We start from the raw sequence: 57,483 nt of genomic DNA on the forward strand, positions 1-57,483 counted from the left end.
GGTCGCATCGCCTCGACGCCCGTATTCGTCGCGCCGCTCGATTCCTCCAGCGGCCGGCGGATGCGGGCGTCGCGCTTCGGGTGACCCGGGTCTCCTGTGCGCGCTCGATCGGATTCCGGATCCCTCGCCGCCCGTGGACCGATCGTGGGGCGACTTCCGCCTAGTTCGTACGGACGACCCTCGCTCGTGCCGTGACGCAGCGCACACGGGGCCTCACGGCAGGCGCACGCCCGGCGCGGCACACTTGCGGGGTGGTTGCCCCGCCCTCGACTTCGCCCGTACCGCGGTCGCCGTGGACGCAGACCGCCGACCTGCGCGCCGAACTGCGTGACACCTGGGTATGGCTGCGCCGTCCCGAATCGCCGCGTCGGCTCCTGCCCGCGATCCGAGGGCATCTGGGCGCCGCGCCCGCGAGCACCGCGTACGCGTTCACGCTGTTCGTCACATGGTGGACGTTGCGCGGGGTCGGGGACTCGGTGGAGCGCAGGCTGATCTTCTCGGCGTCGACCAACTTGTACAACATGCGGCACAACCCGGTTCAGGTACTGGTCGCCTCGGCGTTCTGGACCGAAGGCGGTTTTCCCTGGGCGACCATCGCCGGTTTCCTGGTCGTCATGGCCTATGCGGAGCGCTGGCTGGGCACCGGGCGCTGGATTCTGCTGTTCGCGACCGGCCACATCGGGGCGACGCTGCTGACCGTCACCGGCATCGCCCATGCCATCGACCGCGGCGTCATTCCCCTGCGGGTGGCCGTCGCCGCGGATGTCGGCACCAGCTACGGGTTCTCGGCCGTGCTCGCGGCGCTGGCGTTCCGGTTCCGTGGCAGGGTGCGAGCGGTGTGGGCCGGGACGATCCTCGTGGCGCTCGGCGCGGCGCTGTGGGTGGAGCCGACCTTCACCGACTACGGCCATCTGTGCGCCGCCGTGATCGGCCTCGCGGTAGGCGCGACCGCGAGCCTGTTCTGGCACCGGCTGGAACGGACGGCCGCGCGCAAGGCCCGCTGAGCGCGGAGCTGATCAGGACACCGAAGGCTCGGCACGGCCGCGGTTGCGCAACAGCCCGACCATCGGCTCGACCACACGCGCCGCGATCGGACCCAGCACCGCCATCAGCAGGACGTAGGTCGAGGCGAGCGCGGTGAGCTGACCGTCCGTCGCGCCCGCGCTCACGGCCAGTCCCGCGATGACGATGGAGAATTCCCCCCGGGCGACCAGCGCCGCGCCCGCGCGGGCACGGCCGAGGTGCCGGATGCCCTCCCGCGCCGCGGCCCACCAGCCGGTCGCCACCTTCGTCACGACACTGATCACGGCGAGCACGATTGCCCACCCCAATACCGGGGGAATCGATCGGAGGTCGGTGCTCAAGCCGAACGCCACGAAGAAGATGGCCGCGAACAGGTCGCGCAGCGGTTCGAGCATTTTCACCGCCGCGCGCGCGGTCGAGCCGGAGATCGCGATGCCGAGCAGGAACGCTCCGACTGCCGCCGACACGCTCAGCGCCGAAGAGGCGCCCGCCACCAGCAGCGCCGCGCCGAGCAGGGTGAGCAGGAAGACCTCCCGATCGGCGCTGTCCACGATCGCCGACACGTACCGTCCGTAGCGCAGGGCCACCACGAGGACCAGCGTGATGGTGACCAGCGCCACCGCCAGCGCGCGCAGCCCGCTGACCCAGCTCAGCCCGGCCAGCACCGTGGTGAGGATCGGCAGGTAGACCGCCATCGCCAGGTCCTCGAACACGAGGATGGACAGAATGACCGGTGTCTCCCGGTTGCCGAGGCGCCCGAGGTCGTCGAGGACTTTCGCCACGATGCCCGAGGACGAGATGTAGGTGACCCCCGCCATCGTGATCGCGCCGTTGAGGCCCCAGCCCAGCATCAGCGCCACTACCGCACCAGGGGACGCGTTGACCACGATGTCCATCAGACCGGCCGGCCAGGAACGGCGCAGCCCGGTCACCAACTCCACTGCCGTGTACTCCAGGCCGAGCAGCAACAGCAGCAGCACCACGCCGATCTCGCCCGCGACGTGGCCGAAGTCGTAGGCGGCCCGGAGTTCGACGAGACCGCCCTGACCGAAGGCGAGACCGCCGAGCAGGTACAGCGGGATGGGCGACATACCGACTCGGCCTGCGACACGCCCTAGCATGCCGAGAACGAAAAGAACCCCTCCGAGCTCGATCAGGGCGAGCGCGGTGTCCGTCACGGCTCAGCCGTGCGTCAAGATCTTCGCGGCGGCATCCAAGCCCTCCGGCGTGCCGACGACCACGAGCAGATCGCCCGCGGTGAAGGTGAAATCGGGACCGGGCGAGGGATGCAGCTGCCCGGCCCGCATGACGGCGACGATGGAGACCTTCGTGCGGGTGCGCATCTCGGTCTCGCCGAGGGTGCGGCCGTCGTACGGGGAGTTGTCCCCGATCGGCAGCTGGCGCGTGGTGATCCCGGGCAGGTCCCGGTGGTCGTCGTTGAGTTTGGCGACCAGTTGCGGCGCACCGAGCAGGTTGGCCAGGACCGCCGCTTCATCGGTGGTCAGCGGGATCTGGGCGGCACAGGCATCGGGGTCCTCGAGTTTGGAGACGATCAGGTCGATATCACCGTCGCGGTGGGCGACCACGCCGATTCGGCGACCGGAGCGCACTTCGAAGTCCTTGCGGACACCGATGCCGGGTAGTGCGGTGACGTCGACGTTCACACCCTCCAGACTAACCGGATCACCCGGGCCGCGGCCCGATCGGTCATCACTTCGGCCGATGGCGCGTCGCGGGCGCTGTGCTGTGATGGAGGCGTGCGGCGTTGGTCGGAGGTGCCGGAGCGGACACGGGATGCGCTGGGCGCGGTGATCGCGTTCGCCGGGGGCGCGGCGCTGTACCTCACCGGCCTGTCCACGATGACCGAGCAGGGCGAGCAGGTGTCGTCGTGGGTGCGTTTCGGCGTGCTCGCCACGCTGTGCCTGGCGACCTTCGCCCGGCGCCGGACGCCGGTCGCGGCCATGCTGGGTGGGCTCCTGCCCCTGGCGGTGGACATCCGGCTCGGCGCCACGGTGTCGGTGTGGATCATCTACGCCGACCTGATCTACGCGGCCGTGCTCTACGGCGGGCGCCGGGCGTCACGGATCACGGCCCTGTCCTGGTCGGTGCTCTGCGGCATCATCGTGGTGTCGGCCCTCGCGCTGACCGGCGACCTACGCGCAGTCTCGTTGGCGTTGGTAGCGGCGTTCGGTTTCGTCGCGACGCCGATCTGGTGGGCGAGTTCGGTGCGCACGCACAAGGAGGTCGCGCACGCCGAGCGCAGCCGGGCCCAGGCGCTCACCCTGGTCGCCGAACTCGACCGCCGCGCGGCCATCGCCGACGAGCGCACCACGATGGCGCGCGACCTGCACGACGTGATCGCCGGGCATCTGTCGGCCATCGCGCTGCACTCGGAGGCGGCGCTCGGGGTGCTTGCCCGCCGCGACGCCGACCCCGCGGTGGCCGGAATCATGCGATCCATCCGTTCCAACAGCGTCAGCGCGCTGGAGGAGATGCGCACCATGATCGGGTTGCTGCGCAGCGACGACACCGCGGCGGAGGTCGCCGCACCGCGCACCCTCGCCCAGTTGCCGATCCTGGTGGACGCCGCACGCGCGGCGGGCATCTCGGTGCGAGTGCGCGACGCGCTGGACGGTGCGTCGCTGCCCGGCGCGGTCGACCAGACCGCCTATCGCATCGTGCAGGAGGCTTTGACCAACGCTATGAAACACGCACCGGGACAGGAGGTCCGCATCGACGTGCGGGCCGAAGACGAGATGCTGAGGATATCCGTCCGCAACCGGACCGTATCGGCGCGGCCGCACCCGGCGGCCGCGACCACGCGCCGCGGTCTGCCGAACATGCGCGAGCGAGCCGGAGCGCTCGGCGGAAGCTTATGCGCCGGAACGGATTCCGGCCATTGGGAAGTCGTGGCCAGACTGCCGCTCGGCTCCGCCGGTGCCACATGACGATTCGGGTGGTGATCGCCGACGACCACGCCGCGATCCGCGCGGGCCTGCGGATGATCCTGGACGTCGAGGACGACATCGAGGTGGTCGGCGAGGCGGCCGACGGCGATGTCGCGGTGGCACAGGCCAAAGCGCTACGGCCGCAGGTGGTGCTGATGGACGTGCGGATGCCCGGGATGGACGGGATCGCCGCCACCGAGCGGATCACCGCCGAGGGCCTGGCGAAGGTGCTCATCCTGACCACATTCGATGTGGACGAGTACGTCTTTCGCACACTGCGCGCGGGCGCCGCGGGGTTCGTGCTGAAATCCACGTCGGGGCGGGCGCTGGTCGAGGCGGTGCGCGCGGTGGCGGCGGGTGACGGCGTGCTGGCTCCGGAAGTGACGCGAGCGGTGATCTCGGTATTCGCCTCGTCGAATCAGGCTGCCCCGCAACCGGCTCCCGCCGGGCTCGACGAACTCACCGACCGGGAACGCGAAGTGCTCGATTGTCTCGGCGACGGCCTGTCCAACGCGCAGATCGCGGGTCGGCTGTTCATCGGCGAAACGACCGTCAAGACGCATGTCTCCCGGGTGCTGACGAAACTGGGTGTGCGGTCGCGGGTTCAAGCTGCCATCGTGGCGCGCGAGATCCGGGAGCGATAGTCACTCCGCACGGGGGGCGAATGTCCCGTCCGCCTCGGGCAGGTACTCCTCGACGCCCGTGACCGCTGCCACCGGCAGAGGCCCGTACAGGTGCGGGAAGAGCATCGCTTCCGGATCGGTCGGCACGCCCGGCTCCCATTCGATCGGCGACCCGACCCGACCGGGATCGATACGCAACAACACCAGATCGCGCCGTCCTCGGAACAACCGGTTTGCGGGCAGGTGGACCTGCTGCGGCGACGAGAGGTGGATGAATCCCGCTTCGGCGAGCGAGGGCGCACGGTACTCCCCCGTTTGCCGAGCGGAAAGCCATTCCTCCGAAGTGCATAGGTGAACAAGCGTGTGAGTGTCATAGGTCACGGGTAATCTCCCGGTAGACAACTGGATCGGTCGATCGAGGGTGTGACGCAGTGCACATCGGCGACAGGACCTGTGGCGTTCGCCCGTAGCGAAATCCCTGGTCGTGTTATCGAAAACACACTGCTTCATCCGCGGGAACAAAGTCCCCCGTCCCGAACGTCTGACAGAGTAGTCATACCCCTGCTGGGAAGTAGCGGTAGCGAGCTCGTGGTGAGTGACCACGGGCCCCACACCAGGTGAACGGTCGTCGGGACCGGGAGCCAGGACGGAGGAGTCATGCCAGGAACCCTGACAAGCACCCCACTGACCGCGGTCGATCGTTGCGACCGCTGCGGGGCGGCTGCCCGAGTGCGTGCCGTACTGCCCGCAGGTGGAGAGTTGCTCTTCTGCCAGCACCACGCGAACGAACACATGGATCGGCTGCGTGAGCTGGACGCCGTGATCGACACGGAGTCCGCTCCCGCACTCTGATCTACTCCTCGCGTCCTGACACAACAGCATCGGACAACAGAACACCGTTTCCACCGGCAGCGGGCGACCCACAGGTCGCCCGCTGCCGGCGTGTCCGGGCGGCGATCAGTCGCCGGACACTCCGGCGAGGATGCCGTCCACCAACCTGGCCAGGCCGTATTCGAACGCGCCGCCCGGGTCGGCGGGCGCCTGGTACAGCTCGCCGACCGTCGCCCCGACGCGCGACGAGAGCGGGAATCGGCTCGGCGGCATGACCTCGGCCAGCAGCGGCCCGTGCACCTCCCACCACTCCGCGTCGCTCATCCGCCCGGTCTCGCGGGCAGCGGCCACCGCCATGCGCGCGTTCCCGGCGGCGAACTCCGTCAGCACGGCGATCACCCGGTCCATCACCACGTCCGGCATGCCGAGCCCCTCGATCGCGGCGAGCTGCCGCTCGTAGCGGCGCATCCGTCCCGGCCCGAGCACGAGCCGCCAGGGCGGCACCTCGAGCAGCCAGGGGTGCGCCACGAACTCCGCACGGACCCGGCGGGCCACCGCGGCCAAGCGCTCACGCGGCGGTAGATCCGCCGGTATCGGCGGGTCCTCGTCGGCCACCGCGTCGACCATGAGGACCGCCAGGGCGTCCTTGCTCGGCACGTACGTGTACAAACTCATCGGCCGCAGCCCCAGCTCGGCGGCGACCGTGCGAATGGAGACCTTCTCGTAGCCCTCCCGGTCGGCGAGCGCGACCGCCGCCGCGACCACCGCGTCGACGGTGACCGTCTGCTTCGGACCGCGCCCCACCGGACGCGGTGGAAGCTCGTGCCGCCAGAGCAAGCCCATCAGCTGCCTGGCCCGGTCGGGTGTGATGTCGTCGTTCACCGGCTCCTCGGAACAAACTCGGTACGGTGTACGTTGTCAACTTACTCCGTACGCCATACGTTGATTCAAGGGGTGCGTCCTGCCCAGCACACATGCCACTTATCTGCCGGATCGGCACATGTTCGCACTCTGGACCTGGGCGGGACACGCCGCGGGTCCGGCCCCGGTGGGTCCGGGTGATCGCGAGACCGTCGCGCTGGCCGTCCCGGCCGCCGCGGGCGGAACGTTGGAAGTCACCGACGTCGACGCCGCCTTGGTGGACCCCGTGACCTTCGCCGACTCGACGCTCGAGCACTCCGGAGAGTCCGTCTCGGCCTGGCAGCGCATCGTGCGCTCGGCACTGGCCGGGGAGCCACCCGGCACGGATACCGACGTGCTGCCCATCGCCGCGCACGCCGTCCCCGACGCGTCCGGCACGGCGATCGTCTCCGCGCACCGCGCGCAGCGCGTACTGCACGACACCGAGGCCATCGCCGCGGACCTGCGGGCGACGCTGAAAGCGCGCCTGCGGCCCTACCAGGCACGCGGAATCGGCTGGCTACGCGAGACCGTGGCCGCGCACGGCGGCGCGGTGCTCGCCGACGAGATGGGACTCGGCAAGACCGTGCAGGCCATCGGCTTCCTGCTCGATCGGGCCGCGAGCGGTCCACAGCTGGTGGTGTGCCCGACCTCGCTGGTCGGCAACTGGGCACACGAGATCGGCCGGTTCGCGCCGGGGCTGCGGGTGGCCGTCTGGCGCGGCGGCGCCCTCGACGCCGACCCCGCCACCGTCGTCGTCACCGGCTATCCGACCTTGCGGCTGCACGGACGGCTGCTGACGCAGCGCGCCTGGGCGACGGCCGTCTTCGACGAGGCGCAGGCGCTGAAGAATCCTCGCACCCAGGTCGCAAAGGCCGCGCGCGCGATCGACGCGGCGGCGACCGTCGCGCTGACCGGCACGCCGGTCGAGAACCACCTCGAGGAGCTGTGGGCCCTGCTGCACCTGGTGGCGCCCCGGCTGTTCGGGCACCGGACGCAGTTCCGGCGTCGTTTCGTGCGGCCGATCCACGAGGGTTCGGCGGCCGCCGCGGCGCGTCTGCGCGACACCATCGAACCCGTGGTGCTGGCCCGCACGAAAAGCCAGGTCGCCGCGGCGCTGCCCGCGAAGATCCACAGCGACCTGCTCTGCGACCTCACCGACGAACAGGAGCGGCTCTACGACCAGCTGCTCGACAAAGCCGTCGAGGACGGATTCGGCGCTGGCATCGAGCGCCACGGCCGCGTGCTCGCCGCGCTGACCGCTCTCAAGCAGGTGTGCAACCATCCCGGGCTGATCACCGGTGAACTCCACGAACTCGCAGGCCGCTCCGGAAAACTCGACCTGTGCACCGACATCGTCGCCGCCAATCTCGAAACCGGCAGTCCGACCTTGATCTTCACGCAGTACCGCCAGACCGGTGAGCTGCTGGTGCGGCACCTCGCCGAACAGTTCGGAGTGCGGGCGCCGTTCTTCCTCGGCGCGCTCTCCCAGGCCGAGCGCGCCGAGATCGTCACCCGGTTCCAAGCCGCGGACGGACCGCCGGTGCTGGTGCTCAGTCTGCGGGCGGCGGGCACCGGGCTCACGCTGACCCGCGCCGCCGACGTCGTCCACTTCGATCGCTGGTGGAACCCCGCGGTGGAGGCTCAGGCCTCCGATCGGGTCCACCGGATCGGCCAGACCCGCACGGTCACCGTCACCACGCTCACCTCGGCCACCACCGTGGAGGAGCACATCGCGGGCATGCACGACCGCAAGGCCGCGCTGCGCGACCTGGGCGACGCGGCGGGCATCGCGGCCCTGGCCGCCCTGGACGACGACCGGCTGATCGAGATGCTGCGGCGCAAGAGGGAGAGTTGATGGCGGACAACGAGTTCGGCTACACGGCGTGGGGCATGGACTGGGTGCGGCTGGCCGAGCCGCTGCGCCAGACCCGGCCGGACCCGCTGCTGCCCCGCGCGCGCAGCATCGCCCGCAACAACGGCGTGCGAGCCACCGTCGAGGGCCGGGTGGTGCGGGCCACGATCCACCGCGGCGGCGAGGCGTCGCTGACCCACGTGGAGGTGGCGCCGCTGTCCCGGCAGACGATCACCGCGATAGCCGCGATCGCGCCGGACCCGACCCTCCTGACCGACGACACGCACCGCGCGATCGGCGCGGCCGGAATCGCGCTCGGGCCACAGCTCGCGGGCACCGACTGCTCGTGCACGGCACGCAAGGCCCGGTGCGTCCACGTCCTGGCCGTCTACTACGAGATGGCGCGTCGAGTGGACGAGGATCCGCGCCTCGCCTTGGCGATCCAGGACTATTTCGCTGCCGCGCCGATGGATTCGGACGAGCCCGCACCGGAGGCGCGGTGGACGCCGATCAGTGCGCTGGACCCGCGGCGATTCTTCACGACGACGCCCGGCTGAACGGGCGGGCGACAGCCGACGCGTCCCTGCCGGCTGGTTCCGCACCCCGACCTTCCCCGCCTGGCACCCGACGGGGAGGTGCCCGCGACCCGCTCGTACCGGCCGCTCCCGGCTCGACCTCACTCGGGCCGTCTGGCCCGGAAGCGGAAACTCGAAGCGCCGGTGTCGATCCGCACATCGGTGAAGCCGATCCGGCGCAGCCGGTCGGCCGCGGTCTCCGGCGGCACGGGCACACAGGTGTCGCCGAGGTGCATCAGCCGGAACAGGCGGCCGTCGAGCCCGTCGCTGCCCGCGAACACCCCGCCCGGGCGCAGGATCCGCAGGGCTTCGGCGAACAGCGCGTCCTGCCTGCCGGGTGTCGGCACGTGGTGCAGCATGGTGAAGCAGACCACGGAGTCGAATCGCCCCGGCGGCAAGGGCATGTCGGCGCCGTCGCCGTCGATCACCGTCATCGCATCGCCGTGCCGCTCGCGTAGCCGGGTCGCCAGCGCCGGATCGATTTCGACACCGGTGAGCGCCGATGTCCGGGCCAGCAACGCGGAGACGTTGGCGCCGTAGCCGGGACCGATCTCCACCGCGTCGGAGCCCAGGTCGAGGCCGGACAGCGCCCACGGCACGATGCGCGTCGCGCTGGTCTTCTCCCACATCGACGAACGGCACAGCAACCGGTGAAATATGTTCATCGCCATGCCTGTGACGCTAGGAACGGATCGCGCCGGGCACGACAGGCTACGGTGACAAGTTGTGTCGCAGAACGGCCACGCCGTAGTCCATCCCGCTCCGGCGGGCGCGACCGCCATGGTGTTCGGGGTCGGAGTGCTGCCCGCCAGGCACTGGTTCGAGTGGCACGAGCATCCGCAACACCAGATCGCCTGGGCCTCGCGCGGCGTCCTCGCGGTCGAGGTGGACGACAACCGCTGGGTGCTACCGCCGACCAGGGCGCTGTGGATCCCCGCGGGCGTCGCGCACCGAACCGGCACCTCCGACGGCGCCGCGATGCGCGGCATCTTCCTCGACCCCGGCCGCTGTCCGGTCGAGTTCGCCGTACCGACCATGTTGCGCGTGACCCGGCTCCTGCACGAACTGTTCGACCTGCTCACCACGACCGACACCGGCCGGGAGCAGCGAGCGCGGGCCGAGGCGGTCGTGTTCGATCTGCTCGAGCCCGTCCCGGTGATCCCGATCGGTGCGCGATGGCCCAGTGATCCCCGGGCACGGCAGGTGGCCGACGCGCTCATCGCCGATCCTGCCGACCCGCGTACGCTCGCCGAGTTCGCCGTCCACGTCGCCGCCAGCCCGCGCACGCTGGCCCGATTGTTCGTGTCGCAGACCGGTCTCGGCTTCGGCCAGTGGCGCACGCAGGCCAGGCTGGCCGCTTCGCTGCCGCTGCTCGCCGCGGGCCTGCCGGTCGCACGGATCGCGGGCCGGGTCGGCTACGGGACTCCGAGCGCTTACGTCGCGGCGTTCCGGCGGGCGGTCGGAATCCCGCCGGGACGGTATTTCTCCGGCTGATCAGGTGTTGGTGCCGCTGTCCACGGTGAGGAACGCGCCGGTCACGCTGCGGCCGGACGGCCCGGCCAGGTAGGCCACCGCGGCCGCGACATCGTCGGCGGCGCCGAAGCGGCCCAGCGCGGTGAGGTCACGCTGCCGCTGCGCGTGCGCGCCGTCGCCGGGGTTCATGTCGGTGTCGGTGGAGCCCGGCTGGACGAGGTTCACCGTGATCGCGCGCGGGCCCAGTTCGCGCGCCAGCGCCTTGGTGAAGCCGCTGAGCGCCGACTTGCTGAGGTTGTAGAGCGTCAAACCGTCGAACGGCGCGTGATCGGTGAGGTTGGTGCCGATGCTGATGATCCGGCCGCCATCGGTCATGTGCGCGACCGCGGCCTGCGCACCGACGAACGCCGCACGGGCGTGCACGCCGAGCGCGTTGTCGATCTCCGCGAGGGTGAACTCCTCGAACGGCTTCGCCGGGAAGATCCCCGCGTTGTTGACCAGGATGTCCAGCCCGCCGAGTTCGGCCGCGGCGCGGTCCACCGCCGCGCGCACGGCCGTGGCATCGGCGCTGTCGGCCTGGATCGCGACGGCTCGGCGGCCGAGCGCCCGCAGATCGCCGACCACCGTCTTCGCCTGGCCTTCGGCGTGCTGGTAGGTCAGCGCCACGTCCGCGCCCGCCGCGGCGAGGCGGCGCGCGATCGCCGCCCCTATCCCGCGACTGCCCCCGGTGACCAGCGCGACCTTGCCCGTGAGGTCCGGCATCGGTACTCCTCAAATTTTTGTGTCGATCAATACATAAATAGCCAAGCGCATCGTCCACGCGGGTGTCAAGGGGTATATTTAACGATCGACACAGAAAGGTCCGGCATGGCTGAACGGGGACGACCGCGCGCCTTCGATCGCGCCGAGGCGCTGCGCTGTGCCATGGAAGTGTTCTGGGAGCACGGCTACGAGGGCGCCTCGATGAGCGACCTCACCACCGCGATGGGGATCAACTCCCCCAGCCTGTACGCCGCGTTCGGAAGCAAAGAGGAGCTGTTCCGCGCGGCCGTGGAACTCTACGGGCACACCGACGGCGGGTACACCGCCCGCGCGTTGCGGGAGGAGCCGACCGCGCGGGCGGCTGTCGAGGCGATGCTGCGGGACAACGCGAGGGCTTATACCGAGGAGAACAAGCCGCACGGGTGCATGGTGGTGCTGGCGGGATCCACCTACACCACCCGCAACGCCGGCATCCGCGACTTCCTTGTCGACAAGCGCCGCGAGACCATCGCAGATCTCCGGCGGCGGCTCGATCGCGGCCTCGCCGAGGGCGACCTACCGGAAGGCACCGATACCGCGGCACTGGCCGGTTTCTACACCACGGTCCTCTACGGCCTGTCCATCCAGGCACGCGACGGCGCGTCGGCGGCGGAGCTCACCGCCTCCATCGACTGCGCCATGACCGCCTGGCCCGCCGGCTGACGTGGGCTATTTCCGGCGCAGCGCGGCGATGCGCTCACCGAGTTGCTCGGCGGAGGCCAGCGCGGTCGGCGGCCCACCGCACTCGCGGCGCAACTCGCCGTGGATCACCCCGTGCGGTTTCCCGGTGCGATGGTGGTGCATCGCCACCAGGCTGTTGAGTTCACGTCGCAGTTCGCCCAGCCGATCGGCCGTCGCGACCCGCTCCGCGGCTCCGGCCACCTGCGCGCCGGGATCGGGGACGGGTGCGGGCACACTGCGCTCGGAAACCTGTTTGGCCTGCCGCTCGCGCAGCAGCGCGCGCATCTGCTCGGCGTCCAGCAGGCCCGGAATCCCCAGGTAATCGGCTTCCTCGTCGCTGCCTGCGAAAGTCGCGGTACCGAAGGAGGACCCGTCGTAGATCACCTGGTCGAGTTCGGCGTCGGCGGCCAGCGCGACGAAGGACTTCTCCTGCTCGCCCGGCTCGTCCTGCTGCTTGTTCGCCTCGATCAGCAGGTCGTCGTCGAGGCCGTTCTTCTCCCGGTGCGGCTTGCCGATGACGTGGTCGCGCTGCAACTCCAGCTGCGCGGCCAGATCCAGCAACACCGGCACCGACGGCAGGAACACGGTCGCGGTCTCACCGGGCTTGCGGGCACGCACGAACCGCCCGATCGCCTGCGCGAAGTACAACGGGGTGGAGGCACTGGTCGCGTATACCCCGACGGCCAGGCGCGGCACGTCGACGCCCTCGGACACCATGCGGACCGCGACCATCCAGGGCTGGGTGCTCTTGCCGAATTGGGCGATGCGGTCGGAGGAGGCCGGGTCGTCGGAGAGCACCAGCGCGGGCTTCTCACCCGAGATGTGCTCGAGCAGTTCCGCGTAGTCGCGGGCACGGTCCTGGTCGGTGGCGATCACCAGACCGCCCGCGTCCGGCATACCGGAGGCGCGCTTCTGGCGCAGCCGGATGTCGGCGGCGCGCAGCACGGCGGAGATCCAGTCGCCCGCCGGGTCCAGCGCGGTCCGCCAAGCGCGGGCGGTCTGTTCGGCGTTCAGCGGCTCGCCCAGACGCGCGGAATACTCCTCGCCCGCGCTGTCGCGCCAGTGCGCCTCGCCGGAATAGGCCAGGAAGACCACTGGCCGCACCACGCCGTCGGCGAGGGCCTCGGCGTAGCCGTAGGTGTGGTCGGCACGGGACTTCGGGAACCCGGACTCGTCGGGTTCGTAGACGACGAACGGGATCTGGCTGTCGTCGCTGCGGAACGGTGTACCGGTCAGCGCGAGGCGGCGGGTGGCGTCACCGAACGCCTCGGCGGTCGCGTCGCCCCAGCTCTTGGCGTCTCCGGCGTGGTGGATCTCGTCGAGAACGACGAGCGTCCTGCGGTTTTCGGTGCGCACGCGGTGGCGGAAGGGATGCGCGGCGACCTGCGCGTAGGTGACCACGACGCCGTGATAGTCACCCGAGGTGCCGCCGGTGGAGTTGGAAAACCGCGAGTCCAGTGCGATTCCGGCGCGCGCGGCGGACTGCGCCCACTGATGCTTGAGGTGCTCGGTCGGCGCCACCACGGTGATCTGGTCCACGGTGCGGTCGGCCAGCAGCTCGGCGGCCACCCGCAGCGCGAAGGTGGTCTTGCCCGCGCCCGGGGTGGCCACGGCGAGAAAGTCCCGCGGCCCGGTGGCCAGATACTTCGTCAGCGCCCGTCGCTGCCAGGCGCGGAGCGAGCCGCCGACGACAGTACTCGCCGCTGTCGACTCGCCCGGCGTCTCCGCTTCTCCCGCCACAGCGGCACCCGACCCAGTCACGCAGACGACCCTAGCGGCCCGCCACGGTGTGTCGCCAAACCGACGCGGCGGGCGCGACGGGCATCACACGGCCACCAGCCAGGACGCGGCAGTTCATCCGATGCGCATCGACACGTCCCGCGCACAGTCCGATGCCGATCGCCGAAGTGCGCGATGCTGTAAGCACGATGACCGAGCACCGCGCCCTCCCGGGCGATCCGCCGCGGACCGACGCACCGTCGCCCCGCGCCGCCGCCGTGCGCACGTCCACCTGGACCGACCGCGCCGGCGCGCGGGCGGCGGTGGTGAGCAGGGGCGCCGCCGCGCTGATCATGCGGGTGGCCCGGAAGGCCTGGGCGGATTCCATCTTCGCCAAGTCGGCCGCGGCGGCGTTCTGGCAGACGCTCTCCCTGGCGCCGCTGTTGCTCGGGGTACTCGGCAGCCTCGGTTACGTCGGCGGCTGGTTCGGCCCGGACACGGTGCAGATCGTCGAGACCAAGATCATCGCGTTCAGCCAGGACCTGTTCAGCGCGAACGTGGTCTCCGACCTCATCGAGCCCACGGTGCAGGACGTCCTCGGGCGCGGGCGCGGCGCGGTGGTGTCGGTGGGCTTCGTGCTGTCGCTGTGGGCCGGGTCGTCGGCGATGGCGACCTTCGTCGACTCGATCGTGGAGGCGCACGGCCAGCAGGACGCGCGGCACCCGGTGTGGCAGCGCATCTTCGCCCTGTTGCTGTATGTGCTGTTCCTGGTGGCGTCGGTGTTCATCCTGCCGCTGGTGGCGCTGGGCCCGACGCTGATCGGACGGGTGCTGCCCACCGCGTGGCGGGCGACCGGACTGGGACTGCTGGATTTCTTCTACTACCCGGGCGTCGGCCTGCTGCTGATCGTCGGACTGACCACGCTGTACAAGCTGGCGCTGCACACCTCGCTGCCCTGGCACCGGCTCTTCGGCGGGGCCCTGGTGGCGGGGGTCTTCTTCATGGCGGCCAGCGACGTGCTGCGCCGCTACCTGTCCTGGGTCACCCGCACCGGCGTCACCTACGGTGCGCTGGCGACGCCGATCGCGTTCCTGCTGTTCACGTTCTTCCTGGGCTTCGCGGTCATCCTGGGCGCGGAGTTCAACGCGGCGGTACAGGAGTTCTGGCCCGCCCGGGCGACGCGCATGGAGCAGGTGAAGGAGTGGATCGCCAGCCAGGTGCGCGGAGAGGGAGAGGGCGGGGCCGACGAGGACACGGCAGACCGGAACGAGGCCGCCGCGAGCCCGGACGAGGCCGGGCCCGACGGCTCGCACGTCATGTTCGGTCTGCGCGGAGCGGGGTCCTCGTCCGGCGAGTTGTAGGTCTCACTCGCCCTTGCGTAGGCCGTCGTAGACCTTCTTGCACTCCGGGCACACCGGAGAGCCGGGCTTGGGCGAGCGGGTCACCGGGAAGACCTCTCCGCACAGCGCGACCACGTGGGTGCCCATGACGGCGCTCTCGGCGATCCTGTCCTTCTTCACATAGTGGAAGAACTTCGGGGTGTCGTCGCCCGTCGTCTCGTCGGTCGTCGTATCCGGGCGAACCATGGTGTCGGTGCTCACGCATTCCATGATGCCGCATCGCGCGGTACCTGGCCGAGCACGGTGCCGCATCAGCGGTGACCTTGTTCTCGGAGCGGAGGCCGATCACGGGATCGCATCGGATGCGCCCCACGATCTCGGAGCAGAAGACGACCGTATGTGCGCGGATCGAGCGCGAGTGGAAGACTCGGGGTATGCAGCAGAACGGCGATTCCTCATCCGCCGACGGCCGCGACCGCGAAGAGCACCCCGACGTGACGATGCCGACGCAGCCCCGCCGTTCCCCCGGATACTTCCCAGGCAATGACGACAAACACCCGGTGCTGATCACCGAGGCGGCGCCCTCTCTCGAAGACCAGCACCGGGCCAGGGTGCGCCGGTACACGATCATCATGGCGTTCCGCATACCGTGCCTGGTTCTCGCCGCGATCGCCTACAGCACGTTCGGCAATCCGCTGCTGTCCATCCTGATCATCGTCGCGTCGATCCCGCTGCCCTGGATCGCGGTGCTGATCGCCAACGATCGCCCACCCCGCCGCAAGGACGAGCCCAGTCGCTGGGATCGTCCCCGCACCGCCATCGAGTCGCGTCCGCACAACGCCATCGACGGCTGAGTTCTCCGGGGCGCCTACTCACCGCGAGTCGAACGCCCCGGCGGGGGCCGGAGCCCGGCGGATGACCGCCGACATCACCGCGGCGGCTCCGCACAGACCGCCCGCGAGATACCAGGCGAGGTCGTAGCTGCCCTGGAGGTCGCGGATGACACCGGCACCGGTGGCCGCCACCGCCGAGCCGATCTGATGGGCGGCGAACACCCAGCCGAACGCGACCGGACCATCGGCGCCGAACAGTTCGCGGCACAGCACGACCGTCGGCGGCACCGTGGCCACCCAGTCCAGGCCGTAGAAGATGATGAACACCCACAGGCTCGGCTGGGTGTTTGGACCGAGCAGCGCGGGCAGGATCAGCAGCGACAGACCGCGCAACGTGTAGTAGCCGATCAACAGGTACCGCGGGTCCATCCGGTCGGTCAGCCAGCCCGAGGCGATGGTGCCTGCCACGTCGAAGATGCCGATCACGGCCAGCAGGCTCGCGGCGGTGGTCGGTGGCATGCCGTGGTCGTGCGCGGCGGTGACGAAATGGGTACCGACCAACCCGTTGGTCGACGCGCCACAGACCGCGAACCCGCCAGCGAGCAACCAGAAGCCGGGACGGCGGGCGATGGTGGCGAGCACTGTGAGCGCCCGCGACGCGCCACCGGCGGCGGGTACCCGAAGGCCCACCGCGCTGTCCGGCTCGGCGCCGTAGGCTCGCACGCCCAGGTCACTCGGATAGTCCCGGATGAACAGCAGCACCAGCGGCGCCACGGCCAGTGCCGCGGCCGCGACGATCAGCGACGGCACCCGCCAGCCGTGCGCGTGGGCCAGCGCCGACACCAGCGGAAGGAAGACCAGCTGACCGGTCGCGCCCGCGGCGGTGAGCACCCCGGTGACCAGACCGCGCTGACGCACGAACCACCGGCCGGTGATCGTCGCGACGAACGGCATCGACATCGACCCCACACCCACCCCGACCAGCAGTCCCCAGGTCAGCACCAGGTGCCACGGCCGGGACATGAACACCGTCAGCCCGCTGCCCGCGGCGACCAGCAGCAGCGCGCAGGCCACCACCCTGCGGATGCCGAAACGGTCCATCAGCACGGCGGCGAACGGTGAGATCAGACCGTAGAGCAGCAGATTCAGCGAAACGGCGGTCCCGATGGTTGCGTGTGACCAGCCGAACTCCTCGTGCAGCGGGTCCATCAGCACGCCGGGCACCGACCGGAACCCGGCCGCGCCCAGCAGCGCGATGAAACCGACGCCCGCGACCAGCCATGCCGGATGCAACCGCCGCGGCGCGGTATCGAGAGAAATCGTGGGCGGCGTCCGCAGTTCGGTCACCCGATGAGCCTGCCGGAATCATGTCCACGCAACGAGTGGCGGAAATGCCACATACCATCGAATTCGTGCCAATCGCGGGAGCGCCGGTATCTTCTCGACAAGGCGCGCACGCGTACCTAGGGTCGCATGGGACCTCGCGCACCACGATCACCGTTGTTGCGGGCGACAAGACAGGAGTGCACATGATTCGGTGGATCTGGGTCTTCCTGGACCGCCCGACACAGCGTTTCGACGACTGCGCGAAGTTCTGGTCCACGGTCACCGGCACCGAACTCTCCCCTCGGCGCGGTGCGAACGACGAGTTCCTCACCTTGTTGCCCGACCCCGCGCTGTTCGCCGCGGCGAGCGTCAAGATGCAAGCGGTGACCGGCCTCGGCGGTGTGCACCTCGATTTGGACGTCGACCACATCCCCTCCGCCGTCCGCACCGCCCTGGACCTAGGGGCGGAGCTGGTCGCCAACCATCCGGACTACGCCGTACTGCGCTCCCCCGGCGGCCAGACGTTCTGCCTGACGCCCAGCGGCCGCGCGAGGAGCACGCCCGCACCCGCCGTCCGGGCCCCGGACGGCACGTTCTCACGCCTCGACCAGGTGTGCGTCGACATCGGCCCGCTCGACCACGAGGTGGAGACCCGCTTCTGGAAGTTGCTGACCGGGTGGGCTTTCCAGCCCGGCAGGCGGCCGGAATTCGCCCGCCTGCGCTCCGAGGAACAGCAGTTACCCGTGCAGCTGCTGTTGCAGCGCCTCGGTGAGAACCGCCCGACCAGCGCGCATGTCGACCTGGCCGCGAGCGACATCGAAGCCACCGCCGCGTGGCACGAGTCGCTCGGCGCGACCGTGGTGGAGCGTCATGAACATTGGATCGTCCTGAGCGATCCGGCCGACGCGCTGTACTGCGTCACCGGACGCGATCCCAGCGGAGTCTGATCGGCCTCGGCACAGCGGCACAGCGGCACAGCGGCACAGCGGCACAGCGGCACAGCGGCACAGCGGCACAGCGGCACAGCGGCACAGCGGCACAGCGGCACAGCGGCACGGACGACAATCCCACAGGCCCGACACGGGGACGTCCGCCACGTCGAGGTCCCGTGACACAGTGGGCGCTCGATCCGCGCCCGGTGGTCGCGGTGGCAGAGTACCGGTGTGTCTACGAACCGATCGACGACCACGGGATCGCTGCTCACCGCGCTGTGCCCGGACCTGCGGACCGCGCTGACGAGGGTGGGCTACGACGCCGACACCCTGCTCGAGGTACTCGGCGACGCGCACGCCGCGCTGGGCCGGTCGGAGCCGGTGCCGGTGCGCCGCGCGGCACGCCGGGCCGGAGAGCTGGGCACGCTGATCCGCCTTCTGCTGCTCGGCGACGCGCTGCCCGAACGGGAGGTGGCCGGGGCGATCGCACCCGTGGCGATCGACCGCGCGGTCGCCGCGGGCCTGCTCGACCGCGACGGCGACCAGGTGCGGGCGGCGCTGGACCTGCGGCCGCTGGACGCGGGCGCGGGCACCCGATGGGTCCTGTCCGACCTCGACGATTCGATGCACCGGCGCACCCTGACCGAGGAGCACGTCCTCGGCGTCGGCCACGCCTCCCTCTCGCTGCTGCGCGCCACGCCCACCCGGCCGGTCGGCACGGTGCTCGATCTCGGCACCGGCTGCGGCGTACAGGCGGTGCACGCCGCGTCCTACGCGCGGCGCGTGACCGCCACCGATGTCAATCCCAGGGCGCTGTGGCTGGCCGAGGCCACCGCGGCGCTCAACGAGCTGGACATCGAACTGATGGAGGGTTCCTGGTTCGAACCGGTGCGGGGCAGGCGCTTCGACCAGGTGGTGGCCAATCCGCCCTTCGTGGTGGGTCCCGGGCGCGTCGAGCACACCTATCGCGATTCCGGCCTCGCGCTCGACGGCGCGAGCGAATTGGTGATCGCGCAGGCCGCCGACCTGCTCGCCCCCGGTGGCACCGCCGCGATGCTCGCCGCGTGGGTCCATGTCGAGAACGAGGACTGGCGCGGGCGGGTCGCCTCCTGGTTGCCCGCGCACGGCGTGGACGCCTGGGTGGTGCAACGGGACGTCGCCGATCCCGCGCTTTATGTGGGCACCTGGTTGCGGGACGCGGGAGCGGATCCGCGAGATCCGGCCGCGCAGGCTCGCGCGGAGCGCTGGCTGGACGCTTTCGAGGCCGCCGACGTCGAGGGCATCGGGTTCGGTTTCGTCTACCTGCGCAGCATCGACGGGCCGACCGAACTGCTCGCCGAGGATCTCACCCACGGCTTCGAGGATCCGCTCGGCGAGGAAGCCGTCCGGTATTTCGAGCGCTCGGCCTGGTTGCGGGCTGTCGCCGGTGACGAAAGTCTCGCATGGTCTTCGCGTTTCGCCGTGGACCCGGCGACAGCACTGGAACGGGTGTATCTGCGGGGCGAAGAGGGCTGGGCGCCGGAGGTGGCGCGGCTGCACCGCGGTGACGGGCCCCGCTGGCAGCACGAAGTGGATGAGGCCACGATCGCACTGCTGGCGGGAATGCACGCCGAGGGCCTTCCGTTGTACGAGCTGATCGAGCTGCTGGCGCTCGCACACGGATCCGAGCAGGTGAGCGCCGAGTTCGCGGCCGACGCGTTGTCCGTGGTCACCGGATTGGTACGGCACGGATTGATCAGGCCGGTGTGATCACACGGCGACCGCGCGCCGGTCGGTTCGGGTCCTGGCGGGAGATTGTCCTCGCGCTGCGGTGCTTCTCAGGAACTTCTCAGACGAGAGGGGCGAAAACCGCTGCTCAGAGCGGTTTATGCGAGCCGTAACGGGGAACTTTCTTTCTGTCGGGTCCGTTTATCGGAGTGAGACACCACCGACAGGAGGCAAGTCATGACAAGCCCCGCCACCACTCGTGTGCGCATCAGCGATTCGGACCTCGACGCTCAGAGCCCTGCCGCCGACCTGGTACGCGTGTACCTGAACGGGATCGGCCGCACCGCGCTGCTCACCGCTGCCGACGAGGTCGAGCTGGCCAAGCGCATCGAGGCGGGCCTCTATGCGCAAAACCTGCTGGAAACCGGCAAGCGACTGTCGGCGACCCGCAAGCGTGATCTCGCGATCATCGTGCGCGACGGTCAGGCCGCCCGGTCTCATCTGCTGGAAGCCAACCTGCGCCTTGTTGTCTCGCTCGCCAAGCGTTACACCGGCCGCGGCATGCCGCTGCTCGACCTGATCCAGGAGGGCAACCTCGGGTTGATCCGTGCCATGGAGAAGTTCGACTATGCCAAGGGCTTCAAATTCTCCACCTACGCCACCTGGTGGATCCGGCAGGCCATCACCCGCGGTATGGCCGACCAGAGCCGCACCATCCGCCTGCCCGTCCACCTCGTCGAGCAGGTGAACAAGCTGGCCAGGATCAAGCGCGAACTGCACCAGCAACTGGGGCGCGAGGCCACCGACGAGGAACTGGCCCGCGAATCCGGCATCCCGGTCGACAAGATCTCCGATCTGCTCGACCACAGCCGTGACCCGGTGAGCCTGGACATGCCGGTCGGCAACGACGAAGAGGCCCCGCTGGGCGATTTCATCGAGGATTCCGAGGCCACCTCGGCCGAGTCGGCGGTCATCGCAGGCCTGCTGCACCACGACGTGCGCAGCGTGCTCGCCACCTTGGACGAGCGCGAACAGCAGGTCATCCGGCTGCGATTCGGCTTGGACGACGGCCAGCCGCGCACGCTGGACCAGATCGGCAAGCTCTTCGGCCTCTCCCGCGAGCGGGTGCGCCAGATCGAGCGTGAGGTCATGGCGAAGCTGCGCAAGGGCGAGCGGGCCGATCGGCTCCGCGCCTACGCCAGCTGATCATCCCGGCGCCGGCTGCGTCGAGACAGCGCCGGCGTTCGGCTCGGTGACCCGTTTGCGCCCTGGTCACCTCTCCGCGCCGACCGGTAAGCGCGCGTGCCCGTCCCCGCCGGGTGTCGCGCGAGCCGGTCGGCGGTGTCGTACTTCCCCCACGTCGGTCCGGTGGGCTCAGCTCTGATCCACCGCGATGTCGTACTTCACGGTGTCACCGTCGACCGAGGTCACCGTCAGCATCACACCGAGGGTGTCCCCGCCCGCGGTCAGCGTGCAGCGCATGGTCGTTCCTTCCTTGCCGGTGAGATCGCCGGGGCAATCGATGGCGTCGGGTTCCTGCCCGACCTTCTCGGTGAGCGAATCCTTCACCGACCTCTCCAGATCGGCCTCTTCGACTTTCGGCGTACCGATGCTGACCGAACACGCGGTCAGCGCCGTCACGAGCAACGACAACAGGGCAAGGCTGCGAATCTTCATGGCGAGCTGGGCCTTTCTCAGGACGAATATGGCATCCCCAAATCGCCGTGCGAGGGATCGTCCGTTATCGGACATCCCGCTTGTGACTTGTGCGAGCCGACGTCTCAGCCGCGCCACTCCCCCCCGGGACAGCTCACCCCGGGTGGCTCGTCCTGCTCAGCCGAGCCGGCGCGGACCGGTATCGAAACGACTCGGCTCCGGGCCGATACGGCCGCGCGCGTAGAGGATCTCCGCCGAGGTCGGTGAGGCCAGCACCGGGTCGAAGGACAGTTCCCGCATCTCCGGCAGATCGTCGAACAGGGCCGAAATGCGCTGGGCCAACTCGGCCAATGCTGCTTTGTCCACGCGCGGGCTCGCGGGAGTGCCCGACAGCAGAGGTGCGGCCCGCGGCGCGTCGATCAGGGCCGTGGCCTCGTCGGCGGTCAATGGCAGCGCCCGATAGGCGCGGTCGCCGAGCAGTTCGATGATCAGGCCGGACAAGCCGAACTCGATCACCGAGCCGAACGAGGGATCGTCCTGCACGCGCAGAATGCAGCCGACGCCCTTCGTGGCCATCTTCTGGATGTGCAGTACGGGATCACCGCACAACTCCGCCAGATCCGCGTATCCCTGCCGCACCGCTTCCGGTCGCCACAGATCGAGCCGGACGCCCGTGAGATCCGGCCTGCGCCGCCACAATTCACCGGTCGCCTTGGCCGCCACCGGATAGCCGAGTTCCTCGGCGGCCGCCACCGCCTCCTCGGCGCTGCGTACCTCACGGAATGGCACAACCGAAATGCCGTAGCAGGCCAGCAGTTCCACCGTCTCCAGATCGGTGAGCCGCCGACCGCCCGACCCGGCCATCCAGTCGGCCACCAATCGGCGCGCGCGGTCGGTGTCGATGCCCTGCGGCCGCACCACCGGCGACACGGGCCTGGTCCGCCACTCGGCGTATCGCCGCACCCGCGCCAGGGCCCGCGCGGCGCGCTCGGGATCGGGATACGACGGGATCGACCCGTGCGCCGCCGTCGCGCCCGGACCGCGCACGGCGAGCAGGTTCGGGATTCCTTGCTCGGCGACGAACGTCGTGAGAATCGGTTTGCCCGACTCGGGCACCGCGGCCGCCGCCGCCCGGATCGCATCGGCGAAACCGGCGGTCGGCAGCGGCACCGGGGGTGCGAAAACCACGATCACGGCGTCTGTCTCATCCGACCGCAGGGCCGCGACCAGTGCGTCCAGGTACGCGCCCGGCGTGGCCTGCGGGCCGAGGTTGACCGGCTCGCCGACCTGCAGGCCCTCGCCCCGCGCCGCGTCGACGGCCAGCCAGTTGAGGGCCGTGCTGTTGCCGACGACCGCCAGACGCGAGCCGCGCGGCAGCGGCTGATAGCCCAGCAGCGCGGCGCAGTCGAACAGTTCGGAGATCGAGTCGACTTGGACGATGCCCGCTTGCGCGAACAGATCCCGCACGATCGAACGGTCCATGTCCCCCGCGGGCTGCGCGACCGAGCGGCCGCTGCTCACGGCGACGATCGGTTTGGTGCGGGCCACCCGGCGCGCGATCCGGGAGAACTTGCGCGGATTGCCGAAGCTCTCCAGATACAGCAGCACCACATCGGTGGCCGGGTCGCTGTCCCAGTACTGCAGTAGGTCGTTGCCCGAGACGTCGGCGCGGTTGCCCGCCGACACGAACGTCGACAAGCCGAGATTGCGCGCGGCCGCCTCGCCCAGGATGGCCGCGCCCAACGGGCCGGACTGGCAGAAGAATCCGATCCGTCCGCGCCCGGGCAACACCGTGGCGAGGGTCGCGTTCATGCCGACCGCCGGGTCGGTGTTCGCGATGCCGAGGGCGCTCGGCCCGACTACGCGCATGCCGTGACCGCGGGCCGCTGCCACGAGTTCGCGTTCGGCTGCCAGACCCCCTTCGCCGGTCTCGGCGAAACCCGCGGTCAGCACCACGAGACCCTTGACCCCCTTGGCCATGCAGTCGTCGAGCACCGATCCGATCGCCGCGGGCGGCACGGCGACCACGGCGAGATCGACCTCGTCGGGGATTTCCCGGACCGTGGCGTACGCCCGCACCCCGCGCACCGATCTGCGGTTCGGGTTCACTGGGAACACCGGTCCTTGGAATACACCCGACAGCAGGTTCGCCAGCACCGCACCGCCGACTCGCCCAGGCGCGGGGGTTGCCCCGATCACGGCGACCGACCGCGGCGCGAGCAGATTGCCCACGCTGCGCGCCTCCGAAGCGCGTTCGCGCGAATCGCGTACCGAGAGGAGCGCTTCGCTGGGGTCGATGGCGAACTCGAGGTGCAGGACCGATCCGTCCCTGCTGCGCTCGACCTGATAGCCCGCGTCGCGGAAAACCGTTACCATCACGGTGTTCTCGGCGAGCACCTCGGCGACGAAGGTCTCGATCTTGTTCTCGGCGGCGGCACCCGCCAGATGCTCCAGCAGGATCGAGCCCAGCCCGCGTCCCTGATGCCCGTCGGCTACCACGAACGCGACTTCCGCCGCCCGGGGCCCGTCCCGCTCCAGCAGTTCGTAGCGGCCCACCGCGACGATCGCCTCGCCCAGTTCGAGAACCAGCCCGACCCGGTCGTGATAGTCGACATGCGTGGTGCGGTACAGGTCTTTCGGCGAGATCCGCGGGTAGGGGCCGAAATACCGCAGGTACCTGGTTCGATCCGACAGTGCGCTGTGGAACTCCTGCAGCCGCTCGGCGTCGCCGGGAGTGATCGGGCGCAGTCGGACGACGCCGCCGTCGGAGGCCAGCACGTCGGCGAACCAGTGCTGCGGCGGCGGGGGCGGGGTGGCGGGAGCGTCCGAGGTATCGGGGAAATCAGTCACGAGGGTCCTCCGGGTCCAGACCTAGCAACCCGAAAGTCGCTCGGCGGGTGGCCAGCACTGCCATGTCGACGGCACGTTGGGCACGGTCGGCCCGCGCGTCACCGGTCTCACCGGTGCCGCCGGGGCCGTCCCACGGACGGTAGGCGACGTCGCCGCCGTCGCCCATGGTGCGCGGCGGTTCCACCCGCGGCGCCGCCGCGCGGATCGAGTCGACCCAGTCCTGCGGAATCGGCGTCGCCGGGTCGACGGTGCGGTCCAACGCGGTGGCCAGCAAGTGGGTCCACGCCCGCGGCACCACCCGGACCAGGCCGTATCCGCCACCGCCGACGGCCAGCCATCGTCCTTCGGCATAACGGTCGGCGAGCTCGCGCATGGCGCGGAAGGCCGCGCGCTGCCCGTCGACGGTGAGTTCCAAATCGGCCAGCGGGTCTTCGCGATGTGTGTCCACCCCGCACTGGCTGACCACGATCTGCGGACCGAACGCCGCCACCGCGCCGGGAACCACCGCGTGGAAACCACGCAGCCACTGCGCATCCCGCGTGCCGGGCAACAGCGGCAGATTGATCGAGGTGCCTTCCGCCGCACCCGCCCCGGTCTCCTCCGGCCAACCGGTGTTGGGCCACAAGGTGGCCGGATGCTGGTGCAGCGAGATGGTCAGCACCCGGGGGTCGGCGTAGAAGGCACGCTGCACGCCGTCGCCGTGGTGCACGTCCACGTCGATGTAGGCGATCCGGTCGAAACCGTGATCCAGCAGCCAGGAGATGGCCACCGCCGGGTCGTTGTACACGCAGAAGCCGGCCGCCGAGTCGGGCATCGCGTGATGCATGCCACCGCCGATGCTCACCGCCCGTTTGGTACGGCCCTCGGCGATCTCCCTGGCCGCGGCCAGGGTGCCGCCGACGATCGTGGACGCGGCCTCGTGCATACGCGGAAACACCGGATTGTCCGGGGAACCGAGCCCGTAGGGCGGCGCGGCCGGCGAACCGACCGGCGGCACGGCGCGTTCGACCGCGTCTAGGTAGTCGGGCGTGTGGATCCGCAGCAGATCCGGACGTCCGGCGGTGGCGGGTTCGAGCAGCTCGACACCCTCGAGCAATCCGAGACTTCCGGCCAGCGCCATGGTGAACTTCAGGCGCGCCGGCTGCATCGGATGCTCCGGAGTCCAGGTGTAATCCAGGAACCGCTCGCTCCAGACGACGGTTCCGGACCGGCTCGTCCCGGGTGAGGTCGGCGCCTGAGGTTCGCCGCGCGGTGCAGTGGCCATGATCGCAACGCTAGCGGGAAGCAAGGAACCCCGCGAAACGTTCCTATGCAGTACAAATACAAGAAAGACGCTCATGGCCGCCTGCCGTGCGCCGATCGGGTTGCCGCAATGCCGCCGGAATGTCGTACGCGGCGTGGAGCGACACGATCCGGCACACGGGGGTGCCGTCGTGCGTGGGTAGAATTCGTGCCGACGAAGGGGTAACAGGTGAAGGATCTGGTCGACACCACGGAGATGTATCTCCGTACCATCTACGACCTCGAGGAGGAGGGCGTGGTGCCCCTGCGCGCCCGGATCGCCGAGCGCCTCGAACAGAGTGGTCCCACCGTGAGCCAGACCGTCGCGCGGATGGAACGCGACGGTTTGCTGCTGGTTGCCGGAGACCGTCATCTCGAGCTGACCGACAAGGGGCGCAGCATGGCCGTCGCGGTCATGCGCAAGCACCGGCTGGCCGAACGGCTGCTCGTCGACATCATCGGCCTCGACTGGCAGAACGTGCACGCGGAGGCCTGTCGCTGGGAGCACGTGATGAGCGAAGACGTCGAGCGCCGCCTGGTCGAGGTGCTCAACCACCCCACCACCTCCCCGTACGGCAACCCCATCCCCGGCCTGGACGAGCTGGGCATCATTCCGCCCGCCTCCGCCGACGAGACGCTGCTGCGCCTGTCCGATCTGCCGCCCGGCCAGTTGCACGCCGTCGTCGTGCGCAGGCTCGCCGAGCACATCCAGACCGACCCGGAGGTCATCGGCCGGCTGCGCGAGGCGGGCGTGGTGCCCGACGCGCGCGTCACGGTGGAGACGAAGCAGGGGTCGGTGGTCATCACCGTGCCCGGCCACGACGGCTTCGAACTGCCCGACGAGATGGCGCACGCCGTCCAGGTGAAGCTGGCCTGAGACGTGAAACTTCTCGTCACAGGTGGCGCGGGCTACGTCGGCGGCGTCTGCGCCCAGGTCCTGCTGGAAGCCGGCCACGACGTGGTCGTGGTCGATGATCTGTCCACCGGCAATGCCGACGGCGTCCCTTCCGCTGCCCGGTTCGTCGAGGGTGACGTCGCGGTCGCCGCGCCCCGGCTCGTGGCCGCCGAACCCTTCGACGGAGTCCTGCATTTCGCGGCGCAGTCGCTGGTCGGCGAGTCGGTGCAGCAGCCGGAGAAATACTGGCACGGCAATGTGGTGAAGACGTTCGAACTGCTGGAGGCCATGCGGCGCGCGGGAACGCCGCGGCTGGTCTTCTCCTCCACCGCGGCGGTCTACGGGGAACCGGAGCAGGTCCCCATCACCGAGGACGCTCCGACCCGCCCGACCAATCCGTACGGCGCGTCGAAGCTGGCCATCGACCACGCCATCACCTCCTACGCGGTCGCGCACGGGCTGGCGGCGACCAGCCTGCGATACTTCAATGTGGCCGGCGCCTACGGTGGCCTCGGCGAGAACCGGGTGGTGGAAACGCATCTCATCCCCCTGGTATTGCAGGTCGCGGCGGGGCATCGCAAGGCGATCTCGGTCTTCGGCACCGATTGGCCCACCCCTGACGGCACCGCTGTCCGCGATTACATCCACATCCGCGACCTCGCTCAGGCACATCTGCTGGCTTTGGCGACCGCCGAAGCGGGGACCCATCGGATCTACAACCTCGGCAGCGGCACCGGATTCTCCGTTCGCGAGGTGATCTCGGCCTGTGAGCGCGTCACCGGCCTGCCGATCACCGCGCAGGACGCGCCCCGCCGCCCGGGCGACCCGGCGACGCTCATCGCGTCCAGCGACCGTGCCGTGGCCGAGCTCGGCTGGCGTCCCGAACACAATGATCTCGACGAGATCGTCACCGACGCCTGGGCTTTCCTCCAGTCGCTCGGCCCCCGCGCGCACAGCGCGAAATAGCCGCTCCCCCACCGCCCGGGCCGGGCCGGCGCCGGCTCGGGCTATCACGATCGTGCCGAAGCCCGGTCCGCTGTAAAGCCGCGCATGCGGACGAAGCACCGCGGAGTCGTCGGAACACTTCGGCGCCCGGCTCACCGGACTACGCGTCGCGGACTCGTCGACCACAAGTGGGACAACGGGTTTCACGATGTCGGCGCGCCCAGGTCGATGCCGAGACCGGCGGCGGTTCGGTAGCCACTATGCGCCAGCCTGCGCAACTGTTCCGGGCGCATGCCCAGGCGCAGCGAGGTATCGAGCAGCATCGCCATCGGGTGTCCGGGGTCCGCCTCCAACGCGGCTTCCAACGCGATGCCCGCCAACGGTCCGTCGCCACGGACGTAGGCGCTGTAGCCGAGCAGAGCGGCGGCCTCGGCGCGATCGGCGCCGGACAGCGCGCGGGTCAGCGCGGCCCACACCGCCTCTGCCGCGTCGGCGTTGTCACCGACGGCCAAGGCGAACATCGAATCCCGCACTGCCCTATCGCGCAGGGCTGCCGCTATTTTCGCGAGCTCGGGCGCCATCAGCGCGGCGCCCGAGGCGGTGTTGGCGATCTGCCACAGCACATGGTCGAGCGCTTGCCTGCTGTATCCGATCGGATCGCCGCGACGCGCGGCCCGCGCATAGCGTTCACGGGCGCGTGCGAGCGCGTCCGGTAGATGCGCGGCCACCTCGGCGTGGGCGAGGGGGTCCCGCGCCACCAGTGCGGTGAGTTCGGAACGCGAACCGCGGATCGGCCTGCCGTCCAGCACGTGGGTCAGCGTCACCAGCGAGGCCGCCGGATCCCGGAGCACCCCGTGCCGCTGCGGCCCCGCCAACGTCCACCAGCGCTGCCCGGCGGCGATCGCACGCACCGCCCACACTCCGCCGAGCGAGATGTCGCACGCCGCCAACCTCCTGCCGAGCGAGCCGACCAGCACATCGAACCGTCCGGTCGCGCAGCCCGGCCGGTCGGCGCCCGCCCCCGGTTCCACGGCGCGTTCGTCCACGACGACGGCCAGGACTTCGGCCGCCTCGTCGTGCGCGCAGATCCGCGCGACCGCCGCCGCCAATGTCGCGCCCCGGACCCGCCGCCCGCTGGGCGAGTCCAGATCGAACCGCACCACCGCGTCGACTATCGCACCACCCGCAGTCCCGTGCCGAAGGACGAGCACGACCACCGACCGTTCCGGGGTGAAGCCCAGCATGGCGGGCACACCGGCGATCAACTCCGCCGGGTCGTCCACGCGCACAACGTGATCGGGCGTAGCCCGGAACGGCGGAGGTTCATCACGGCATCGGGCATCGCCCGCCGCGCCACCGGGGTTCCATGCGCTTGTTCCGCTCTGCGCGGTATGCGAATAGGAGTGCGGCGCAACCATGGCGGCGGGAGAGACGCACACCTCGGCCTCGGAGGAAACGCCGGAGGGCGACGAACGGTGACTGCCGGTTCCCGGTCGGAAGGTGTCGTCCTCGCCCGCACAGCCGGCATCGACCGGTTCGGGAGCGGGAAACGGGGTCGCGGAATTGGTCATGCTTCGACCATGCGGCCCGGGCGTCTCCGGCCCGCGCCGCCGACCTGGCGATTTCGCCGCCCTGGGGATTTCGCTTCACACTGTGCACGACTCGACCGGGACGACGGACGTATCGCAATTCGTGTCGGTGGCGCCTGCTACGGTGCCGCCCTCTGTCCGCTATCTCTCGCGCGCTTTGCGCACCGCGGTGGCGAACAGCGCATTCAATGCCGCGGTATCCGGTTCGTCATCGGCGAAGGACATATACGTCACCGAGACACGCACATCTCCGGTCTGCGCGACGTGGCTGCGCATGGACTGGATCAGCCGGGTGCCTCCCGCCTCGGGCCGCACGGTCCTGCGCAGCGAAAGGGCGTCGTCGGCGTCGATCGGCGGTGGCGAAGCCTGCTCGGTGGTCACCGTCGTGGCGGCGCCCGCTCGCTGCACCCGCACCGATCCGCATTGCTCCAGCCGGGCGCGCAATGCCGTCAACGGTTCGCCGGTGCGCGTCAATTCGACGGTCAGCGTGGCACGCGTGGCGTCGTCCGTGCCGACCGCCATGGCGGTGTGCTCGGGGCCGAAGTCCTGATCCGGCGGCGCACAGCGGCTGGGCTGGACATTCGCACCGCGGCCCATGCCGTCCAGATCGCCCGCCGCTTGGGCCACGGCTTCCTGCGGCAGCACCACCGCCGTATAGGGCGGGGGGAACTGGTGCGCATCCGGCAACAGCGTCGGTAGTTCGGCGCTCACGTGCCGAGTCACCGTGGCGGGCACCGACGAGACCGGGCGCCCCGGTACCGTCGACCCGCACCCTGCGAGCAGCACCGCGCAGACGACGGGCGCCACCCAGCCCGGCCGCATGCGCCTCGAATCCGCCACGGTCACACCCCCACTGTGCCAAACTCCTGGTGTCCAGCCGGCGATGCCACGCCGCCGGGCCGGGAATGCGCGAGCCACCGATGCTGTTGCCTCGGAGTACGGGTCGGTGTTCGGCCGTGCGCGGTGACCGCCACGACATGGGGGACAATGGACAGCGGTCCCCGGTCCGGACGACTGCTCGTCTCGCACCACCAGCAAGGGTGGCGAACGATCGGGCAGGCAACCACACTGGCGCGTGAGGTACGCGCCCGGGCCGCAGGAGCCGCGCAGGAAGGAGTACGCGATGGACTACGAGTCGCGAATGTACGAACTGGAGTTCCCCGCTCCGCAGCTGTCGTCCGCCGACGGCGCGGGCCCGGTCCTGGTGCACGGGCTGGAGGGTTTCACCGACGCCGGGCACGCGGTACGGCTGGCGACCACGCACCTGCGCGAGAGCCTCGAAAGCGAACTGGTCGCCTCGTTCGACGTGGACGAGCTGCTGGACTATCGGTCGCGCCGTCCGCTCATGACGTTCAAGACCGATCATTTCTCCGATTACGCCGAGCCGGAACTCAACCTCTGGGCTCTGCGGGACACCGCGGGCACCCCGTTCCTGTTGCTCGCGGGCCTGGAACCGGACCTACGCTGGGAGAAGTTCACCACCGCGGTGCGACTGCTCGCCGAACAGCTCGGCGTGCGCCGCAGCATCGGTCTCAGCGCCATCCCGATGGCCATTCCGCATACCCGCCCACTCGGCGTGACCGCGCATTCCTCCGATCGCGACCTGATCTCCGACCATCAGCGGTGGCCCGGCGAGTTGCAGGTGCCGGGCAGCGCGTCGTCGCTGCTGGAATTCCGCATGGCGCAGCACGGGCACGAGTCGGTCGGCTTCTCCGTGCACGTGCCGCACTACCTGGCGCAGACCGCCTACCCGGAGGCCGCGCAGACGCTGCTGGAGAACGTCGCCGACAACGCGGGCCTGGAGTTCCCGCTGGCCGCGCTCGGCGAGGCCGCCGCCCGGGTGCGTGAACAGGTCAACGAGCACATCGCGGGCAACGCCGAGGTGGAGACCGTCGTGCACGCCCTGGAACGGCAGTACGACAGCTTCGTCACCGCCCAGGAGCGGCAGTCGAGCCTGCTGGTCGGCGACGGCGAGTTGCCGAGCGGCGACGAACTGGGCGCAGAGTTCGAGCGGTTCCTCGCCGAGCAGAGCCGCGACAAGGGCGAGGACGAGGGCGAGCAGGACTGAGCGCCGCGGCGGCCGGGTCCCTGTCGCCCCTGCACGGCCGCCCGCCGGCGAGGCCGTAGGGTGGTCGGAGTGGATCTGACCGAACTGCTCGACATCCCGGGGACCGACGCCGACGCGCTCTACGAGTCGTTCGGAACGTGGGCCGCCGAGCAGGGCACCCCGCTCTACCCGGCGCAGGACGAGGCGCTGCTCGAGCTGGCATCCGGATCCAACGTCATCCTCGCCACCCCAACCGGTTCCGGGAAATCGCTCGTCGCGGTCGGCGCACATCTCTTCGCCCTCACCCAGGGGCTGCGCACCTACTACACCGCCCCGATCAAGGCGCTGGTGAGCGAGAAATTCTTCGCTCTCTGCGAGGTGTTCGGCGCCGAACGCGTCGGCATGGTCACCGGCGATGCCGCGGTGAATCCGGAGGCGCCGATCATCTGCGCGACCGCGGAGATCCTGGCCAACCTGGCGCTGCGCGAGGGCGCGGACGCCGCGATCGGCCAAGTCGTGATGGACGAGTTCCACTTCTATTCCGACCCCGACCGGGGGTGGGCCTGGCAGGTTCCGTTGCTGGAACTGCCCCGCGCCCAGTTCCTGCTCATGTCGGCCACGCTCGGCGAGGTCGACTTCTTCGCCCGCGACCTGGAGCGCCGGACCGGCCGCTCCACCGCGATCGTCGCGGGTACCGAGCGCCCGGTGCCGCTGAGCTTCTCCTACGCCCGCACCCCGATCACCGAGACCCTCGAGGAACTGGTCACCACCCACCAGGCCCCGGTGTACGTCGTGCACTTCACCCAGGCCGCCGCACTGGAGCGCGCGCAGGCGCTGACCAGCGTGAATTTCGCGACGCGCGCCGAGAAGGACGCGATCGCCGGCGCGCTGGGCGAGTTCCGGTTCGCCGCGGGCTTCGGCAAGACCCTGTCGCGGCTGATCCGGCACGGCATCGGCGTGCATCACGCGGGCATGCTGCCGAAGTACCGCCGCCTGGTGGAACGTCTGGCCCAGGACGGTCTGCTGAAGGTGGTGTGCGGCACCGACACCCTCGGTGTCGGCATCAACGTGCCCATCCGCACCGTGCTGCTCACCGGGCTGACCAAGTTCGACGGCGTGCGCACCCGCAGGCTCAAGGCGCGGGAGTTCCATCAGATCGCGGGCCGTGCGGGCCGGGCCGGTTACGACACCATGGGCACCGTGGTCGTGCAGGCTCCCGAACACGAGGTGGAGAACACCCGGTTGCTGGCCAAGGCGGGCGACGATCCCAAGAAACAGCGCAAGGTGCAGCGACGCAAACCGCCGGAAGGCTTCGTGTCCTGGAGCGAGGAGACCTTCGACCGCTTGGTGGCCGCGCAGCCCGAGCCGATGGTGTCGCGTTTCACGGTGACCAACGCCATGCTGCTGAACGTGATCGCCAGACCGGGCAACTGCTTCACCGCCATGCGTCACCTGCTCGAGGACAACCACGAGCCGCGTCCCGCCCAGCGCAGGCACATCCTGCGCGCCATCCGGCTGTATCGTGCGCTGCGCGACGCCGGGGTGGTGCAGCAGCTGCCGGAGCCGGACGCCCACGGCCGCCGAGCCCGCCTCACCGTCGACCTGCAGCGCGATTTCGCCCTCGACCAGCCGCTGTCGCCGTTCGCGCTGGCCGCGCTCGACCTGCTGGACAAACAGTCTCCGAGTTATACCCTCGACGTGGTGTCGCTCATCGAATCCACCTTGGAGGATCCGCGCCAGCTGCTGATGGCCCAGCAGCACAAGGCTCGCGGCGAGGCCATCGCGGAAATGAAGGCCGACGGCATCGACTACGACGAGCGGATGGAACTGCTCGAAGAGGTGACCTGGCCCAAACCGCTGGCCGAGTTGATCGAACCGGCGTACGAGACCTATCGCGCAGGCCACCCGTGGGTGTCGGAATTCGCGCCCGCACCCAAGTCGGTGGTGCGCGACATGATCGAACGCGCCATGACCTTCGCGGAGCTGATCTCCTTCTACGAGCTGGCCCGCTCCGAGGGCGTTGTGCTGCGCTACCTCGCCGACGCCTATCGCGCGCTGCGGCGGACCGTGCCCGAGTCGGCGCGCACCGAGGAACTCGACGACATCACCGAATGGCTCGGAGAACTTGTGCGCCAAGTGGATTCGAGCCTGCTCGACGAGTGGGAGCAACTGACCAACCCGGGCGCGGAGACCGACGCCGACCAGCTCGCCTTCGGCGCGGAAACGGTGCGCCCGATCACCGCCAACGAGCGCGCCTTCCGGGTCATGGTCCGGAACGCGATGTTCCGCCGCGTCGAACTGGCCGCACTGCGACGCTGGGACGAACTGGCCGAACTGAGCCCCGGACCGGACTGGGCCGAGGCGCTCGCGGACTACTACGCGGAGTACGAGCGGATCGGCACGGGCCCCGACGCCCGAGGTCCGCAACTGTTCCAAGTGGAACGAAGACCCGGATTCTGGCGGGTGCGCCAGGTGTTGGACGACCCGGCGGGAGAGCACGGCTGGTCGATCGACGCGGTGGTCGATCTCGCCGAGTCCGACGCCGCGGGCGAAGTCGTCTTCGACGACGTCACCGTGTCCGCCGGCTGAGCCCGCATCACCCCTCGGTCCCATGTCCATGCAGGTCAGCAGCTCCGTCGCGCCAGGAGGACGGGGGTGCGCGACCATGTGGCGAACCCAGGTTTCGACGGATTCGTTTCTGGGTACGGGCCGCTGATACTCTCTCCCCCGCTGCCCAAGCGAAAGATCAACTATGCCCGAATCGCCCTACCTTGTCATCCATCCCGAGCGTGTCCGCCAGAATTACCGCGCGCTCGATGCCGCGCTGTCCGCGGACACGGGCGCCACGACGAGGATCCGTTTCGCCGTGAAAGCGAGCCCGGTGCCGGCGATCGTGCGCCTGCTCGACGAGGAGGGCGCGGAATTCGATGTCGCCAGCATCGGCGAGATCGACCTCTGCCTCGGGCTGGGGGTGGCGCCGCAGCGGTTGTGCTACGGCAACCCGATCAAGAAGGCCGCGCATATCGCCCGGGCCTACGCCTCGGGCGTGCGCCGCTTCGCCTTCGACACCGAGGACGACCTGCTGCGCATAGCCGAGCACGCGCCCGGCTCCGAGGTGGAGTGCCGGTTCCTCGCCTCAGCACCGGAGTCGCGCACCCCGTTCGGCACGAAGTTCGGTTGCAGCCCGGGTGAGGCGTTGCGGCTGCTGGTCCGAGCCCGCGACCTCGGGCTCGTGGTCGCGGGGCCGTACTTCCACGTCGGCTCCCAGCAACTGGACCCCGCCGCCTGGCGGATCGGCATCGAGCAGGCGGGCCGGATCGCCGAGGCGCTGGCCGACAAGGACATCGCGGTCGGTTCGGTGAACATCGGCGGCGGGTTGCCGATTTCCTACGCCGACCCCGCGCCCGGGCTGGGCGAGATTGCCGCTGTGGTCAAGCACGCCGCAGCCGAATTCCTTTCCGGGGACACCGGATTGGTCGTCGAACCGGGCCGGGCACTGGTCGGTTCGGCGGGCACGATTCACGCCGAGGTCGTCGGCGTCCGCACCGCGCCGGACGGGCGGCGCTGGGTGTATCTCGACATCGGCCGCTACAACGGAATGGCCGAGACGGAGAACGAGTACATCGCCTACCGGTTCGTCACCGACCGGGACGGCGACCCCGTCGACGAGGCGGTGGTGGCCGGTCCGACCTGCGACGGCGACGATGTACTGTATCAACGCACGCGAGTCCTCCTACCGACCACGTTGCGAGCCGGTGATCGCGTTCGAATCCTCGACACCGGTGCCTATACCGCGAGCTATTCGTCGGTGTCATTCAATGGTTTTCCGCCCTTGACCGTTCATGTCTCGGGCGCTGAGCGAGAGTGAGTTTGCCCATGACGGCGGAATTCACCGGTTGGCATGTGCTGGCCGAGTTCGGTGGTGTCGACGCAGACCTCTGCGACGATCTCGAACGACTCGAATCGGCGTTGCGTGAGTCTCTGATCGCGGCGGGCGTCACCATCTGCGATGTCGTACACAAGAAGTTCGAACCGCAGGGGGTGACCGTCCTCGCGCTGTTGTCGGAGTCCCACGCCTCGATTCACACTTATCCGGAGTCCGGCGACATCTTCGTCGACGTGTTCACCTGCGGCAGCATCGGCGCGGGCGCGTCGAAAGCGGTCGAGCTACTGCGGGACGCGTTGGCTCCCAAGGATGTTCGCATGCAGGTCATCCGCAGGGGACACGGCAGCCAGCGGATCGAGGAACCGGTGGGCGCGGGCCTGACCCGCATCTGGGACCTGCACGAGGTGATCGTCGACACCCACACCCCGTTCCAGCACATGGTCATCGCGCGGACCGAGCAGGGCATCAGCCTGTTCTCCGACGACGACCGGCAGTCCACCGAGTTCTCCCAGCTCACCTACCACGAAGCGATGATGGTCCCCGCCTTCGTGCTGGCCGAGAAGCTGGACAAAGTGCTGATCATCGGCTCCGGCGAGGGTGTCGCCAGTCAGATGTCGGTCGCCGCGGGCGCCACCCACGTCGACCACGTCGACATCGACCAGCTCGAGGTGGAGCTGTGCGCCCGGCACCTGCCCTACGGCTACTCCGGCGACGAGCTGGCCGCCGCCGTCGAGGGCGATGGACCGATCAAGGTGCATTACGCCGACGGCTGGGACTTCCTGGCCACGGCCGCGCAGGCGGGCACCCGCTACGACGTCATCGTGATCGACCTGCCGGACGAGCGCGTCGAGGACGCGCAGCACAACCGGCTCTACGAGGCGGAGTTCCTGTCCCGATGTCGTGCGTTGCTCGCGCCCGGTGGGGTGCTGTGCGCCCAGGCCGGCTGCGCGACCATGTGGCGCAACGAGACGCTGAAGCGGTCCTGGGAGCGTTTCCACGAGCAGTTCGGCACCGTCGTGCACTACGGCAGCGACGAGCACGAGTGGTCGTTCCTGTTCGGGCTGGTGGACACGGTCGACGATCCGGTCGGCGGGATGACCGATCGCCTGGCGCGGTTGCCCTACCGGCCCGAGACCATCGACGCGCGGGCGCTGGTGCGCGGCGCGATCGAACCGCACGCGCTGCGGGTCTAGGCGAAGGCACCCGAATGCGCCGGTTCCGTACCGGCGCATTCGGCGTTCGGTAACAGGTCAGAGTGGCGCCGGCTCCGCGGGCGGTGCACCGCCGTCGCTCTGGGCTCCTCGCCGCGAGCTCGGTCGGGAAAAACCACGCCTGTGCCTGCGGCCAGGCCCAGCCGAGCACCGAGGGCCCGAGCAGGAATCCGGCGATCATGATGGTGACCACCTGCACCGGGCCCGCCGCCGCAGCAGCGGCCACGAGTTCGGGCGCCATCGCTCGCACGCGGCGTGATGACGCCCGAACTGTTTGTCCGGCAGGGAATTCGCGGTTCAGGAGCGCTGCTGCTCGCGCCACCGCTCGACGTCGACCCCGCCGACACCCCAATTCGACAGGGCGACTTCATCGATCACGACATAGGTGCTCGCGGGCGCCTTGCCGAGCACGTCGTACAGCAGATCGGTGACGCCCTCGATCAGCCGCGCCTTCTGTTCGCGGGTCACGCCTTCGTCGGTGACCTTGATGTTCACGTACGGCATTTCAGGCCGCCCTTCCAGCGATGAACCCGCCGTCGACGGGGAGGATGTGTCCGGTGGTGAATTCCGCATCGGCGAGATACAGCACCGCGGCCGTCGTTTCGGCGACTTCGCCGATGCGGTTGAGCAGTGCGAGCCCGGCGGAGGCCGGTTCGTCGCCGTCGCCGAACAGCGGCGTGCGGATGATGCCGGGGGCGACCGCGTTGACCCGGATGCCGTCGGCGGCGAGTTCGGCGGCCAGACTGGTGGTCAGCGCGTGCACGCCGCCCTTGCTGACCAGGGCCGCCGTGGCGGGCAGCCCGGCGAGGGCATGGTCGATCAGCACGGTGCCGATATTGACGATGCTGCCGCCTCTCGCTTGCGTCAGGAATCGCCGCACCACGGCCTGCGTGGTGAAGTAGGTGCCTTTGAGGTTTCCGTTCAGATAGCCGTCCAGGTCTCCCTCGGTGACCTCCACGAACGGTTTGGCTCCGAAGATGCCCGCGTTGTTGACCAGCACGTCCACGCCGCCGAACCGCTCGACGGCGACGCCGACCAAGGTCGCTCCGGTGGCGGCCGCGCCGATATCGCCCGCCACCGTGGCCGCTCGCTCCGGCGCGCCGAGTGCGGCGGCCACCTGCGTCAGCTTCGCCTCGTCTCGCCCGTTGAGCACGACGTTGTCGCCGCGTTCCACGAATGCCCGTGCGATATCGCGGCCGATCCCACTGGAGGAACCGGTCACGATGACCGTCTTCGCCATCGCTTGCCCTTTCGTATATACGACCGGTCGTCTTCGAACGGTTGGCCGAAGACGCCGGATGAGTGTGATGCCCTGATCAGGGCAGGAAGTAGTCGCCGAGCAGGCGATCCAGGCACTTGCGCAGCGGGCCGAGGGTGCGATCGATCTTCATCCTGATCACCGCCCCCTCCCAGGATTCGAGCAGCAGATCCGCCAGTTCGCCCGCCTCGATGTCGGCGCGGATCATGCCCAGGCGCTGCCCCTGCGCGAGTTGCTCGGCGATACGGTCGCGCCACGCGGCCCATGCCTTCGACAGCGATTCCCGCAGCAGCTCACTGCCTTCCAGTTCGCCGCCCAGATTCGCGATGAGGCAGCCGCCGGTGAAATCGGACGCGACGAAGTCGTCCATCAGCCGCCCGAAGAACGCCCGCAAACCGCTCACCGGGTCCGGCGCGCCGGCGAACGCCTCGGTCAGGTTGCGTTGGACACAGAGGGAGTGGTGCTCGATGATCGCGCGCCCGAAACTCTCCTTGCTGTCGAAGTAGTTGTAGAACGAACCCTTCGGCACCCCGACACGGTCGAGGATCTGTTTGATCCCGGTGCCGTGATAGCCGCTGGTCAGGAAACCCGCGGCACCCTCTTCGACCAGAAGCCGCCGAGTGTCTTCGCTGCGCCGTGGTCGTGCCATGCGTTGAATATACGACCGGTCGTCTTGGAATGGCAAGAGACGGCGTCCGTGCGCCTCACGCCGAGGGCCCCGCCCATCCCTGCCCGGCCGGATCCGGGAAACTCGCCGGATCTCGGCGCCACCGCGCGGAGCGAACGGCGAAATGCGCGAGATGCTCGGCGGCGAACCGCTCCCGCTGCCAGTCGGCCGGATCCGCCGCCACCGTCCAGACATAGGTCCACACCGGAACATTCCGGTGCTCGACGCGCACTCGGCGCAGGTCGTACTCGTCGTCCTCGAACGCGTCGAGGATCGTCCACTCCGCCGCGGTCAGACCGCTCAGCACCGCACCACGGGTGCGGCCGAGGGGTGCAGCGACCAGTCCCGGGTAGATCCGCCGCGGCAGCGCGGCGGCGCGCCAACCGGTCAGCTCGGCCGGTTCGCTCGGCGGGACTCGCCCGAGCAGCGTCTCCAGCACTTCGGGAAACTGCAGCGTGCCGTAGACGAACAGCGCGTCATCCCGCCCGGACAGGCGGCCCAGCCGCCCGTCGCCCCGCGCCGCCGATACCACCTCGCGCCTCCTCTCACCCTGGCTCGACGCGCTCGCACAAGCTGCGCGGCTACATCGGCCGCTGAGCGCGGACGATGGCGGCCAGATATTCGTAATCATCGGCCCGGGCAGTGGAAGTACGGAAGACAAGGCCGATGGTACGGCCGGGGGCGGGGGCGCCGAAGTGCGCGACATCCAATGTGCCGCGCGCGGTTTCCGTCGCGACGGCCATCTGCGGGATCAGCGTCACGCCGAGTCCACCGGCGACGCACTGCACCACCGTGGACAGGGACGCGGCCCGGGTGTCACCGACGGCGGCCGGGTGCACATCGGCCGAGCGGCAGGCCTCCAATGTCTGATCGCGCAGGCAGTGCCCCTCGTCCAGCAGCAGCAGCGGCTGGGCGTCCAGCACCGCCGCCGCGAGATCGGTGCGCCCGGCCAGCTCGTGACCGCGCGGCGTGACCAGCACGAATTCCTCGGTGTAGAGCGGGATCTCGACCAGGCCGGGCATCTCGGTTGGCACCGCCAGCAGCGCGACGTCCAGCACGCCGGTGCGCAGGCCGTCCAGCAACCGTGCGGTCTGGTCCTCGACGATCTGCGGACGCAGCTCGGGTAGCCGCTTGCGCAGTTCCGGCAGCAACCCGGGCAGCACATAGGGGGCGACCGTCGGGATGATGCCCATCCGCAGCGTGCCGCCGAGTCCGTCGCCGGTGGCCGAGGCGACGAAGCGGTCGGCGGCCTCCAGCGTCGCCATCGCCTTGGGCAGCAAGCGCATCCCCGCGGCGGTCACCAGCACGCGGCGGGTGCTCCGTTCGATCAGCTGGAGCCCGAGCCCGTGTTCCAGAGCGGCGAGCGCCTGCGATAACGTGGGCTGACTCACACCGAGGCGCGCGGCCGCGGTGCCGAAATGGCGGTATTCCGCAATCGCCACGAACGCACGCAGCTGTGACAGGGTGGGCTGATAAGTCTGATCAGTCACGCCTATCAGTGTAGTGCGACTGATCACCTTTACCTTTTACGCACCCTTGGGCAAGATCGCCGGTGAGCATTTCCACCGGCGGTGTGAGTGCCGGTCCGAGGCGGTGGCTCGTGGAACCGCAACGGCCCCGCAATACCGCAGAACACAGTTGGCAACCAACCTGACGAGGAGACGAGCATGGCCCTGCTGACCATCGGCGACCAATTCCCGGCATACAACCTCACCGCGGTCATCGGCGGTGATCTGTCGAAGGTCGACGCTCAGCAGCCTGACGACTACTTCACCCGGATCACCAGCGACGACCACGCGGGCAAGTGGCGGATCGTCTTCTTCTGGCCCAAGGACTTCACCTTCGTGTGCCCGACCGAGATCGCCGCGTTCGGCAAGCTCAACGACGAATTCGAGGACCGGGACGCGCAGGTGCTCGGCGCCTCGGTGGACAACGAGTTCGTGCACTTCCAGTGGCGCGCTCAGCACGAGGATCTCAAGACCCTCCCCTTCCCCATGCTCTCGGACCTCAAGCGTGAACTGGCCACCGCCACCGGCGTGCTCAACGCCGACGGCGTCGCCGACCGCGCCACCTTCATCATCGACCCGAACAACGAGATCCAGTTCGTCTCCGTCACCGCGGGTTCCGTGGGCCGCAACGTCGACGAGGTGCTGCGCGTGCTGGACGCTTTGCAGTCCGACGAGCTGTGCGCCTGCAACTGGAAGAAGGGCGATCCGACCATCAACGCCGGCGAACTTCTGGCCGCCAGCGTCTGAAATACCCCTTCGCACCCGGGATTTCGGGTACGCCCCCACATCATCGAGAAACGACCCGGTCCCCGTGCGGGACCGCATCGAGTAGAGGAATCGCCGAATGAGCATTGAGAACCTGAAGAACTCCCTTCCCGAGTACGCCAAGGACCTCAAGCTCAACTTGTCATCCATCGCGCGCACCACCGTGCTGAACGAGCAGCAGCTGTGGGGCACCCTGCTGGCGTCGGCGGCCGCGACCCGGTCGACGACCACGCTGCGCGAGATCGCCGAGGAAGCCGCCGACGTGCTGTCGGCGGAGGCGTACAACGCCGCACTCGGGGCCGCCTCGATCATGGGCATGAACAACGTGTTCTATCGGGGCAAGGCGTTCCTCGGCGGCCGCTACGACGACCTGCGGGCGGGACTGCGCATGCAGATCATCGGTACGCCCGGCGTCGACAAGGCCGACTTCGAGCTCTGGTCGTTCGCGGTCTCCTCGATCAACGGCTGCGCGCACTGCCTCGAGGCGCACGAGCACACTCTGCGCGAAGCCGGCGTCTCGCGCGAAGTGATCTTCGAATCGCTGCGCGCCGCCGCCATCGTGGCCGGTGTCGGCCAGGCGGTGCAATCGACCGAGGCGCTCAGCACGGCCGCGATCTGATTTCGCTCGAAAAGAGGCCCCTGTCCTGCGACGGGGGCCTCTTTCGCGTTCCCGATGTGGTCCGGCCGACAGCCCTCGGCGGGGGCACACGGGTAGGCTCGTCGAGCATGAGCACACAGGTTGATGTGGTGCGAGTGTTCACCGACGCGGCCGGGCGCTTCGGCAACGAGCTGGGTATCGCGCGGGCGGCCGACGTCGCCGCGGCCGATCGGCAGGCGCTGGCGGCCAAAGCCGGCTACAGCGAGACCGTGGTGGTCGAGGAGCCGGTCGACGGCACGGTCGCGGTGCGGATCTACACCCCCACGGTGGAGCTCCCGTTCGCGGGACACCCCTCGGTGGGGACCGCGTGGTGGTTCGCGTCCCAGGGCATCCCCGTGCGGACCCTGGCTGTGCCCGCGGGCCCGGTGGCGGTGGAACTCACCGAGGGATTGACCTGGATCACCGCTCGCGGCGAATGGGCTCCGCCGTTCACCTTCCATCAGCTGGAGGACCCAGAGGTGCTGGCCACCCTGCGTCCGGAGGAGTTTCCCGGCGGCCCGCACTACCTGTGGGCGTGGACCGACGAACATCGCGCCGTCCTGCGCTCGCGTATGTTCGCGCCGACCATGGGGATCTCCGAGGACGAGGCGACCGGAGCGGCGGCCGTCGCGTTGACGGCTTTGCTGCGCAAAGGCCTGGTCATCACCCAGGGCAAAGGCTCGCAATTGTTCACCCGGTGGGACTCCGACGGGTGGGTGCACCTGGGCGGCCGAGTCGTCGGCGACCAACCGGTGGAGATCTAGACCCCGCTCAGGGCAGCGTCACGCCCACGATCGGATCGCCGCTCGGTACGTCGGAGCCACCGTCGGGTTCGACGCTCACCGCGAGGACCTCGCCGGAGCGGAAACCGGTGACGAACGGCCGATCGGTCGAGGGCAGGTCGCTCAGCACCCCGACCGAGCGGGCTTGCCCATCAGAGCCGACCAACCACATCTGATACACCCGACCCGAAGGCGGCGGCGCGACCCGGTCGAACACGACGACCGCGCGCCCGAGTTCGGGCGAGGCGTCCACGACGAGCACACCGCCACCGGCGAACGAGCCGTTCACCGTCCGCACACCCGGGTGCACCTGCACCTGGTCGGCAGCGGCCGGATCGGACGGCGAGCCGATGAACTGCGCGGTCAGCACACTTGCGCCGAACACCAGGCTCGCGACGGCCGCGATCGGCACAGCCCAGCGCAGCGGCCGCCGCCGCCACGCCGAGAGGCGCGTGACGGAGGGCCCGGGGGGCTCCTCGGGCAGCGCGGCCAGGATGCGGCGTTCCAGCTCCGGCGGCGGCGCGAACTCGTCGAGCACGGCGAGCCGCCCCATGACGTCGCGCACCTGCCAGACGGTGTCGGAGAATGCCCGCCGCACGTCCGGGTCCGCGGCCGCGAGGCGGGCATCGATATGCCTGCGCTCGATATCGGCGACCGCGTCCAGCGCGCACGGGTAGGCGAGGTCGATGAGATCGGCCTCCGACCGTGGCGAGGCGTCAACCATCGGTGCGTTCCCCGGACAAACACTTCTCCAATCTCTTCAGCCCGTCGCGGATGCGGGTCTTGATCGTGGGCAACGGCACCGAGAGGTGATCGGCGACCTCCCGATAGGTCCACCCGCTGTAATACGCCAGCGCGATCGCCTCACGCTGGGTGGGGGTCAGGTTCTGCAGGCAGCCTGCCACCTGTTGCTCTTCGATGCGCTGGGTGACCGATTCCGCGACGACGTCGTGGGCGCGGCCCAGATGCTCGTGCGCGTAGACCAGGTCCCGGCTGGTGGCCGAACTCTCCGCGCGGACCCGATCCACCGATCGGCGATGGGCGAGCATCATCAGCCAGCCGACCGGACTGGCGAGCGAGGCGTCGTAGCGGTCGGCCATCGACCACACCTGGAGGTAGACCTCCTGGGTCACTTCCTCGGCGGCGGCGTGACTGCGCAGGATCCGCACGGTCAGACCGAACACCCGCGGGCTGGTGAGCTGATAGAACTCGGTGAACGCGGCACGATCGCCGGTGCCGGTGGCGGCGAGCAACGCCGCGAGCTCACGGTTCGCCCGGGTGGCCTGGGTTCGGTCGTAGCCGGTCGGCAGCGGGCACGCGAGCGCCGGGCCATCGGCATCCTCTCTCGCGCGTGCCGCGGCGCCCGATCGGTGGGGTGAAGCAGAACCGTGTTCGTTGCTCATCGCCGAATCCCGTGCCTGCATGCACAGGGGTTCGGTATGCGGGTGGACCCGGATTGGTCGCGGTCACCGAATGATTACGGCCACCAGCATATAAGCGGTGCCGGCGTCCATCACCACGTGCGGCACCGCCGCCCACGGTTTCGCGGGTCCGGTGAGGGCGGCGACGCAACCGCCGGAACGCGCGAGCAACCTCAGCGGGCCCGACGGCCGCGCATGCGCCCAGCCGGTGCAGGCGGCGACCGCGACCAGGAGTGCGTCGAGGAGGAACAGCGCGGCGAGACCGAGCGCGGGGCCGACGGCCGGGCCGCCTGCGTGGCCGGAGGCGGTGTGACCGGACATCGCGTAGAGCATCGCCGCGGCGGCGGCGATGTGGTAGCCGAGCGGGACCGCGCGGTCGATCGGCAGCGCCCGCCCCCGGGTGGCGTGCTCCGCGGCGCGCAGCATCAACAGTCCGGCGAAGACCACGGCCATCGCCGTCAGCACACCGCGCAACGCGTGCGGGCTCGCGCCCGAGGGGAACACCAGCATGCCGAGCATGACCAGGCACATCACCAGATGGGCAGCGTCGGACTCGGCGTGCCCGGCCGCGGCATCCCGGGCGGCGGACGAATCCGGCGACGCGTCGACGGGATCGGCGGACGGCACCGCAGGCGCCGTCACCCGCGCCAGCACGATCACCGCGGCGATCACGAACGCCGCCACCGCCGCCCACCGCAACGCGGCATACTCCTGCACGAACTCCGCCACACCCCACCACCTCTCAGCACGGCGACCACGGTCGTCGCCCTCCCATGCTCGCATCCCGAAGTGGTGGAGGTGCACCTTTTCGATTCGCCCACATCGCTGATCGGCCGCCGCTGCGGCAATCGAGCAGCATTTCCGCACCGAGAGCGATACTTCCGGCAGCGCACGGCCGAGACAGACTGTGCCGCAGTCCGTTACGGCGACGAGATGAGGCGATCACTTCGAGTCACGGAGTCGCCCCGCCCGGCGAACAGGAGCTCGCATGCACCAGGACCAGGGGCGGCGCGAGCGCGCCCGACCACCCGCGATGATGGACTCATGTCCGACCAGACCGCCGTCCCGATCCGCACAGCGTGTTCATGACCCGCGCGCTCTGAGATCGGGTCCGATGCGAGGCTCCGATCACCGACGCGGGCGAATCACACATCGTTCAACGCGCGGGTGAATCCGTCGACGAGTTCGGCGATCCGGTCGTCGGTCATGATGAAGGCCGGAGAGATCTGCATGGCCCCCTGCCCCGCGGCGCGACTGGATATCCCGTGCGCACGCAGCGTCTTCACCAGCGGCAACCCTTCGGCGGGGTCCGCCAGCTGGATGGCCGCGACGGCGCCGAACCCGCTGCGCACCTCGGCGACCCTGGGATGTCCGGCGAGCACCGACAGCTGCTCGTGCAGGCTCGCCTCCACGCGCAGGGCGGCCTCGAGCAGGCCTTCGCGCTCGATGATGTCGAGATTCGCCAGCGCGGCGGCCGCCGCGCCCGCGTGGCCGCCGTAGGTGTAGCCGTGCCGCCACCAGACGCCGCCGCCGAAGAACGGCTCCGCCACGCGCGGGGCGGCGAAGACCGCGCCCATCGGGACATACCCGGAGGTCAGTCCCTTCGCGGTGGTCATCAGGTCGGGTTCGAGCCCGAACCGGGACGAGGCGAACCACGCTCCGCCGATGCGGCCGAACCCGGTCACCACCTCGTCGGCGACGAACAGGATGTCGTAGTCGCGGCAGATGCGCCGGACTTCGGCGAGGTAGCCCGCAGGCGGCGGATACACACCGCCCGCGCCGATGACCGGTTCGCAGAAGAACGCGGCGATCCGTTCGGCGCCGACCTCCTCGATCAGCGCGAGCAGGGCTTTCGCGTCGTCCCACTCGACGGTCCGCGCCGCGGGCATCAGCTCGCCGTAGCCCTCCCGATTGCCGGAAAGGCCCGCCAGCGCCGTACCCGCCACGTGCATGCCGTGATAGGCCATTCGCCGCCCGACCACGATCGTCTTGCCCGGCTGCCCGAGTTCGTGCCAGTAGCGGCGGGCGAGTTTGGTCGCGGTGTCGACGGAGTCGGAGCCGCCCGAGGTGAAGAAGATCTTGCTGCCCGGCACCGGGGCGAGGCCGGCGAGCCGCTCGGCGAGTTCCTGGGTGGCGGGCTCGGTGATGTCGCCGAAATTGGAGTAGTGCGCGATCGTGCGCAGCTGGGCGGCCACCGCGTCGGCGATCTCGCCGCGCCCGTGGCCCACGTTGGCGAACCACAGGCCCGCGGTCGCGTCGAGGTACCGATTGCCCGCCCGGTCGAAGACGTAGACGCCGTCTCCGCGAGCGACCACGAACGCTCCGTCCCGCTCGACGGCGCCCATGTCGGCAAAGCCATGCCATAGCGCGTTCATGTCTCCACCTTTACCGGTTCCCGGGTCGTGGTCCACTCCCTGCAGTCAGGGCGCCGTGCACAGCGCCGGACGGCGCTGATCCGGGATGCGCGGCAGCACGTCGACCGTGACGAGCGACCACCGGCGACGCCGGGCCCGCATCCTCGGTCCTCGTCCGGTCCCGCGTATCGGCGCAGGTCACCGGCCGGGACGGGGCTTCGGCGTCCACTCGGCCACCGGCCGCGGTGGCTGGTGGAAAAATCCGCTGGCGGATTTCGCTAGGCTGGTCGATGCAATGACCAGGACAGCCGCCACCGACTCCCGCGAACTTCGCACCCGCTTGGCGAATCTCTCCCTTCGCGACGAACACCGGTTGCGGCGCAGGCTCGACAAAGCGCGCGGCGGCGACCTGGGCGGGGTGGAAGCCGAGATCGCGGCCGCCGAACTGCGGGTCGAAGCGCGGCGCGCGGCGGTGCCGGAGATCCGCTATCCGGAGCAGCTACCGGTCACCGCCCGCCGCGAGGACATCGCCGCCGCCATCGCCGAGCACCAGGTGGTGATCGTCGCGGGCGAGACCGGCTCCGGCAAGACCACCCAGATCCCGAAGATCTGCCTCGAACTCGGCCGCGGCGTCCGCGGCACGATCGGGCACACCCAGCCCCGCAGGCTCGCCGCGCGCACCGTCGCGGAGCGGATCGCCGAGGAGCTGGGCACCGAACTCGGCGACGTCGTCGGCTACACGGTGCGGTTCACCGACCACGCCGCCGAGCACACCCTGATCAAGCTGATGACCGACGGCATCCTGCTCGCCGAGATCCAGCGCGACCGGCTGCTGCGCCGCTACGACACGATCATCATCGACGAGGCGCACGAACGCAGCCTCAATATCGACTTCCTGCTCGGCTACCTGAAGCAACTGCTGCCCCGCAGGCCCGACCTCAAGGTGATCATCACCTCCGCGACCATCGATCCCGAGCTGTTCGCCCGGCATTTCGCGGACGAGCAAGGCACTCCCGCACCGATCGTCGAAGTCTCCGGACGCTCGTATCCGGTGGAGATCCGCTACCGGCCGCTCTCGCTGGAACTTCCGGGCGCCGCCGGAGACGAAGACGACGAGGACACCCGCATCGTCGACCGGGACCCGGTGGACGCGATCGGCGACGCGGTGACGGAGTTGTTCGCCGCGGGTGACGGCGACGTGCTGGTGTTCTTGTCCGGTGAACGCGAGATCCGCGACACCGCGGACGCGCTGCGGGATCTGAAGCTGCCGCGCACCGAGATCCTCCCGCTGTACGCCCGGCTGTCGGCCGCCGAGCAGCACCGCGTGTTCGCCTCGCACACCGGGCGCCGGGTGGTGCTGGCGACGAATGTCGCGGAGACCTCGCTCACGGTGCCGGGCATCCGGTACGTCGTCGACCCGGGCACGGCGCGGATCTCGCGCTATTCCATGCGGACCAAAGTGCAGCGGTTGCCGATCGAACCGGTGTCGCAGGCATCGGCGCGGCAGCGCTCCGGGCGTTGCGGTCGCGTCGCCGACGGCATCTGCATCCGGCTGTATTCGGAGGACGACTTCGAATCCCGGCCCGTCTTCACCGATCCGGAGATCCTGCGCACGAACCTGGCCGCGGTCATCCTGCAGATGACCGCGCTCGGCCTCGGCGACATCGAGAACTTCCCGTTCGTGGAGCCACCGGACCGCCGCGCCATCCGCGACGGCATCGCCCTGCTCGAAGAGCTCGGCGCCCTCGCGCGCCGGGACGGAAAGTCCCGGACGGACGGCGACGGCGCGACCGCCTTGACGCTGACCCCGATCGGCCGCGACATGGCGCAGCTGCCGGTCGACCCCCGCATGGCGCGGATGCTGGTGGAGGCGCAACACACCGGTTGCCTGGCCGACGTGCTGGTCATCGTCGCGGCGCTGTCGATCCAGGATGTCCGGGAACGGCCCGCCGAGCAGCAGCAGGCAGCCGACACCGAACACGCGCGCTTCACGGTCGAGGGTTCCGACTTCCTGGCCTACCTGCGGCTGTGGGACTACCTCGGCGGGCAACGGAAGTCGTTGTCGTCCAATCAGTTCCGGCGGCTGTGCCGGGAGGAGTTCCTGCACTACCTGCGGATCCGGGAGTGGCAGGACCTGCACGGGCAGCTGCGCACGATCACCAAGGGCCTCGGATGGTCGGCGCGGGCACAGGACTCGGCGAGCCCGGCGGAACCGGACCGAACCGAAGCGGCCGCGCCGGACGGCAAGCAGGGCAACCGATCACGCCGCAGCCGGTCCACGCGCGGGGGCGACGGGCGCCCCGGCGCCGAACGTGGCCGGGGCGCCACCGCGGCGACCGTCGCGGACAACGACGGACTCCCCTGGGATTCCACCGCCATCCACCAAGCGCTGCTGGCGGGCATGCTGTCGCACATCGGCGTCAGGGAAGCGGAATCCCGGGAATTCCTCGGCGCGCGCAACGCCAAGTTCATGATCTTCCCCGGCTCGTCGCTGGCGAAGAAGCCGCCGCGCTGGGTGATGGCCGCCGAACTGGTCGAGACCTCACGGCTGTGGGGTCGGATGGCCGCGAAGATCGAGCCCGAATGGGCCGAGCGGCTCGCGGGCGACCTCGTCAAACGCGTCTACTCCGAGCCGCACTGGTCGGCCAAGCGGGGCGCGGCGCGCGCCTACGAACGCGTCACGCTGTACGGGATTCCGCTGGTCACCGGCAGGCCGGTGGACTACGGCCGGATCGACCCGGAGTTGTCGCGGGAGTTGTTCATCCGGCACGCCCTGGTGCAGGGCGAGTGGCAGACCCGCCACGAGTTCTTCCACCGCAATCGCGCGCTGCTCGACGATGTGGCCGACCTGGAGCATCGTGCCCGCCGCCGGGACATCCTGGTCGACGACGAGGTGCTGTTCGCGTTCTACGACGAGCGCCTGCCCGCCGACATCGTCTCGGTGCGTCACTTCGACAGCTGGTGGCGCACCGCACGCCGGGCAGACCCCGAGCTGCTGAATTTCTCCACCTCCATCGTGGTCAACGAAGGGGCGGCCGCACTGGACCCGGCGGCTTTCCCGGACTCCTGGCGCCAAGGCGAACTCGCCTTCCCGCTCTCCTACCAGTTCGAGCCGGGCAACGAGGAGGACGGCGTGACCGTGCGGATCCCGGTGGAGCAGCTCGCCCACGTCCGCGCCGTCGGCTTCGATTGGCTGGTGCCGGGCATGCGCGACGAACTGGCCGCCGCTCTGATCAAGACGTTACCGAAGACGTTGCGACGCAGCGTCGTCCCCGCACCCGACTTCGCGGCCGCCGCCCTGGCGGCGCTGACCCCGCGGGCGGAGCCGCTGCGGGCCGGGCTGGCGCGCGAGCTGTCCCGGCTGGGTTCGGTGTCGATCGCCCCCACCGACTTCGACGTCTCCGCACTGCCCGACCACCTGCGCATGACTTTCGCGGCCATCGGCGACGACGGCGCCGTGCTCGCCCGGGACAAAAGTCTCGCCGCGCTGAAAACCCGCCTGGCCGAGCAGGTTTCCGCCTCCGTCGCCCGGGCCACCGCGGGAGCCGAACGCCCGCCTGCCACGGTGTGGACCTCCGAATCGCTCGGCACCCTCGCGCCGACGGTGCGGCGCGAGGTGGCGGGGCAGACCGTCACCGGATACCCGGCGCTCGTCGCCGAAGGCGACGGCGTGGCGGTCCGGGTGCTCAGCTCCCCCGCGGAGCAGGCCGCCGCCATGCGCCTCGGCACCAGAGCGCTGCTGCTGCACACGCTGCCCGCTTCGGCCCGTAGCTCCACCGCGGGCCTGTCGCCCGCGGATCGCCTTGCCCTGAGCCAGAATCCGTATGGCTCGCTGGAGGCGCTGCTCGACGACTGCCGCGCGGCTGCCGCCGACGAACTGCTCGCGGCCGCCGGCGGGCCGGTGCACGACCCGGCGGAGTTCGACGCGCTCGTCGCCCGGATCCGTCCGGATTTCGCCGCCACCGTCGCTCGTTATGTGCGCCTGGTCGTGCCGGTGCTCGCGGGCGCCCACCAGGTTTCGGTGGCGCTGGCGCGAACGAGCGAGCGCGACATCGTCGAAGACGTCCGTCATCAGCTCGACAACCTGGTGTTCCGCGGCTTCGTGTCCGAAACGGGCGCGGCCAGGCTGCGTGAGCTGCCGCGCTACCTCCAGGCGGCGGTGGCGCGACTGGAGGCGTTGCCCGGCTCGGCCGTTCGCGATCGGCAAGGCATGGCCGAACTCGATCGGGTGCTCGCCGCCTATGACCGCTTGGTCGCGTCGCTCCCGCAGAGCCGCAGGCACGCGCCCGCGGTCACCGAGATCTGGTGGATGATCGAGGAATTCCGCGTCAGCCTGTTCGCGCAGAAGCTCGGTACCCCGTTTCCGGTGTCGGCCAAGCGAATCGAGAAGGTGATCGCCGCGGTGCGGCGCTGAGTCAGTCGGCGGCCGACAGCGCTTCGGCGCGTGCCTGGCGCATCTCCCGAATCTCGCGTTCGAAGTCCTCGGCCGAGGTGAACGACCGGTAGACCGAGGCGAACCGCAGGTAGGCCACCTCGTCGAGATCGCGCAGCGGGCCCAGGATGGCCAGCCCCACCTCGTGACTGGGCACCTCGGGAGATCCCTTGGCGCGCACCGCGTCCTCGACTTGCTGCGCCAGCAGGTTCAGCGCGTCGTCGTCGACTTCACGACCTTGGCAGGCCCGGCGCACACCCCGGATGACCTTTTCGCGACTGAACGGCTCGGTGACGCCGCTCCGCTTGACCACCGACAGGATGGCGGTCTCCACGGTGGTGAACCGCCGCCCACACTGCGGGCAGGCGCGACGCCGGCGGATGGCCGCGCCTTCGTCGGCCTCGCGCGAGTCCACCACCCGGGAGTCGGGGTGTCGGCAGTACGGGCAATGCATCCGAGAAATCCTTCGTCGATGCGCGTGCTCGCGTCCGGACCGGGCACCGATCGGGGCGATCGGTCCGGCGAGCCCGTGTACAGAGGTCTATACCCCGGCACCAGACATTCCTCGTGCGACACGCGGAATACCTGCATAACACTTCGAGGATACCCGTCCGGGTTCCCGATTTGCCGCACTCACCCCCGCTGCCGGACGCGGCTTCCTCATCCGGCGATCTGCCAGTGCGCGGTCAAGTCGGCGAGGAGGTCCGGCAATCGGGCGGCGAGGCGGCCACGGGCCAGCTTGCCCCAGAACGCCTCGCCGAGGACGGCGCCCGCCACGGCGGGGTCGGTCTCCATATCGATATGGCGGGGCACCAGGTCACCGGTGATGTAGTGCCAGCGCGTCTCGCGATCGGCCCAGTTGAAGCCGGGCAACGGCATGCGGAGCGTGAGGCTGCGGCCACCTACCTCGGCGCCGACCACCGTGGGGGCGTACACGCCGGGCGCGCGGACGCCCGGCACTCCAGGTTTGCCCGCGATGGTGCTGACATAGGTGAGCACGCGGCCGATCGGCGCCCGGCCCGCCGACGTCTCGTCCCACTGGTCGGCGACGACGTGGTTCTGTTCCCGATCGGTCATCCGGATCAGCGCGTCGATGTAACCGTCCCTGGTGCCCGAGGCGATCGACTGCCACGCCGCGTGGATGTCGTCATCGAGCACACCAGCCGCGTACATCTCGTCGATCCCGCGCATGCCCAGCGCGACGTAGGCTTCGTGCATCGGCACCAGATCCGTGAAGATGTGCTTCTGCATGATCATCAGGCGGGTCTGATACCAGGCGACGTCCGCGGCGCTCAGGCGGGAGCCCTCGGTGGCGAGCAGCCGGATGTCCTCCGGCAGCGCACGCGTCAATTCCGGCGGGGTCGCGCGCAGCAGATCGGCGACCGCGTCGCCGAGCCGATGGATGCCGGGCACGTCCAAGACCACGCCCACATCACCCATGTCGAAGAATCCGGAGGCGAACGACCCGCCCGCGATGCCGGCCAGCCCCGCCCAGTAGAACTCCGGGTGGCGCGTGGCCAGCCGCAGATAGTTGACGTAGACCTGGTTGAAAGTGCGTTCGTTCGCACGCGGGCCCTGCGCGGGATCCCAGGCCGCCAGATCGATATCGGCGTTCCCGGTGGCGATCACCAGCCAGTACTGGTGCAGCAGTGTCGCGTAGCGGCGCGGCGCCACACCGTCGGCCCGTGCCTGCCGCAACGCCTCGGCGAGATCCGATTCGTTCAGTGGCAGAGCGGGACCGAGTCCGCCCGCCCCCGCACCGTCACCGTTGACGGAGGGCAGGTCCAGATAGGCCGCGTACGCGGGTTCCGCCCGGGCGATCGAGGCTGCGCCGAGTCCGAGGACCAGACAGAGGGACAAGGCGGCCGCGCGGAGGAAGAGGCGAACCGAGCGGCCTGCGCTGAGGAGTGTCATGTGCTGAAAGATCCCGACATCGTTCGGGCGGTGTTGCCCGGATCACGTTTTCAGCACGGTAGCAACACGTTCTAGTTTGTCGATCAACAAATCCGGCCGCCCAGGGTGGCCGAATTCCCTTCCGCTCAGCGTGAAATGCCGCCCACCGGCGCACCCGGGCCGTCCACCACCGCCGGTACCGGCCGACCGGCATCACCGCCCCACTCGCCCGCCCGCACATGCGCCAGAGCGATCAGCCCCGCCACCACCAAGGCGGTGACCAGCGCGGTGACGGCGAGGACGGCGAACCCGATCTGCGCTTGCTCGACCCGGCGCATCGGGTGTTCACCATGAGCACGCCGCCGCGCGAGCGGCCGCGAACCCCGGTCGTAGGCGACCGCGCCGGCACGGGGACGCGCCCCGGGCGGGCGCCGATCGGCCGCTGATCGGTGCACGGGTGCCAGTGCGCGGGCACGCGCACCATCACCCAGCAACTGCCGGGCGGTCTCGTAGCCGAGATCGTCCCGATCGGGATCGGCGGGGCGCTCGGGTCGCGCGACCGCCGAGCCGAGGGAAGGGGTGACATCGCTGATCGCAGTGCTCATCGGACAAACCTCCGTGATAGGTGCTCCGGTCGGCGTTCGAGCTGTTCGAACATGTGTTCAGGGGCTATTCGCTCATGTGTTCGAAGAACTGGTGTTCGATTTCTACCACGCGTCGCCGACAAAGTCAGCAGGAACACCCGACATGCGTCGAACAGATGTTTGATCCAGCGGCGCGACCGGACTAGATTCGAAGAACCGAAGACACGACAGGCCATGAGGACACATGCCGGGCACCGACCGGCCTGGCACAGCAGGAAAGGGCGGTTGCGGTGAGGCAGACGGACGACACGGGTGACGAGAGCGGCGCCGACGCGGCGGGTAGCGGAGCGGATCTCACCGTGCGTCAGCGCAAAGTGCTGGAGGTGATCCGCTCCTCGGTGAGCGAGCGCGGCTACCCGCCGAGCATCCGGGAGATCGGTGACGCCGTCGGCCTCACGTCCACCTCGTCGGTCGCCCATCAGCTGCGCGCCCTGGAGCGCAAGGGCTACCTGCGCCGCGATCCGAATCGGCCACGCGCCGTGGACGTCCGGGGCCTGGACGAGGTGGTGCGGTCGGTGACCAGCCTGCCGGCCGCGGCGGTCGACGACGGTGAGATCACCGTCGACGTCGACCGTCCCGTCCCCACGTTCGTCCCGGTGCTCGGTCGCATCGCCGCCGGTGGCCCGATCCTGGCCGAGCAGGCCGTGGAGGACGTCTTCCCGCTGCCGCGCGAGCTGGTCGGCGACGGTTCCCTGTTCCTGCTGAAGGTGGTCGGCCAGTCCATGATCGACGCGGCGATCTGCGACGGCGACTGGGTGGTCGTGCGACAGCAGAACGTCGCCGACAACGGCGACATCGTCGCGGCGATGATCGACGGGGAGGCCACGGTGAAGACCTTCAAGCGCACCGGCAAGGACGTCTGGCTGATGCCGCACAACCCCGTCTTCGAACCGATTCCCGGTAACGACGCCCAGATTCTCGGCAAGGTCGTCACGGTCATCCGCAAGATCTGACGGTTTCATAGGAACGGCGAACGCCGACCGTGCGCTGATGCGCGCCGTCGGCGTTCGCCGACCGGCACAAGGCGTGACACTCACAGCTGATTGCCAGCTGATGCGCAGGCGATTCACCAGGACGCTTGCGAAGCTCCAGCGGTGACAGCGATTCCCGCCGTGCCCGATGCGCATCCGATTGCCACCCGCGCCGGATCGGCCGGCTTACCGCCCGCGCGAGGGTGGGAGCGCGCGGGGCTGCCTCTCCTGCTGATCGGGACCGCGGTCGCGTACCTGTGGCACATCACGGTCAACGGGATGGGCAACGACTTCTATGCCGCGGCAGCCTGGTCCGGTGCAGGGAACTGGAAGGCGGCGCTGTTCGGTTCCCTCGATCCGGCCAACTTCATCACCGTGGACAAGCCGCCGGTGTCGCAATGGGTGATGGGCGTATCGGGGCACCTGTTCGGATTCGGCAGCGCGAGCATGCTGGCGCCGCAGGCGCTGATGGCCGTGGCCGCGGTGGCATTGCTGTACGCGATGGTCACCGAGGCGACCGCCAACCGGGCCGCCGGTCTGCTGGCCGGAGCCGTTCTGGCGGCAACGCCGGTGGTGGCGTTGATGTTTCGATTCAACAATCCGGATGCCGTGATGGTGCTGCTGATGACCGCGGGCGCGTACTGCACGCTCCGGGCGGCGCGGCAGGCGAGCGCGCGCTGGCTGATACTGGCGGGCGTCGCGCTCGGGTTCGCGTTTCTGGCGAAGATGCTCGAAGGGCTCATGGTGCTGCCCGCTTTGGCGCTCACCTATCTGATCGTCGCGCCGGCTTCGGCGCGAAAACGCCTGCTGCACTTGTCCGCCGCCGCGGCGGCGCTGATCATCTCCTCGGGCTGGTATGTCCTTCTGACGGTCCTGTGGCCCACCACCGCGCGGCCCTACCTGGCGGGCTCGACGAACAACACCTTCATGGATCTGGTGCTGGGCTACAACGGGTTCGCTCGTTTCCTGGGGCACAATCACCGTGGCGGCAACCGGTTCGCACTGCCGCCCGGATACGAGATGCCACCGGCCGCCGGGCATACCGGTGGCGGGTTCGCCGGATCGAGCGGACCGAGTCCGGTTCGCCTGTTCAGCGGCGAGATCGGATTCGAGATCTCCTGGCTGCTTCCGGCTGCCCTGCTCGCCTTCGTACTGGTGCTCGTCTCCCGTGGGCGGGCGCCTCGCACCGACCCGATGCGTGCGGCCGCATTGGCTTTCGGGTTGTGGCTGATCGTCGACGGCGTCGCGTTCACCGTGATGCGCGGCGGCATGCATGCCTACTACACGCTGGCGATCGGTCCCGCCGTGGCCGGGATGTTCGCGATCGGGGTGGCCGAGATGTGGCGGCGGCGGTCCGCCGCGTTCGGCCGAATCGGCGCCGCCGCACTGGTGTTGACGTCGGGTCTGTGGGCGTTCGTCCTGCTCGACCGCAACCCCGAGTGGCTGCCGCCCCTGCGTTGGACACTCGCGGTGGTCTCGACGGTGGCGGCGGTCGCTCTGGTCGCCGCCGCGTTCCCCGGCGGGGCGCGGCGGGTGCGGGCCGGAGCCGTCTCGGTGCTCGTCGTCTCGGGGGTGCTCGCAGGCATCGGCGGATCGACGGCGTACGCCGCGGCCACCCTGCCGCAGGCGCATACCGGGGGCAGCCCGACCGTCGGCCCCGCCGAGCCCGCGGCTCCGGATCCGGTGAACGACGTCCGCCGCGAGGTGACCTCGTTCGTGAACGGAGAGGTCGAACCTCGACTTTCCGCGCTGTTGCGCGACACCTCCACGACCTGGTCGGCCGCTGTGGACCGCTCCTCGGTCGCCGCGTCGCTCGAACTCGCCAGCCACACCCCGGTCGTCGCCATCGGCGGTTTCACCTCCGACGACCCGGTACCCACCCTCGACGAATTCCAGACCATGGTCCGCACTCATCAGGTGACGTACTACCTCGCGCAAGAGGTGCGGTTGCCCGATTCGTGGCGTGTGCCCGGCCGGGCCGAGGCGCCCGCCGGGCCGGGTCCGGACAACGGATGGTGGCGCCCGGCCGGGCACGAAGACATCGCCGAGTGGGTGTCCGCGCACTACACGGCGGTACACATCGGCAATGTCGCCGTCTACGACCTCACCGCGCAGGCCTGCGCCGATGCACCCGGAAGGGCCTGCGCGAAATGATCGGACAGCCCCGGCAGTGCCACCGCCTGCACCACTGGTGATGGCGCGTTCCGGTGGCGGCCGGTACGACGGGGTGTCAACTCGTGCCCACACCGAGTGCGGTCAGCAGCACCAGCACGACGGTGAGCACGGCCAGCACGCCGTGGCCCGCGACGATGGCGACGGGAAAGTGCCCTTCGGGAGGTTCTGCCGTACCCGCCGAACGGGCACGGTAGGTGGGCAGCCAGCGCAGCAGCATCGCGAATCCGAGCAGCGCGACGGGGATCAGCAGTACGAACGCGACCCACGCCAGTGCGTCCGTGTCGAGGACGAGGTACAGGATCCAGCAGATCAGTCCGGCGACGGCGAGCGTGAAGTGACCGAACACGACCGGCACGGGCAGCTGGGTGGAACTCGGTTGCCGCGTCCCGCCCCGGGCGATCCACGTGCCGAGCATGAAGAAACCGCCGCCCGCGGTGAGCAGCCAAGAAACCAGTGCGGCGATGCCCATGGTGTGCCTCCTGAGGGATGCGAAGGGATTCAGTGGGTGAAGCCGCCGGCTTGGGTGGTTTCGTCGGCGACCCGCACGCCGTAGCGATAAGCCAGCTTGCCGCCGAGATACCCGGAAATGGCCAGCGTCACCAGGCTCGCCGCCGACAGCGCCAGCGGACCGGCCGGGACCGCGACCGCGAGGTCCGCACCCCGCCGCCACACGAAACCCAGCGCATATGCGACGGTCACCAGCAAGTTGAGGGTCATGTGCAGCAATCCGGTACGGAAGGCGGGCGTACCGGTCGGGATCGCGAGCAGATCGAGGAACCCGATCGTCGCGGCGATCAAGGCGCCCAGCACGCCGATCGCGATCAACCAGGACGATCCCTCGACCAAGAAGTCCGGATCGTCGACGAGGCGGGACGCGATGTCGAACACGAAACTGGCGACCCAGGCGCCGATGGGGACGGTGACCAGTATCGGATGGAACGGATGCCCGTACGGACCGGCCAGCACCGCACTCACCGGCCGCTTTCCCTGCCGTGGATCGCCGCTCATCGCATACCTCCGCCGAGGTCGATCAGGTCGATGACGAAAGTAGTCTTACCCGCCGCGCGGGACATTCACACCGCGCATCGGGTCGACCACAATCGACCCCGGGGTCGATTCTCGGCCGGCGAATACTCGGCGCGTGACGCGCTGGTTTTGTGGCACCGGTACAGTGACCGAAACACACGCACGCCACACCGAGCCATCATTCGACTTTCCGCCTGTGGAACGGCCACTACATCATTGGCAACATCGGCATCTGCATGCCGGGGAACATGCGATTCCACCAGTCGCGTGCCATCCCCATCATCTGATCCATCACGGTAGTTCACCTCCCTTCAACAGGACTCGAGAAGCAGGTCAGCTCATCGGCCTCGAAGGTGGGGAAACGCGCTCACACGCCGCGATAATCACCGGGAAACAATTCCTGGGTTGCAATGAATTTTCCGCCCGGGTGACCATTGGCGAATTCACGCGGCACTCCTCGCGGTCGGGATCGACAGCTGTGTACATTCTACTCCGAGCACGGTTGCCGAAAAACGTCGTCGCGCCTTACGAATTCGCCGAACCGTCGAGGGCCGGGCATTTCCACCGATCGGACCTTTGCGTCCGAATGGAACATCGCCATAGGCCTCGGACGACGACGGCGACCTTGTCGGGGCGATGAAGCCCGCCGCCACGAATTCGGCGTTCGTGATCGGCGGCGCGGCACGGAGTTCGTCAGCTCGCCGGGCTCCGCCGCGCGGCCAGCCGCCGATTGGTGACCTCCAGCTGACGCACCGTGCCCGACTCCAGAGCCCGCACCCCGGCGTCGTCCAGTCGCCCGCACAGCCGCCCCCAATGCACCGCGACCCGCTCCCCCGCCGCCACATCCGGCAGCGCCGCGTACCCGTCCACCCGGATCGGCACGGACTCGGACGTCTCCGCCGACAGCGTGAGGCGTTCTCCGTCCCAACGGAGCCTGCGGCAGCGCAGCGAGACCTCGCCGCCGCTGCGGTCGAGGACCGTTCCCCAGGTGATCCGGCAGCTGTCGAGGATGTGCAGGGGATG

At 69.7% G+C, this 57,483-nt stretch carries 54 protein-coding genes (1 of these 54 only partly in view); 25 read left to right on the forward strand and 29 right to left on the reverse strand.

Features of this window, described 5'->3' with window-relative positions:
• Nucleotides 1-251 precede the first annotated feature (251 nt).
• Nucleotides 252-1,004 carry a rhomboid-like protein gene (locus NG1_RS22745; RefSeq protein WP_210750154.1) on the forward strand — a complete coding sequence of 251 codons (753 nt, stop codon included), beginning with the start codon at nt 252-254 and terminating at the stop codon, nt 1,002-1,004.
• Between the two features lie 12 nt (nt 1,005-1,016).
• On the opposite strand, the gene NG1_RS22750 is transcribed toward NG1_RS22745, so the two are convergent.
• Both NG1_RS22750 and NG1_RS22755 read right to left on the reverse strand, forming a co-directional pair.
• Complete coding sequence (locus NG1_RS22750; protein WP_062973921.1) at nt 1,017-2,201, reverse strand: cation:proton antiporter; 1,185 nt, start codon at nt 2,199-2,201, stop codon at nt 1,017-1,019.
• Between the two features lie 3 nt (nt 2,202-2,204).
• A complete protein-coding gene (locus tag NG1_RS22755) occupies nt 2,205-2,687 on the reverse strand; it encodes a cation:proton antiporter regulatory subunit (RefSeq protein ID WP_040867823.1) in 483 nt (160 codons plus the stop codon).
• 93 nt (nt 2,688-2,780) lie between these two features.
• Here NG1_RS22755 and NG1_RS22760 point away from each other — a divergent pair, with 93 nt between their 5' ends.
• Together NG1_RS22760 and NG1_RS22765 are read left to right on the forward strand one after the other, a co-directional pair.
• Nucleotides 2,781-3,971, forward strand: a complete 1,191-nt coding sequence (locus tag NG1_RS22760) for a sensor histidine kinase (RefSeq protein WP_062973923.1) — start codon at nt 2,781-2,783, stop codon at nt 3,969-3,971.
• Nucleotides 3,968-4,615 carry a response regulator gene (locus NG1_RS22765; RefSeq protein WP_062973925.1) on the forward strand — a complete coding sequence of 216 codons (648 nt, stop codon included), beginning with the start codon at nt 3,968-3,970 and terminating at the stop codon, nt 4,613-4,615. The genes NG1_RS22760 and NG1_RS22765 overlap by 4 nt, the downstream gene beginning before the upstream one ends.
• Here NG1_RS22765 and NG1_RS22770 read toward each other — a convergent pair whose 3' ends face one another.
• Entirely contained in the window at nt 4,616-4,975 is a 360-nt protein-coding gene (locus tag NG1_RS22770; protein ID WP_062973927.1) for a DUF952 domain-containing protein, read from the reverse strand.
• A gap of 276 nt (nt 4,976-5,251) precedes the next feature.
• Here NG1_RS22770 and NG1_RS22775 point away from each other — a divergent pair, with 276 nt between their 5' ends.
• Entirely contained in the window at nt 5,252-5,446 is a 195-nt protein-coding gene (locus tag NG1_RS22775; RefSeq protein ID WP_036538000.1) for a DUF7455 domain-containing protein, read from the forward strand.
• A gap of 105 nt (nt 5,447-5,551) precedes the next feature.
• Here NG1_RS22775 and NG1_RS22780 read toward each other — a convergent pair whose 3' ends face one another.
• Nucleotides 5,552-6,268 (reverse strand): TetR/AcrR family transcriptional regulator C-terminal domain-containing protein, encoded by a 717-nt coding sequence (locus tag NG1_RS22780; protein ID WP_062974071.1) that lies wholly within the window; start codon nt 6,266-6,268, stop codon nt 5,552-5,554.
• A 157-nt stretch (nt 6,269-6,425) separates the two neighbouring features.
• Here NG1_RS22780 and NG1_RS22785 point away from each other — a divergent pair, with 157 nt between their 5' ends.
• Both NG1_RS22785 and NG1_RS22790 read left to right on the forward strand, forming a co-directional pair.
• Nucleotides 6,426-8,183, forward strand: a complete 1,758-nt coding sequence (locus NG1_RS22785) for a DEAD/DEAH box helicase (RefSeq protein WP_062973929.1) — start codon at nt 6,426-6,428, stop codon at nt 8,181-8,183.
• The gene (locus NG1_RS22790; RefSeq protein ID WP_062973931.1) at nt 8,183-8,737 is read left to right on the forward strand and encodes an SWIM zinc finger family protein; all 555 of its coding nucleotides are present in this window, start codon (nt 8,183-8,185) and stop codon (nt 8,735-8,737) included. Before NG1_RS22785 ends, NG1_RS22790 begins: the two co-directional genes overlap by 1 nt.
• A gap of 119 nt (nt 8,738-8,856) precedes the next feature.
• Here the strand turns inward: NG1_RS22790 and NG1_RS22795 are convergent, their stop codons facing one another.
• On the reverse strand, nt 8,857-9,426 hold the full coding sequence (locus tag NG1_RS22795; RefSeq protein ID WP_084499117.1) for a class I SAM-dependent methyltransferase: 570 nt from the start codon (nt 9,424-9,426) through the stop codon (nt 8,857-8,859).
• Nucleotides 9,427-9,481: 55 nt separating this feature from the next.
• Between NG1_RS22795 and NG1_RS22800 the strand changes: the two genes are divergently transcribed.
• Entirely contained in the window at nt 9,482-10,249 is a 768-nt protein-coding gene (locus tag NG1_RS22800) for an AraC family transcriptional regulator (protein ID WP_245660004.1), read from the forward strand.
• On the opposite strand, the gene NG1_RS22805 is transcribed toward NG1_RS22800, so the two are convergent.
• Nucleotides 10,250-10,990 (reverse strand): SDR family NAD(P)-dependent oxidoreductase, encoded by a 741-nt coding sequence (locus NG1_RS22805; protein WP_062973933.1) that lies wholly within the window; start codon nt 10,988-10,990, stop codon nt 10,250-10,252.
• A 105-nt stretch (nt 10,991-11,095) separates the two neighbouring features.
• Here NG1_RS22805 and NG1_RS22810 point away from each other — a divergent pair, with 105 nt between their 5' ends.
• Nucleotides 11,096-11,692: a TetR/AcrR family transcriptional regulator gene (locus NG1_RS22810; RefSeq protein ID WP_062973935.1), complete on the forward strand. Its 597-nt coding sequence runs from the start codon at nt 11,096-11,098 to the stop codon at nt 11,690-11,692.
• A gap of 6 nt (nt 11,693-11,698) precedes the next feature.
• On the opposite strand, the gene NG1_RS22815 is transcribed toward NG1_RS22810, so the two are convergent.
• A complete protein-coding gene (locus NG1_RS22815; protein ID WP_062973937.1) occupies nt 11,699-13,450 on the reverse strand; it encodes a DEAD/DEAH box helicase in 1,752 nt (583 codons plus the stop codon).
• Between the two features lie 332 nt (nt 13,451-13,782).
• Between NG1_RS22815 and NG1_RS22820 the strand changes: the two genes are divergently transcribed.
• Entirely contained in the window at nt 13,783-14,790 is a 1,008-nt protein-coding gene (locus NG1_RS22820) for a YihY/virulence factor BrkB family protein (protein WP_168434101.1), read from the forward strand.
• 3 nt (nt 14,791-14,793) lie between these two features.
• Here NG1_RS22820 and NG1_RS22825 read toward each other — a convergent pair whose 3' ends face one another.
• Entirely contained in the window at nt 14,794-15,039 is a 246-nt protein-coding gene (locus NG1_RS22825; protein WP_085994906.1) for a DUF3039 domain-containing protein, read from the reverse strand.
• A 230-nt stretch (nt 15,040-15,269) separates the two neighbouring features.
• Here NG1_RS22825 and NG1_RS22830 point away from each other — a divergent pair, with 230 nt between their 5' ends.
• Nucleotides 15,270-15,623 (forward strand): DUF3099 domain-containing protein, encoded by a 354-nt coding sequence (locus NG1_RS22830; protein ID WP_040867981.1) that lies wholly within the window; start codon nt 15,270-15,272, stop codon nt 15,621-15,623.
• Nucleotides 15,624-15,641: 18 nt separating this feature from the next.
• Here the strand turns inward: NG1_RS22830 and NG1_RS22835 are convergent, their stop codons facing one another.
• Nucleotides 15,642-16,949 (reverse strand): MFS transporter, encoded by a 1,308-nt coding sequence (locus NG1_RS22835; RefSeq protein WP_062973939.1) that lies wholly within the window; start codon nt 16,947-16,949, stop codon nt 15,642-15,644.
• Nucleotides 16,950-17,131: 182 nt separating this feature from the next.
• On the opposite strand from NG1_RS22835, the gene NG1_RS22840 reads away from it, so the two are divergent.
• The 3 genes from NG1_RS22840 to NG1_RS22850 all read left to right on the forward strand — a co-directional run bounded on the left by NG1_RS22840 (nt 17,132) and on the right by NG1_RS22850 (nt 20,773).
• Nucleotides 17,132-17,875 (forward strand): VOC family protein, encoded by a 744-nt coding sequence (locus NG1_RS22840; protein ID WP_062973941.1) that lies wholly within the window; start codon nt 17,132-17,134, stop codon nt 17,873-17,875.
• Nucleotides 17,876-18,091: 216 nt separating this feature from the next.
• Nucleotides 18,092-19,609, forward strand: a complete 1,518-nt coding sequence (locus tag NG1_RS22845) for a DUF7782 domain-containing protein (protein ID WP_084499118.1) — start codon at nt 18,092-18,094, stop codon at nt 19,607-19,609.
• 195 nt (nt 19,610-19,804) lie between these two features.
• The gene (locus NG1_RS22850; protein WP_040867841.1) at nt 19,805-20,773 is read left to right on the forward strand and encodes a sigma-70 family RNA polymerase sigma factor; all 969 of its coding nucleotides are present in this window, start codon (nt 19,805-19,807) and stop codon (nt 20,771-20,773) included.
• Between the two features lie 168 nt (nt 20,774-20,941).
• Here NG1_RS22850 and NG1_RS22855 read toward each other — a convergent pair whose 3' ends face one another.
• From NG1_RS22855 to NG1_RS22865, 3 genes are all read right to left on the reverse strand, one after another.
• Complete coding sequence (locus NG1_RS22855; RefSeq protein WP_040867843.1) at nt 20,942-21,244, reverse strand: DUF4333 domain-containing protein; 303 nt, start codon at nt 21,242-21,244, stop codon at nt 20,942-20,944.
• 156 nt (nt 21,245-21,400) lie between these two features.
• Nucleotides 21,401-24,073 (reverse strand): bifunctional acetate--CoA ligase family protein/GNAT family N-acetyltransferase, encoded by a 2,673-nt coding sequence (locus tag NG1_RS22860; protein ID WP_062973943.1) that lies wholly within the window; start codon nt 24,071-24,073, stop codon nt 21,401-21,403.
• Entirely contained in the window at nt 24,066-25,337 is a 1,272-nt protein-coding gene (locus NG1_RS22865) for an acetoin utilization protein AcuC (protein WP_062973945.1), read from the reverse strand. Before NG1_RS22865 ends, NG1_RS22860 begins: the two co-directional genes overlap by 8 nt.
• A 207-nt stretch (nt 25,338-25,544) precedes the next feature.
• Here NG1_RS22865 and NG1_RS22870 point away from each other — a divergent pair, with 207 nt between their 5' ends.
• Entirely contained in the window at nt 25,545-26,231 is a 687-nt protein-coding gene (locus tag NG1_RS22870) for an iron-dependent transcriptional repressor DtxR (protein WP_062973947.1), read from the forward strand.
• 3 nt (nt 26,232-26,234) lie between these two features.
• A complete protein-coding gene (galE, locus tag NG1_RS22875) occupies nt 26,235-27,215 on the forward strand; it encodes a UDP-glucose 4-epimerase GalE (protein ID WP_062973949.1) in 981 nt (326 codons plus the stop codon).
• 182 nt (nt 27,216-27,397) lie between these two features.
• On the opposite strand, the gene NG1_RS22880 is transcribed toward galE, so the two are convergent.
• Both NG1_RS22880 and NG1_RS22885 read right to left on the reverse strand, forming a co-directional pair.
• Complete coding sequence (locus NG1_RS22880) at nt 27,398-28,477, reverse strand: DUF4192 domain-containing protein (protein WP_062973951.1); 1,080 nt, start codon at nt 28,475-28,477, stop codon at nt 27,398-27,400.
• 447 nt (nt 28,478-28,924) lie between these two features.
• Nucleotides 28,925-29,629, reverse strand: a complete 705-nt coding sequence (locus NG1_RS22885) for a DUF5642 family protein (protein ID WP_245660005.1) — start codon at nt 29,627-29,629, stop codon at nt 28,925-28,927.
• Nucleotides 29,630-29,906: 277 nt separating this feature from the next.
• On the opposite strand from NG1_RS22885, the gene NG1_RS22890 reads away from it, so the two are divergent.
• From NG1_RS22890 to speD, 4 genes are all read left to right on the forward strand, one after another.
• Nucleotides 29,907-30,851: a PAC2 family protein gene (locus NG1_RS22890; protein WP_040867985.1), complete on the forward strand. Its 945-nt coding sequence runs from the start codon at nt 29,907-29,909 to the stop codon at nt 30,849-30,851.
• A 69-nt stretch (nt 30,852-30,920) separates the two neighbouring features.
• Nucleotides 30,921-33,419, forward strand: a complete 2,499-nt coding sequence (locus tag NG1_RS22895; protein ID WP_062973953.1) for a DEAD/DEAH box helicase — start codon at nt 30,921-30,923, stop codon at nt 33,417-33,419.
• A gap of 163 nt (nt 33,420-33,582) precedes the next feature.
• Nucleotides 33,583-34,698: a type III PLP-dependent enzyme gene (locus NG1_RS22900; protein ID WP_062973955.1), complete on the forward strand. Its 1,116-nt coding sequence runs from the start codon at nt 33,583-33,585 to the stop codon at nt 34,696-34,698.
• Between the two features lie 8 nt (nt 34,699-34,706).
• Nucleotides 34,707-35,909, forward strand: a complete 1,203-nt coding sequence (gene speD / locus NG1_RS22905; RefSeq protein ID WP_062973957.1) for an adenosylmethionine decarboxylase — start codon at nt 34,707-34,709, stop codon at nt 35,907-35,909.
• A gap of 315 nt (nt 35,910-36,224) precedes the next feature.
• On the opposite strand, the gene NG1_RS22910 is transcribed toward speD, so the two are convergent.
• From NG1_RS22910 to NG1_RS22930, 5 genes are all read right to left on the reverse strand, one after another.
• Nucleotides 36,225-36,431 (reverse strand): tautomerase family protein, encoded by a 207-nt coding sequence (locus NG1_RS22910; protein ID WP_062973959.1) that lies wholly within the window; start codon nt 36,429-36,431, stop codon nt 36,225-36,227.
• Between the two features lies 1 nt (nt 36,432).
• Entirely contained in the window at nt 36,433-37,167 is a 735-nt protein-coding gene (locus tag NG1_RS22915) for an SDR family NAD(P)-dependent oxidoreductase (protein ID WP_062973961.1), read from the reverse strand.
• A gap of 76 nt (nt 37,168-37,243) precedes the next feature.
• Nucleotides 37,244-37,834 carry a TetR/AcrR family transcriptional regulator gene (locus NG1_RS22920; protein ID WP_063910406.1) on the reverse strand — a complete coding sequence of 197 codons (591 nt, stop codon included), beginning with the start codon at nt 37,832-37,834 and terminating at the stop codon, nt 37,244-37,246.
• 55 nt (nt 37,835-37,889) lie between these two features.
• A complete protein-coding gene (locus NG1_RS22925; protein ID WP_210750152.1) occupies nt 37,890-38,384 on the reverse strand; it encodes a gamma-glutamylcyclotransferase family protein in 495 nt (164 codons plus the stop codon).
• Between the two features lie 49 nt (nt 38,385-38,433).
• On the reverse strand, nt 38,434-39,342 hold the full coding sequence (locus NG1_RS22930) for a hydrogen peroxide-inducible genes activator (protein ID WP_062973964.1): 909 nt from the start codon (nt 39,340-39,342) through the stop codon (nt 38,434-38,436).
• 177 nt (nt 39,343-39,519) lie between these two features.
• On the opposite strand from NG1_RS22930, the gene NG1_RS22935 reads away from it, so the two are divergent.
• The 3 genes from NG1_RS22935 (at nt 39,520) to NG1_RS22945 (ending at nt 41,526) form a co-directional block, all read left to right on the forward strand.
• Nucleotides 39,520-40,107, forward strand: coding sequence for a peroxiredoxin (locus NG1_RS22935; protein WP_040867866.1), 588 nt, complete (start codon nt 39,520-39,522; stop codon nt 40,105-40,107).
• A 97-nt stretch (nt 40,108-40,204) separates the two neighbouring features.
• Nucleotides 40,205-40,744 (forward strand): alkyl hydroperoxide reductase, encoded by a 540-nt coding sequence (locus NG1_RS22940; protein ID WP_062973966.1) that lies wholly within the window; start codon nt 40,205-40,207, stop codon nt 40,742-40,744.
• A gap of 107 nt (nt 40,745-40,851) precedes the next feature.
• The gene (locus NG1_RS22945) at nt 40,852-41,526 is read left to right on the forward strand and encodes a PhzF family phenazine biosynthesis protein (protein ID WP_062973968.1); all 675 of its coding nucleotides are present in this window, start codon (nt 40,852-40,854) and stop codon (nt 41,524-41,526) included.
• Between the two features lie 7 nt (nt 41,527-41,533).
• Here the strand turns inward: NG1_RS22945 and NG1_RS22950 are convergent, their stop codons facing one another.
• The 4 genes from NG1_RS22950 to NG1_RS22965 form a co-directional block, all read right to left on the reverse strand.
• Nucleotides 41,534-42,268, reverse strand: coding sequence for an anti-sigma factor (locus tag NG1_RS22950; protein ID WP_062973970.1), 735 nt, complete (start codon nt 42,266-42,268; stop codon nt 41,534-41,536).
• Nucleotides 42,261-42,947 carry an ECF RNA polymerase sigma factor SigK gene (gene sigK / locus NG1_RS22955; protein WP_245660006.1) on the reverse strand — a complete coding sequence of 229 codons (687 nt, stop codon included), beginning with the start codon at nt 42,945-42,947 and terminating at the stop codon, nt 42,261-42,263. Before sigK ends, NG1_RS22950 begins: the two co-directional genes overlap by 8 nt.
• A gap of 63 nt (nt 42,948-43,010) precedes the next feature.
• Entirely contained in the window at nt 43,011-43,694 is a 684-nt protein-coding gene (locus tag NG1_RS22960) for a DUF5134 domain-containing protein (protein ID WP_062973974.1), read from the reverse strand.
• Between the two features lie 416 nt (nt 43,695-44,110).
• Nucleotides 44,111-45,340: an aminotransferase family protein gene (locus tag NG1_RS22965; protein ID WP_062973976.1), complete on the reverse strand. Its 1,230-nt coding sequence runs from the start codon at nt 45,338-45,340 to the stop codon at nt 44,111-44,113.
• Between the two features lie 274 nt (nt 45,341-45,614).
• Between NG1_RS22965 and hrpA the strand changes: the two genes are divergently transcribed.
• A complete protein-coding gene (hrpA, locus tag NG1_RS22970) occupies nt 45,615-49,733 on the forward strand; it encodes an ATP-dependent RNA helicase HrpA (protein WP_062973978.1) in 4,119 nt (1,372 codons plus the stop codon).
• Nucleotide 49,734: 1 nt separating this feature from the next.
• Here the strand turns inward: hrpA and nrdR are convergent, their stop codons facing one another.
• The 3 genes from nrdR to NG1_RS22985 all read right to left on the reverse strand — a co-directional run bounded on the left by nrdR (nt 49,735) and on the right by NG1_RS22985 (nt 52,249).
• Entirely contained in the window at nt 49,735-50,205 is a 471-nt protein-coding gene (nrdR, locus tag NG1_RS22975; protein WP_040867881.1) for a transcriptional regulator NrdR, read from the reverse strand.
• Between the two features lie 206 nt (nt 50,206-50,411).
• Nucleotides 50,412-51,665, reverse strand: coding sequence for a hypothetical protein (locus tag NG1_RS22980; RefSeq protein WP_062973980.1), 1,254 nt, complete (start codon nt 51,663-51,665; stop codon nt 50,412-50,414).
• A gap of 125 nt (nt 51,666-51,790) precedes the next feature.
• On the reverse strand, nt 51,791-52,249 hold the full coding sequence (locus tag NG1_RS22985; RefSeq protein WP_062973982.1) for a hypothetical protein: 459 nt from the start codon (nt 52,247-52,249) through the stop codon (nt 51,791-51,793).
• A 269-nt stretch (nt 52,250-52,518) separates the two neighbouring features.
• Here NG1_RS22985 and lexA point away from each other — a divergent pair, with 269 nt between their 5' ends.
• Together lexA and NG1_RS22995 are read left to right on the forward strand one after the other, a co-directional pair.
• Nucleotides 52,519-53,241 (forward strand): transcriptional repressor LexA, encoded by a 723-nt coding sequence (lexA, locus tag NG1_RS22990; RefSeq protein WP_062973984.1) that lies wholly within the window; start codon nt 52,519-52,521, stop codon nt 53,239-53,241.
• Between the two features lie 141 nt (nt 53,242-53,382).
• Nucleotides 53,383-55,413, forward strand: a complete 2,031-nt coding sequence (locus NG1_RS22995) for an ArnT family glycosyltransferase (protein ID WP_062973986.1) — start codon at nt 53,383-53,385, stop codon at nt 55,411-55,413.
• Between the two features lie 76 nt (nt 55,414-55,489).
• On the opposite strand, the gene NG1_RS23000 is transcribed toward NG1_RS22995, so the two are convergent.
• From NG1_RS23000 to NG1_RS23010, 3 genes are all read right to left on the reverse strand, one after another.
• Complete coding sequence (locus NG1_RS23000) at nt 55,490-55,903, reverse strand: hypothetical protein (RefSeq protein ID WP_062973988.1); 414 nt, start codon at nt 55,901-55,903, stop codon at nt 55,490-55,492.
• A 29-nt stretch (nt 55,904-55,932) separates the two neighbouring features.
• A complete protein-coding gene (locus NG1_RS23005; RefSeq protein ID WP_062973990.1) occupies nt 55,933-56,442 on the reverse strand; it encodes a DUF2231 domain-containing protein in 510 nt (169 codons plus the stop codon).
• Nucleotides 56,443-57,153: 711 nt separating this feature from the next.
• A protein-coding gene (locus tag NG1_RS23010) for a DUF6390 family protein (protein WP_062973992.1) crosses the window boundary here: on the reverse strand, nt 57,154-57,483 show its end. The gene runs 414 nt beyond the window's last position; the window shows 330 of its 744 coding nt (coding positions 415-744); its start codon lies off the right edge, out of view; its stop codon occupies nt 57,154-57,156.

It is taken from the genome of Nocardia gamkensis NBRC 108242, from assembly GCF_001612985.1.
Classification (GTDB): Bacteria; Actinomycetota; Actinomycetes; order Mycobacteriales; family Mycobacteriaceae; genus Nocardia; species Nocardia gamkensis.

Coding starts and splice junctions, on each gene's coding strand:
- NG1_RS22765 (WP_062973925.1), top strand. CDS start 3,968: ATGACGATTCGGGTGGTGATCGCCGACGACCACGCCGCGATCCGCGCG.
- NG1_RS22775 (WP_036538000.1), top strand. CDS start 5,252: ATGCCAGGAACCCTGACAAGCACCCCACTGACCGCGGTCGATCGTTGC.
- NG1_RS22780 (WP_062974071.1), bottom strand. CDS start 6,268: ATGGGCTTGCTCTGGCGGCACGAGCTTCCACCGCGTCCGGTGGGGCGC.
- NG1_RS22785 (WP_062973929.1), top strand. CDS start 6,426: ATGTTCGCACTCTGGACCTGGGCGGGACACGCCGCGGGTCCGGCCCCG.
- NG1_RS22790 (WP_062973931.1), top strand. CDS start 8,183: ATGGCGGACAACGAGTTCGGCTACACGGCGTGGGGCATGGACTGGGTG.
- NG1_RS22795 (WP_084499117.1), bottom strand. CDS start 9,426: ATGGCGATGAACATATTTCACCGGTTGCTGTGCCGTTCGTCGATGTGG.
- NG1_RS22805 (WP_062973933.1), bottom strand. CDS start 10,990: ATGCCGGACCTCACGGGCAAGGTCGCGCTGGTCACCGGGGGCAGTCGC.
- NG1_RS22810 (WP_062973935.1), top strand. CDS start 11,096: ATGGCTGAACGGGGACGACCGCGCGCCTTCGATCGCGCCGAGGCGCTG.
- NG1_RS22820 (WP_168434101.1), top strand. CDS start 13,783: ATGCGGGTGGCCCGGAAGGCCTGGGCGGATTCCATCTTCGCCAAGTCG.
- NG1_RS22825 (WP_085994906.1), bottom strand. CDS start 15,039: ATGGAATGCGTGAGCACCGACACCATGGTTCGCCCGGATACGACGACC.
- NG1_RS22830 (WP_040867981.1), top strand. CDS start 15,270: ATGCCGACGCAGCCCCGCCGTTCCCCCGGATACTTCCCAGGCAATGAC.
- NG1_RS22840 (WP_062973941.1), top strand. CDS start 17,132: ATGATTCGGTGGATCTGGGTCTTCCTGGACCGCCCGACACAGCGTTTC.
- NG1_RS22850 (WP_040867841.1), top strand. CDS start 19,805: ATGACAAGCCCCGCCACCACTCGTGTGCGCATCAGCGATTCGGACCTC.
- NG1_RS22855 (WP_040867843.1), bottom strand. CDS start 21,244: ATGAAGATTCGCAGCCTTGCCCTGTTGTCGTTGCTCGTGACGGCGCTG.
- NG1_RS22865 (WP_062973945.1), bottom strand. CDS start 25,337: ATGGCCACTGCACCGCGCGGCGAACCTCAGGCGCCGACCTCACCCGGG.
- NG1_RS22890 (WP_040867985.1), top strand. CDS start 29,907: ATGGACTACGAGTCGCGAATGTACGAACTGGAGTTCCCCGCTCCGCAG.
- NG1_RS22900 (WP_062973955.1), top strand. CDS start 33,583: ATGCCCGAATCGCCCTACCTTGTCATCCATCCCGAGCGTGTCCGCCAG.
- speD (WP_062973957.1), top strand. CDS start 34,707: ATGACGGCGGAATTCACCGGTTGGCATGTGCTGGCCGAGTTCGGTGGT.
- NG1_RS22910 (WP_062973959.1), bottom strand. CDS start 36,431: ATGCCGTACGTGAACATCAAGGTCACCGACGAAGGCGTGACCCGCGAA.
- NG1_RS22915 (WP_062973961.1), bottom strand. CDS start 37,167: ATGGCGAAGACGGTCATCGTGACCGGTTCCTCCAGTGGGATCGGCCGC.
- NG1_RS22920 (WP_063910406.1), bottom strand. CDS start 37,834: ATGGCACGACCACGGCGCAGCGAAGACACTCGGCGGCTTCTGGTCGAA.
- NG1_RS22935 (WP_040867866.1), top strand. CDS start 39,520: ATGGCCCTGCTGACCATCGGCGACCAATTCCCGGCATACAACCTCACC.
- NG1_RS22940 (WP_062973966.1), top strand. CDS start 40,205: ATGAGCATTGAGAACCTGAAGAACTCCCTTCCCGAGTACGCCAAGGAC.
- NG1_RS22945 (WP_062973968.1), top strand. CDS start 40,852: ATGAGCACACAGGTTGATGTGGTGCGAGTGTTCACCGACGCGGCCGGG.
- NG1_RS22950 (WP_062973970.1), bottom strand. CDS start 42,268: ATGGTTGACGCCTCGCCACGGTCGGAGGCCGATCTCATCGACCTCGCC.
- sigK (WP_245660006.1), bottom strand. CDS start 42,947: ATGAGCAACGAACACGGTTCTGCTTCACCCCACCGATCGGGCGCCGCG.
- NG1_RS22965 (WP_062973976.1), bottom strand. CDS start 45,340: ATGAACGCGCTATGGCATGGCTTTGCCGACATGGGCGCCGTCGAGCGG.
- hrpA (WP_062973978.1), top strand. CDS start 45,615: ATGACCAGGACAGCCGCCACCGACTCCCGCGAACTTCGCACCCGCTTG.
- nrdR (WP_040867881.1), bottom strand. CDS start 50,205: ATGCATTGCCCGTACTGCCGACACCCCGACTCCCGGGTGGTGGACTCG.
- NG1_RS22980 (WP_062973980.1), bottom strand. CDS start 51,665: ATGACACTCCTCAGCGCAGGCCGCTCGGTTCGCCTCTTCCTCCGCGCG.
- NG1_RS22985 (WP_062973982.1), bottom strand. CDS start 52,249: ATGAGCACTGCGATCAGCGATGTCACCCCTTCCCTCGGCTCGGCGGTC.
- NG1_RS23000 (WP_062973988.1), bottom strand. CDS start 55,903: ATGGGCATCGCCGCACTGGTTTCTTGGCTGCTCACCGCGGGCGGCGGT.
- NG1_RS23005 (WP_062973990.1), bottom strand. CDS start 56,442: ATGAGCGGCGATCCACGGCAGGGAAAGCGGCCGGTGAGTGCGGTGCTG.